At 72.4% G+C, this 57202-nt stretch carries 47 protein-coding genes (2 of these 47 running past the window's edge); 19 read left to right on the top strand and 28 right to left on the bottom strand.

The features are described from left to right. The 4 genes from ACIDOF_RS32855 to ACIDOF_RS32840 form a co-directional block, all read left to right on the top strand. Nucleotides 1–1112 carry the 3' portion of an ATP-grasp domain-containing protein gene (locus ACIDOF_RS32855; protein WP_409009845.1) on the top strand. It extends 205 nt beyond the left edge of the window, so 1112 of the gene's 1317 nt are visible here — the last part of the coding sequence; its start codon lies off the left edge, out of view; it ends in the stop codon at nt 1110–1112. Nucleotides 1113–1223: 111 nt separating this feature from the next. Continuing rightward, the gene (gene epsC / locus ACIDOF_RS32850; protein WP_409009844.1) at nt 1224–1946 is read left to right on the top strand and encodes a serine O-acetyltransferase EpsC; all 723 of its coding nucleotides are present in this window, start codon (nt 1224–1226) and stop codon (nt 1944–1946) included. 70 nt (nt 1947–2016) lie between these two features. Continuing rightward, complete coding sequence (locus ACIDOF_RS32845) at nt 2017–2958, top strand: PLP-dependent cysteine synthase family protein (RefSeq protein ID WP_409009843.1); 942 nt, start codon at nt 2017–2019, stop codon at nt 2956–2958. A gap of 7 nt (nt 2959–2965) precedes the next feature. Next, on the top strand, nt 2966–4198 hold the full coding sequence (locus tag ACIDOF_RS32840; RefSeq protein WP_409009842.1) for an acetyl-CoA carboxylase biotin carboxylase subunit family protein: 1233 nt from the start codon (nt 2966–2968) through the stop codon (nt 4196–4198). Between the two features lie 34 nt (nt 4199–4232). Here the strand turns inward: ACIDOF_RS32840 and ACIDOF_RS32835 are convergent, their stop codons facing one another. Continuing rightward, on the bottom strand, nt 4233–5630 hold the full coding sequence (locus ACIDOF_RS32835) for an FAD-dependent oxidoreductase (RefSeq protein WP_409009841.1): 1398 nt from the start codon (nt 5628–5630) through the stop codon (nt 4233–4235). 203 nt (nt 5631–5833) lie between these two features. On the opposite strand from ACIDOF_RS32835, the gene ACIDOF_RS32830 reads away from it, so the two are divergent. Genes ACIDOF_RS32830 through ACIDOF_RS32815 form a run of 4 tightly spaced genes read left to right on the top strand, consistent with a single transcriptional unit; the run spans nt 5834 to nt 10367 of the window. Further along, entirely contained in the window at nt 5834–6619 is a 786-nt protein-coding gene (locus ACIDOF_RS32830) for an SDR family oxidoreductase (RefSeq protein WP_409009840.1), read from the top strand. 38 nt (nt 6620–6657) lie between these two features. Next, on the top strand, nt 6658–7881 hold the full coding sequence (locus tag ACIDOF_RS32825) for an acyltransferase family protein (RefSeq protein WP_409009839.1): 1224 nt from the start codon (nt 6658–6660) through the stop codon (nt 7879–7881). Further along, nucleotides 7878–9065 carry an acyltransferase family protein gene (locus tag ACIDOF_RS32820; protein WP_409009838.1) on the top strand — a complete coding sequence of 396 codons (1188 nt, stop codon included), beginning with the start codon at nt 7878–7880 and terminating at the stop codon, nt 9063–9065. The genes ACIDOF_RS32825 and ACIDOF_RS32820 overlap by 4 nt, the downstream gene beginning before the upstream one ends. A 54-nt stretch (nt 9066–9119) precedes the next feature. Next, complete coding sequence (locus ACIDOF_RS32815; RefSeq protein WP_409009837.1) at nt 9120–10367, top strand: cytochrome P450 family protein; 1248 nt, start codon at nt 9120–9122, stop codon at nt 10365–10367. Nucleotides 10368–10454: 87 nt separating this feature from the next. Here ACIDOF_RS32815 and ACIDOF_RS32810 read toward each other — a convergent pair whose 3' ends face one another. Together ACIDOF_RS32810 and ACIDOF_RS32805 are read right to left on the bottom strand one after the other, a co-directional pair. Then, nucleotides 10455–10790 carry a YciI family protein gene (locus tag ACIDOF_RS32810; RefSeq protein WP_409009836.1) on the bottom strand — a complete coding sequence of 112 codons (336 nt, stop codon included), beginning with the start codon at nt 10788–10790 and terminating at the stop codon, nt 10455–10457. A 21-nt stretch (nt 10791–10811) separates the two neighbouring features. Beyond that, nucleotides 10812–11645, bottom strand: a complete 834-nt coding sequence (locus tag ACIDOF_RS32805; protein ID WP_409009835.1) for an SAM-dependent methyltransferase — start codon at nt 11643–11645, stop codon at nt 10812–10814. Between the two features lie 219 nt (nt 11646–11864). Between ACIDOF_RS32805 and ACIDOF_RS32800 the strand changes: the two genes are divergently transcribed. Further along, nucleotides 11865–13025: an epoxide hydrolase family protein gene (locus tag ACIDOF_RS32800; RefSeq protein WP_409009834.1), complete on the top strand. Its 1161-nt coding sequence runs from the start codon at nt 11865–11867 to the stop codon at nt 13023–13025. A gap of 90 nt (nt 13026–13115) precedes the next feature. Here the strand turns inward: ACIDOF_RS32800 and ACIDOF_RS32795 are convergent, their stop codons facing one another. From ACIDOF_RS32795 to ACIDOF_RS32770, 6 genes are all read right to left on the bottom strand, one after another. Next, the gene (locus tag ACIDOF_RS32795; RefSeq protein ID WP_409009833.1) at nt 13116–14504 is read right to left on the bottom strand and encodes a condensation domain-containing protein; all 1389 of its coding nucleotides are present in this window, start codon (nt 14502–14504) and stop codon (nt 13116–13118) included. After that, nucleotides 14501–14746 (bottom strand): phosphopantetheine-binding protein, encoded by a 246-nt coding sequence (locus tag ACIDOF_RS32790; protein ID WP_409009832.1) that lies wholly within the window; start codon nt 14744–14746, stop codon nt 14501–14503. Before ACIDOF_RS32790 ends, ACIDOF_RS32795 begins: the two co-directional genes overlap by 4 nt. Next, nucleotides 14743–16302: a 4-hydroxyphenylacetate 3-hydroxylase family protein gene (locus tag ACIDOF_RS32785; RefSeq protein WP_409009831.1), complete on the bottom strand. Its 1560-nt coding sequence runs from the start codon at nt 16300–16302 to the stop codon at nt 14743–14745. The genes ACIDOF_RS32790 and ACIDOF_RS32785 overlap by 4 nt, the downstream gene beginning before the upstream one ends. Then, entirely contained in the window at nt 16299–17630 is a 1332-nt protein-coding gene (locus ACIDOF_RS32780) for an FAD-dependent oxidoreductase (RefSeq protein ID WP_409009830.1), read from the bottom strand. The genes ACIDOF_RS32785 and ACIDOF_RS32780 overlap by 4 nt, the downstream gene beginning before the upstream one ends. A gap of 51 nt (nt 17631–17681) precedes the next feature. Then, nucleotides 17682–18932 (bottom strand): acyl-CoA dehydrogenase family protein, encoded by a 1251-nt coding sequence (locus tag ACIDOF_RS32775; protein ID WP_409009829.1) that lies wholly within the window; start codon nt 18930–18932, stop codon nt 17682–17684. Nucleotides 18933–19000: 68 nt separating this feature from the next. Continuing rightward, the gene (locus ACIDOF_RS32770) at nt 19001–19771 is read right to left on the bottom strand and encodes an SDR family NAD(P)-dependent oxidoreductase (RefSeq protein ID WP_409009828.1); all 771 of its coding nucleotides are present in this window, start codon (nt 19769–19771) and stop codon (nt 19001–19003) included. Nucleotides 19772–20036: 265 nt separating this feature from the next. Between ACIDOF_RS32770 and ACIDOF_RS32765 the strand changes: the two genes are divergently transcribed. Continuing rightward, complete coding sequence (locus tag ACIDOF_RS32765; protein ID WP_409009827.1) at nt 20037–21323, top strand: extracellular solute-binding protein; 1287 nt, start codon at nt 20037–20039, stop codon at nt 21321–21323. 72 nt (nt 21324–21395) lie between these two features. Here the strand turns inward: ACIDOF_RS32765 and ACIDOF_RS32760 are convergent, their stop codons facing one another. Together ACIDOF_RS32760 and ACIDOF_RS32755 are read right to left on the bottom strand one after the other, a co-directional pair. Next, nucleotides 21396–22937, bottom strand: a complete 1542-nt coding sequence (locus ACIDOF_RS32760) for a class I SAM-dependent methyltransferase (RefSeq protein ID WP_409009826.1) — start codon at nt 22935–22937, stop codon at nt 21396–21398. Then, nucleotides 22934–23713: a DUF2306 domain-containing protein gene (locus ACIDOF_RS32755; protein ID WP_409009825.1), complete on the bottom strand. Its 780-nt coding sequence runs from the start codon at nt 23711–23713 to the stop codon at nt 22934–22936. Before ACIDOF_RS32755 ends, ACIDOF_RS32760 begins: the two co-directional genes overlap by 4 nt. Nucleotides 23714–23933: 220 nt before the next feature. Between ACIDOF_RS32755 and ACIDOF_RS32750 the strand changes: the two genes are divergently transcribed. The 3 genes from ACIDOF_RS32750 to ACIDOF_RS32740 all read left to right on the top strand — a co-directional run bounded on the left by ACIDOF_RS32750 (nt 23934) and on the right by ACIDOF_RS32740 (nt 28621). Next, a complete protein-coding gene (locus ACIDOF_RS32750; protein WP_409009824.1) occupies nt 23934–25478 on the top strand; it encodes an FAD-binding oxidoreductase in 1545 nt (514 codons plus the stop codon). A gap of 113 nt (nt 25479–25591) precedes the next feature. After that, the gene (locus ACIDOF_RS32745) at nt 25592–27247 is read left to right on the top strand and encodes an MFS transporter (RefSeq protein WP_409009823.1); all 1656 of its coding nucleotides are present in this window, start codon (nt 25592–25594) and stop codon (nt 27245–27247) included. 39 nt (nt 27248–27286) lie between these two features. Next, entirely contained in the window at nt 27287–28621 is a 1335-nt protein-coding gene (locus ACIDOF_RS32740; RefSeq protein WP_409009822.1) for an FAD-binding oxidoreductase, read from the top strand. A 186-nt stretch (nt 28622–28807) separates the two neighbouring features. Here ACIDOF_RS32740 and ACIDOF_RS32735 read toward each other — a convergent pair whose 3' ends face one another. The 9 genes from ACIDOF_RS32735 to ACIDOF_RS32695 all read right to left on the bottom strand — a co-directional run bounded on the left by ACIDOF_RS32735 (nt 28808) and on the right by ACIDOF_RS32695 (nt 40870). After that, nucleotides 28808–30301 carry a multicopper oxidase family protein gene (locus tag ACIDOF_RS32735; RefSeq protein ID WP_409009821.1) on the bottom strand — a complete coding sequence of 498 codons (1494 nt, stop codon included), beginning with the start codon at nt 30299–30301 and terminating at the stop codon, nt 28808–28810. A 125-nt stretch (nt 30302–30426) separates the two neighbouring features. Then, nucleotides 30427–30840 carry an SgcJ/EcaC family oxidoreductase gene (locus tag ACIDOF_RS32730; RefSeq protein WP_409009820.1) on the bottom strand — a complete coding sequence of 138 codons (414 nt, stop codon included), beginning with the start codon at nt 30838–30840 and terminating at the stop codon, nt 30427–30429. Nucleotides 30841–30871: 31 nt separating this feature from the next. Then, the gene (gene cmdF, locus ACIDOF_RS32725) at nt 30872–32500 is read right to left on the bottom strand and encodes a tyrosine 2,3-aminomutase (protein ID WP_409009861.1); all 1629 of its coding nucleotides are present in this window, start codon (nt 32498–32500) and stop codon (nt 30872–30874) included. Nucleotides 32501–32512: 12 nt separating this feature from the next. After that, nucleotides 32513–35833, bottom strand: coding sequence for a non-ribosomal peptide synthetase (locus ACIDOF_RS32720; RefSeq protein ID WP_409009819.1), 3321 nt, complete (start codon nt 35831–35833; stop codon nt 32513–32515). 176 nt (nt 35834–36009) lie between these two features. Next, complete coding sequence (locus ACIDOF_RS32715) at nt 36010–37191, bottom strand: acyl-CoA dehydrogenase family protein (RefSeq protein ID WP_409009818.1); 1182 nt, start codon at nt 37189–37191, stop codon at nt 36010–36012. 197 nt (nt 37192–37388) lie between these two features. Beyond that, nucleotides 37389–38309 carry an oxidoreductase gene (locus ACIDOF_RS32710; protein WP_409009817.1) on the bottom strand — a complete coding sequence of 307 codons (921 nt, stop codon included), beginning with the start codon at nt 38307–38309 and terminating at the stop codon, nt 37389–37391. Nucleotides 38310–38358: 49 nt separating this feature from the next. Continuing rightward, the gene (locus ACIDOF_RS32705) at nt 38359–38928 is read right to left on the bottom strand and encodes a carboxymuconolactone decarboxylase family protein (RefSeq protein ID WP_409009816.1); all 570 of its coding nucleotides are present in this window, start codon (nt 38926–38928) and stop codon (nt 38359–38361) included. 13 nt (nt 38929–38941) lie between these two features. Continuing rightward, the gene (locus ACIDOF_RS32700; RefSeq protein ID WP_409009815.1) at nt 38942–39685 is read right to left on the bottom strand and encodes a thioesterase II family protein; all 744 of its coding nucleotides are present in this window, start codon (nt 39683–39685) and stop codon (nt 38942–38944) included. Nucleotides 39686–40246: 561 nt separating this feature from the next. Beyond that, entirely contained in the window at nt 40247–40870 is a 624-nt protein-coding gene (locus ACIDOF_RS32695; RefSeq protein ID WP_409009814.1) for an acyl carrier protein, read from the bottom strand. A 300-nt stretch (nt 40871–41170) separates the two neighbouring features. On the opposite strand from ACIDOF_RS32695, the gene ACIDOF_RS32690 reads away from it, so the two are divergent. From ACIDOF_RS32690 to ACIDOF_RS32680, 3 genes are all read left to right on the top strand, one after another. Next, on the top strand, nt 41171–42403 hold the full coding sequence (locus tag ACIDOF_RS32690; protein ID WP_409009813.1) for a helix-turn-helix domain-containing protein: 1233 nt from the start codon (nt 41171–41173) through the stop codon (nt 42401–42403). 256 nt (nt 42404–42659) lie between these two features. Beyond that, entirely contained in the window at nt 42660–43778 is a 1119-nt protein-coding gene (locus tag ACIDOF_RS32685) for a phosphoribosylglycinamide synthetase (RefSeq protein WP_409009812.1), read from the top strand. A gap of 73 nt (nt 43779–43851) precedes the next feature. After that, nucleotides 43852–44829: a proline dehydrogenase family protein gene (locus tag ACIDOF_RS32680; protein WP_409009811.1), complete on the top strand. Its 978-nt coding sequence runs from the start codon at nt 43852–43854 to the stop codon at nt 44827–44829. Between the two features lie 690 nt (nt 44830–45519). Here the strand turns inward: ACIDOF_RS32680 and ACIDOF_RS32675 are convergent. Genes ACIDOF_RS32675 through metK form a run of 4 tightly spaced genes read right to left on the bottom strand, consistent with a single transcriptional unit; the run spans nt 45520 to nt 49473 of the window. After that, complete coding sequence (locus tag ACIDOF_RS32675) at nt 45520–46320, bottom strand: 4'-phosphopantetheinyl transferase family protein (protein ID WP_409009810.1); 801 nt, start codon at nt 46318–46320, stop codon at nt 45520–45522. After that, on the bottom strand, nt 46307–46732 hold the full coding sequence (locus ACIDOF_RS32670; protein ID WP_409009809.1) for a hypothetical protein: 426 nt from the start codon (nt 46730–46732) through the stop codon (nt 46307–46309). Before ACIDOF_RS32670 ends, ACIDOF_RS32675 begins: the two co-directional genes overlap by 14 nt. Next, nucleotides 46732–48222 carry an MFS transporter gene (locus ACIDOF_RS32665; RefSeq protein WP_409009808.1) on the bottom strand — a complete coding sequence of 497 codons (1491 nt, stop codon included), beginning with the start codon at nt 48220–48222 and terminating at the stop codon, nt 46732–46734. Before ACIDOF_RS32665 ends, ACIDOF_RS32670 begins: the two co-directional genes overlap by 1 nt. Before the next feature lie 12 nt (nt 48223–48234). Further along, nucleotides 48235–49473, bottom strand: a complete 1239-nt coding sequence (gene metK, locus ACIDOF_RS32660; protein ID WP_409009807.1) for a methionine adenosyltransferase — start codon at nt 49471–49473, stop codon at nt 48235–48237. Nucleotides 49474–49783: 310 nt separating this feature from the next. Here metK and cmdF (ACIDOF_RS32655) point away from each other — a divergent pair, with 310 nt between their 5' ends. The 3 genes from cmdF (ACIDOF_RS32655) (at nt 49784) to ACIDOF_RS32645 (ending at nt 53052) form a co-directional block, all read left to right on the top strand. Further along, on the top strand, nt 49784–51343 hold the full coding sequence (cmdF, locus tag ACIDOF_RS32655) for a tyrosine 2,3-aminomutase (protein ID WP_409009806.1): 1560 nt from the start codon (nt 49784–49786) through the stop codon (nt 51341–51343). 91 nt (nt 51344–51434) lie between these two features. Further along, a complete protein-coding gene (locus tag ACIDOF_RS32650; protein ID WP_409009805.1) occupies nt 51435–51875 on the top strand; it encodes a hypothetical protein in 441 nt (146 codons plus the stop codon). A 118-nt stretch (nt 51876–51993) separates the two neighbouring features. After that, a complete protein-coding gene (locus tag ACIDOF_RS32645; protein ID WP_409009804.1) occupies nt 51994–53052 on the top strand; it encodes a carboxymuconolactone decarboxylase family protein in 1059 nt (352 codons plus the stop codon). A gap of 130 nt (nt 53053–53182) precedes the next feature. Here ACIDOF_RS32645 and ACIDOF_RS32640 read toward each other — a convergent pair whose 3' ends face one another. The 4 genes from ACIDOF_RS32640 to ACIDOF_RS32625 form a co-directional block, all read right to left on the bottom strand. Then, nucleotides 53183–54538, bottom strand: a complete 1356-nt coding sequence (locus ACIDOF_RS32640; RefSeq protein WP_409009803.1) for a prephenate dehydrogenase — start codon at nt 54536–54538, stop codon at nt 53183–53185. A 213-nt stretch (nt 54539–54751) separates the two neighbouring features. Further along, nucleotides 54752–55555, bottom strand: a complete 804-nt coding sequence (locus ACIDOF_RS32635) for a TIGR03084 family metal-binding protein (protein ID WP_409009802.1) — start codon at nt 55553–55555, stop codon at nt 54752–54754. A 234-nt stretch (nt 55556–55789) separates the two neighbouring features. Further along, nucleotides 55790–56248, bottom strand: a complete 459-nt coding sequence (locus tag ACIDOF_RS32630) for an acyl-CoA thioesterase (protein WP_409009801.1) — start codon at nt 56246–56248, stop codon at nt 55790–55792. Between the two features lie 217 nt (nt 56249–56465). Continuing rightward, on the bottom strand, nt 56466–57202 hold the 3' end of the coding sequence (locus tag ACIDOF_RS32625; RefSeq protein ID WP_409009800.1) for an FAD-dependent oxidoreductase. 922 nt of this gene lie beyond the right edge of the window; the window shows 737 of its 1659 coding nt (coding positions 923–1659); the start codon falls outside the window, past its right edge — the gene reads right to left on this strand; the stop codon is at nt 56466–56468.

Below are 57202 nucleotides of genomic sequence, written 5' to 3'. Positions count from 1 at the left end.
TCCGCCCGTTCGCCGAGGCGGCGCGTGCCGTCTACGGGGTGGACGTGGTGTTCTCGCTGACCGAGGGCGGCCTGAACCCGGCGGCCCGGCTGTCCGACCTGTTCGGGCTGGGCGACGGCCAGCGGTACGAGGTGAGCCGGCGGCTGCGCGACAAGTGGCTGATGCGCCGCCACCTGGCCGTGCACGGCCTGCCCACGCCGGACGCCGCGCCGGTCACGGACCGGGAGTCGCTCTCGACGTTCGGGGCCGTCGCCGGATACCCGTTCATCGTCAAACCCACCTCCACCACCGCGGGCTTCGGCCTGCTCAGGGCCGACTCCCCCGCCGACCTCGACCGGGTGTGGCAGCGCGTCACGGAACTCCTCGGCGGCCGCACCGACCGCGGCTCGACGCTGTTCACCGTGGACGGCTTCCTGATGGAGGGCCATGTCGACGGCCCCGAGTTCAGCGTCGAGGCGTTCTCGTTCGCGGGCCGCCACGTGGTCGTCGCGGTCACGGAGAAGCTCGTCGACGACGCGCACTTCGCCGAGCTCGGCCACGCGCTGCCGGCCCGCCTCTCCCCCGCCGACCGGTCCGAACTCGTCGCCGCCGTCGAGCGGTTCCTCACCGTGATGGGCGTGTCCGACGGCCCGAGCCACACCGAGATCCGGCTCAGCTCGCAAGGGCCCGTCGTCATCGAGTCGCACAACCGGGTGGGCGGCGGCCACCTCGCGGAGCTGGTGCGGCACGCCTACGGGATCGACCTGAACACGTACGCCGCCGCCTGGGCGTTGGGCCGCGCGGAGGAACTGCCGGGCGAGCCGGTCGCGTCGGCCGCGGCCTGCAACCGGTACGTGGTGCGCGAGCCGGGCACGGTCACCGCCGTCGAGGGCCTCGACGAGGTCGCCGCCGCGGACGACGTGCTGATCGCCCAGGTCTCGGTGCGCCCCGGCGACACCGTGCGGCCGCTGCGCGACAACTGGGACCGGATCGGCTGCGTCGTGGTGCGCGCCGCGGACACCGACGAGGCGGTACGGCGCTGCGAGGAGCTGACGCGCCACACCCTGCGCATCGAGACCGCCGCCGACCCCGAACAGGCCGTACTCGTCGGCGAGTTGGACACGGCCGCCTGAGCCTGAGCCGCCCCCGCGCGACGCCGCCCGCCCTCACACGCACTCCCACGCCCACTTACGCCTCGTACGCCCTCGTATGCCCTCGTATGCCCGAAAGGAGTGGCCGGTTCCATGCCACTGAAGCAGGACGCCGCGCAGCCCGGCCTTTTCCACGTGCTGCGCGAGGACCTCGACGCGGTCGTCGCGCGCGACCCGTCCGTGCACGGCCGCTGGGAGGCGTCGCGGCACCCCGCGCTGACCGCCCTGTGGGCCCATCGGGTCGCCCACCGGCTGCACCGGCGCGGGCTGCGCGCCCTGAGCGGCGCCCTGGCGCGCTGGGCGCGCCGCCGCACCGGAGTGGAGATCCATCCCGGCGCGACGCTGGGCCGCCGGGTCTTCATCGACCACGGTGCGGCCGTCGTGATCGGCGAGACCGCCGTCGTCGGCACGGATGTGACGATCTATCACCAGGTGACGCTCGGCGCGGTCGGCTGGTGGGTGGACTCGCACCGCCCCGCCGGGGCGCGCCGGCACCCGGTGGTCGGGGACGGGGTCGTCCTCGGCGCCGGTGCGACCGTGCTCGGACCGGTGACCGTCGGGGAACGCGCCCTCATCGGCGCCGGAACCGTGGTCACCCGCGACGTGCCGGCCCGGGCCCGGGTGTACGCGCCTGCGGCCGTGGTCAAGTCGCCCGCTCCGCAGGCGAGTTCCCGGGCACGGCTCGCCGTGGTCCGCCCCGTCGTCGCGGACCCCGCGGCCACCCGCGCCGGGGCCGGAGCCAGCGCCGCCCCGCCCGCCGCCTCCGTCCCGGACGGCGACCCCGTCCGGCTGCTCGCCTCGGCCGGGTCCTGGTGACCCGGCCGCCCCGCCCGGCGCGCGCCCCCGATCGGGCGCCGCCCGCCCTCACCCCGACAGGAGTCCCTGCATGACGGTCCCTCTCACCGTACGCCGCGTCGTCGACGCCATCGACGAGCTCATCGGCAGCACCCCCATGATCCGGCTCCGGCTGGACGGCGCCCGCTCGGACGTCGAAGTGCTGGCCAAGCTGGAGGCGGCCAACCCGTACTCCAGCAGCAAGGACCGGGCGGCGATCTACATGCTGCGCAGGGCGGAGGAGCGCGGCCAGCTCAAGGCGGGCGCCACCGTGGTGGAGGCGACCTCCGGCAACACCGGGATCGCGCTCGCCGCCCTCGCCGCCGTCCGCGGCTACCGCTGCGTGGTGGTGCTGCCCGACACGGCGACCCCGGAGCGCGTCGGACTGCTCAGGTCCCTCGGCGCGGAGGTCGTGCAGACGCCGGGCGCCGACGGCTTCGCCGCGGCCATCACCCGCGCCGAGGAGATCGAGCGGAGCACCCACGACGCCTGGTACGTACGCCAGCACGAGAACCCCGACAACGTCCGCGCGCACTACGAGACCACCGGCCCCGAGATCTGGAACGACACCGGGGGCCGTGTGGACGTCCTGGTCGCCGGGGTGGGCACGGGCGGCACTCTCAGCGGCGCCGGACGCTACCTCAAGGAGCGCAACCCCGCCCTCGAGGTGGTGGCCGTGGAACCGGAGGGGTCTCCGGTGCTGTCCCGCGGCTACGGCGGGCAGCACCGCATCCCCGGCCTCAACGGCGGCTTCGTCAACCCCACCACCAACGAGGCGCTGATCGACCGCGTGGTGACCTGCTCGGACGACGAGGCCTTCGAAGCGGCGCACCGACTGCTGCGCACCCAGGGCCTGTTCGTCGGCCTGTCCTCGGGCGCGGCAGCGCACGGCGCGGCGGTCCTCGCCCAGGACCCCGCGTACTCCGGCAAGACGATCGCGGTGGTGCTGCCGGACACCGGCGAGCGCTACGTCAGCATCTGGAACGAGAGGTGACCCACCCGTGACCACATTGATCCTGCACCGGGGCCCGCTGCACGCCAACCCGTACCACGAGTGGCTCGACGGCAGCGGCGCCAAACTGGTGCTGCTCGCGTCCGCCGAGCAACTGGCCGTGCACGGCGAGGAGTTGCCGCGCGACGAGCCGTATCTGCACGCCGAGGCGGTGCCCGACTACGACACCGGGCCGCTGGTCGCCGAGCGCGCGGCGGAGCTGATCCGGGAGTACGGCGTCACCGACCTGGTGGCCTGCACGGAGTACGACATCGAGCGGGCGGCGGTGCTGCGGGAGCGGTTCGGGCTTCCCGGGCAGTGGCCGGACACGGCGGTGCCGTACCGCGACAAGTGGGAGATGAAACAGGCCGCGACGCGCGCCGGCGTGCCCGTGGCACGGCACGCCCTGCTGCGCACCGCGCAGGACCTGACGGACTTCGTGGCCCGCGAAGGCCTGCCCGCGGTCGTCAAGCCGCGGCGCGGCTGGGGCTCCGTGGGCGTACGGTTCCTGCGGACGGACGAGGACGTACGGGACTGGCTGGCGGACGCCGAACTCACCGACGGCGACGGGCAACCGGGCTGGCTGGTGGAGTGCTTCGTCGACGGCACGATGTGCCATGTCGACGGGGCCGTGGCCGGCGGCCGCACGGTGTCCATGTGGCCCTCCCAGTACACGTACGCCCTGGCCGACTTCCGGGACCGGGGCGGGCGGGTGGACATCGCCCTGGACGCGGCGGACCCGTTGGCGCGGCGCCTGAACTCCTTCGGCGAGCAGGTCCTGAGGGCGCTCGGCGGGCCCCCCGACTTCGCCTTCCACATCGAGGTGTTCGTCACCCCGGACGGTGAGCTCGTGCTGTGCGAGGCGGCCTGCCGAGCGGGCGGCGCGGGGGTACGGGACGTGCAGCAGGCCATGTTCGGAGTCGACGTCGCGGCCCTGCCGGTCCGCTCCCAACTGGGCCTGCCGGCCGGCTTCGAGGGCCCGGTGGCACCACCCCGGGTGGCCGGACAGCTGCTGTTCATGATGCGCCCCGGCACCCTGCGCGCCCTGCCCGACCAGGCCACCGCACCGCCGGGCATCGTCAAGCGGAAGGACTACGCGCGGGTGGGCGACGTACTGAAAGAGTCGACGTTCTCCGGGGACTTCCTCACCGCGTTCGTGGTGGCGGGCGCCGACCGGGCGGAGTGCGAGCGGCGGATCGGGGAGGTGAAGCGCTGGTTCCTCGACGGTCTCGACGTCGGCTGAGGCCCTGCGCCTCTTCCTCGAACTCCCGCCTGCCTCACGACGCCTGACGGCGCGCGGAGGCCTGCGGGGCGATGTCGCCCCGGAACAGTCCGAGCGGGTCGACCCGCTCCCGGACCCGGTCCACGGCCTCCCGCTGCTCGTCCGTGAGATGCCCTTGGGGCTGCTCGGTGTCCTCGACCAGGGTGGGCGCCGTCCGGCCGGTGTTCCACGGGTCGAGCGCGGCCCGCACCCGCGCGCAGTGCGCGCGGATCGCGCCCGCGTCCGCCTCGTCCTGCGGAACACCGGCGCCCAGGTAGGCGTAGGGCGCCGCGATGTGGGACAGCGCGCCGCCGGTCGGGGAGGGTTCGGCGAAGGCGCCGCCCAGCTGGCGCAGTTCGGCGCTGATCAGCGGGGAGCCCGAGCCGGGCCCCGTCACACGCAGGAACTCGGCGGCCCCGGCGTCGCCCAGCTCGTCGAGCAGCATGTGGTCGCCCACCATGGGCAGCGGGTCGGTGGGGTCCATGTGGGTGTGCAGGACCGCCGGGGGCGCGGCGGCCTCCCAGGTGTCGAGCAGCGGCGGCGCCGTGGCCCGCAGCGGGCCGAGGAGGTCCGCCGCGGTGCGCTCCGCGTCGGCCGCTCCTGACTCCCCCTCCCCGAGGACCGCGCCGTCGACGCACACGACCGGTCCGGCGCGCAGAGCGGGCGGGATCTCCGTCACGTCGGGCAGGTTCATGACCTGCAGGGTCGTCGTCGCGGTCCGGGGGGCGTCCCGGCACCACGCCAGCCACAGGGACAGCAGCCGCTCCGCGTGCTCGAACGGCCAGAACGCGGAGCCGGTGCGGACCTCGGTGGCCGGGAACAGCTCGGTCTCGACGGCCGTGACCACGCCGAGCCCGCCTCCGCCGCCGCGCAGCGCCCACAGCAGCTCGGGGTCCGACTCGGCGTCCACGCGGCGGAGTTCACCGTCGGCGGTGACCAGCTCGACGGCCCGGACGCCGTTGGCGGCCACGCCCCGGCTGCGCCCGTAGAAGCTGAGCCCGCCGCGCAGCAGGTAGCCGACGGCGCCGACGGTGGGCGACGATCCGTGGGCGACGGCCAGGCCGTGCGGCGCCGCGGCCTCGACGACGTCGGCCCAGCGGCTGCCGGCCGGAATCCTGGCCAGTCCGCGCCGTACGTCCACGGTGACGGGCTCGCGCATCCGCGTCCGGATCAGCAGCGACCGCTCCATGGGGTGCGCGGTGCCGGCGCCGTGGCCGGTCGTGTGCACGCGGACAAAGAGCCCCGCGGCCCGGGCGTGGTCCAGTGCGGCCCGCACCTCGTCGACGGTCCGCGCGGTGACGGCGGCCGCCGGGCTCAGCGGAGCCGCGAGGTTGAAGACCTCGGTGGCCGCGGTGAATTCCGGCTCTCCCGGCAGCGCCACGACGTGTGCGTCACGTTCTCCGATCACGGTCATGGTGTGTGTTCTCCCACCGGTCGTCGCCACGGGTCCGTGCCGGTGCACGGCCTGCCGATGTGAGCGTTCCACGCGCCCGGGCCCCGTGCTTCTCGCGGATTGCGCGATCCCAGCAATCCGGGAGATGCCCGCCCGTCTGGCCGAATGCAACTGTCTGGAATTGCAAGGCCCTTGCTGGCGTACGGACGTGAAGGAGCCCGGTTGTGACGAGTGGTGAGCTGCGGGACAAGGTGGTCGTGGTGTCCGGTGTCGGCCCCGGTCTGGGCCGGTCCGTCGCGGTGCGCAGCGCGCTCGCGGGCGCCGACGTCGTGCTGGCGGCGCGCACCGAGTCGTATCTGAAGGAGGTCGCCGAGGAGGTCGAGGCCACGGGGCGCCGCGCGCTCGCCGTGCCGACCGACATCACCGACGACGCGTCGGCGGCCGCGCTGGCCCGCACGACGCTGGACACGTTCGGCCACGTCGACCTGCTGGTGCACAACGCGTTCGCGATCCCGCCGATGACGGAGCTCGCGGACGTCGACCTGGACGCGGTGCGCACCGGGTTCGAGACCAATGTGCTGGGCGCGCTGCGCCTGACCCAGCTGTTCGCGCCGGCGCTGGCCGACAGCAAGGGCTCGGTCGTGATGGTCAACTCCGAGGCGATCCGGCACTCCAAGCCGCTGTTCGGCGCGTACAAGATGAGCAAGGCCGCGCTGCTTGCGATGGCGCAGACCCTGGCGACCGAGCTGGGCCCGAAGGGCGTGCGGGTCAACAGCATCGCCCCCGCCTACATCTGGGCCGAGCCGCTGAAGGCGTACTTCGCGCACCTCGCCGCCGAGCGGGGCGTCCCGGCCCAGCAGGTGTACGACGAGACCGCCGCCGACCTCGACCTGCGCCGCCTGCCGGACGTCGACCAGGTCGCCGACACGGTCGTCTTCCTCGGCTCCGAGCGCGCCGGCTCCGTCACCGGCCAGTGCCTGGACGTGAACTCCGGCGCCTACCACCACTGAACCGCCCCGTACCGCATCTACTCGTGAAGGCGACCCCTATGAATCGTGTCCAGCCGTCGGACGGAGAACGCTCCGTCAGACTCTCCTCCCTGACCGGCCTGCGGTTCATCGCCGCGTTCCTCGTGTTCGTCTACCACGCGCACTGGCTGCAGGCGTTCTCCGACAAGGGCCTGCAGAGCGCCTACGACTCCGCGTCGTTCAACCTCGGCAATCTGGGGGTCGCGTTCTTCTTCGTCCTGAGCGGGTTCGTGCTGACCTGGTCGGCCAGGGCCGGTGACGGGGCGCGGAGCTTCTGGCGGCGCCGGTTCTTCAAGGTGTTCCCGAACCACGTCGTGGCCTTCGCCCTCGCCTTCGGGCTGCTGCTGGCCGCGGGCATCACGCCGGCGCCCACGGAGACGGTGGCGAACCTGTTCCTGGTGCACGCCTGGGTGCCCGAGCTGTCGTTCATCACGTCCGTGGTGAGCGGCGTCTCCTGGTCCCTCTCCGTCGAGCTGGTCTTCTACCTCTGCTTCCCGCTGCTGATCGTCCTGGTCCGCAAGGTCCGTCCGACGCGGCTGTGGGTCTTCGCGCTCACGGCGGGCGCGCTCGTCCTGGCCCTGCCGGCCCTGTCCGAACTCCTGCCGCAGCAGCCGCGGTTCCCGTACTTCGACGAGGTGTCCTGGGCGCAGGCGTGGACGCTGTACTACGGCCCGCTGGGCCGCATCCTCGAGTTCGTGATCGGCATGTTCTTCGCGCGGATCGTCGCGAACGGGCGGGACGTCAGGATCGGTGTGCTGCCCGCCGCGCTCCTGGTCGCCGCGGCCTACACGGCCACGCTGTACCTGCCGATGTCCTACGGCTACGCCGCGCTGTTCCCGCTGCCGATCGCCCTGCTGATCTCCGCGGTGGCCCGCCGGGAGATCGACGGCCGTGCGACGGTGCTCGGCGGCAAGGCCATGGTGCGGCTCGGGGAGATCTCGTACGCGTTCTTCCTCATCCACATGACGCTGCTCTTCTCCGTGCACGCCGCGATGGCGGGGCAGTGGGCCGGTTACGGCGAATACCAGCACCTGGCCTGGAGCACCCCGGTCGCGCTGCTGTTCCTCGCCGGTGTCCTCGTGCTGTCGCTGGCCCTGTCCTGGCTGATGTTCACCTTCGTGGAGATGCCGGTGATGCGGCGCTGGTCGCGGTCGCGGAAGGCGCCGTCGCAGCCGGAGCCCGTGCCGGCGGCGTCGGTCCGGCCGGAGGCGCCGGTCGCCGCGCGTGAGAGCAGCCCGGTATGAGCACCGCCCACGCGGCCGCCACCCGGCTGCCCTCACTGACCGGTCTGCGGTTCCTCGCCGTGCTCCTGGTGTTCCTCACGCACGGCACCATGCTCGCGGCGTTCGCCGACTCCTCGGTCCAGGAGCGCTACGCGTTCCTGGCCGGGAACGCCGGCAACCTCGGCGCCACCTGCCTGTTCGTGGTCAGCGGCTTCCTGCTGGCCTGGGCCTCCCGGCCCGGTGAGCGGGCAGCGGGCTTCTGGCGCCGGCGCCTGCGGGCGCTGCCCGCCCATGTGGCGGTGTTCGCGCTCGCGTTCGCCGTGCTTGCGGCCTCCGGTGTGCCGGTGCGGGGCGTGGCGGCGCTCGCCAACCTGCTGCTCGTGCACACCTGGGTCCCCGTCCAGGACTTCGCGATGTTCCCGGTCAGCGGCGACGCCTGGCTGCTTGCCGCGGGGCTGCTGTTCTGCCTCGTCTTCCCGCTGCTGATGCGGGCGGTACGGCGGGTCCGGCCCTCCCGGCTGCGGTGGTGGACCGCTGCGGCGGCGATCGCCGCGGTGGCGGCCCCGTTCGCGGCTCGGCTGCTGCTGCCCGACAGCCCGTCCTCCGTGCTCTTCAACGGCGGTTCCTGGTACCAGCACTGGGCTGTCGCCTTCTTCCCCGGGGCCCGTCTCCTCGAGTTCGTCGTCGGCATGCTGCTGGCCCGTCTCGTGCACGCCGGGCTCATGCCCCGGATCGGCACGACCCTCGCGGCGACCCTGCTGGTGGCCGGTTACGCGCTCTCGCTGTACCTGCCGCCGATCCACAGCTTCGCCGCCGTGTACGTCGTTCCGGTCGGCCTGCTGGTCGGCGCCCTGGCGTCGGCGGACGTGGCGGGGCGCGGGACGGCGCTGGGCAGCCGCGCAGCCGTGGCGCTCGGCGGGCTGGCCCATCCGTTCCTGCTCGTCCACGTCACCGTGATGTTCTCGTTCCACGCCGCCTTCCGGCAGCAGTGGGTCGGCTACTTCCAGTACGACCGTCAGGCCTGGGCGACTCCGGCCGCCCTCGCGTTCCTCGTCGCGTCCCTGGCCCTGTGCCTGCTGGCCGCCTGGCTGCTCCATGTGCTCGTGGAGCGCCCCACCGCCCGCTGGTGGCGCTCCGCCGCACCGGCCGGACCGGTCACCGCCGCCCGTGTCGCGGTGCCGGAGACCGTCGGCGCCGCCCGCTGAACCGGCCCACCAGGGCGCCTTCCTTTTCGTCGCAGTGAGTTTGGAGGAATCGTGATGAGCAGCTGCCCCGTCGTCATCGACCGCACCGGGCAGGACATACACGCCGAGGGCGCCCGGATCCGCGCACAGGGGCCGGTCGCTCGCATCGAGTTGCCCGGCGGGGTCCCCGCCTGGTCGGTGACCGACTACGCGATCGCCCGCCAGGTGATGGCCGACCCGCGCTTTTCCAGGGACCCGCGCAAGCACTGGCGCGCCTACGTCGAAGGGGAGATCGGCATGGACTTTCCGCTGATCGGCTGGGTGCTGATGCAGAACATCACCACCACCCACGGGGAGGACCACAACCGGCTGCGCTCCCTGACCGTCAAGGCGTTCTCGCCGCGGCGCGTGGGCATGATGCGCGCCAGCGTGGAGCGGATCGCCGGGCAGCTCCTCGACGACCTGGCCACGGTCCCGGCCGGCGAGCCGGTGGACCTCAAGGCACGCTTCGCCCGCGAGTTGCCGTCGCGGGTGATCTGCGACCTCTTCGGCATCCCCGACCACCTGCGCGACGCCCTGCAGAAGGGCGGCGACGTCAATGTGGACACCACGATCAGCGCCGAGGAGTCGGCGGCCAACGTGGCCGAGTGGCATCGGGAGATGCTCCGTTTCATCGAGGCGAAGCGGAACTCCCCCGACCGGGCCGACGACATGACGGCCGACCTCCTGGACGCGCAGGAGAACGGCTCACGGCTGACCGAGACGGAGCTGGTGGACACCCTGCACCTGCTGCTCGCCACGGGTACCGAGCCGGTGATGAACCTCGTCACCAACGCCGTGCTCGCCCTGCTCACGCACCCGGAACAGCTGGCGCTGGTCAAGTCCGGCGAGATCTCCTGGCGGGACGTCATCGAGGAGACCCTGCGCGCCGAGGCCCCGGTGGCGCACCTGCCCTTCCGATTCCCCCTGGAGGACGTCGAGTTGGGCGGGGTGACGGTGCCGAAGGGCGACCCGATCCTCATCAACTACGCGGCGGTGGGCCGTGACCCGGCCGTGCACGGCGACAGCGCCGCCGACTTCGACGTGACCCGGGCCGGCAAGGACAAGCACCTGTCGTTCGGCCACGGGGCGCACCGCTGCCTCGGCACCACACTGGGGCTGCTTGAGGCCGAGATCGCGCTGTCCGGTCTCTTCGAGCGCTTCCCCGAGCTGTCCCTGTCCGGCACACGGGAGGAGATCGAGCCGCAGGGCACGTTCATCATGAACGGCATCCGGGCGCTCCCGGTGCGCCTGACGGCCCCGGTTCCGGCCGGCGCCCGGTAGGCCCCCGGCCTGCAACGGCCGATGGCCCCGCCCGAGTTGATCGGGCGGGGCCATCGGCCTTCTGACGTGCTTCGGTGCGCCGGGGTGCTAGTCCTCGATGGCCGGGCGGACCTCGACGTACCCTCCCGGGGACAGCGGGCAGGCCTTGGCGATCTCCACGGCGTGGTCGAGGTCCTTGGCCTCGATGACGTTGAAGGCGAGGAAGCCCTCCTTGCTGTCCACGGCCGGCCCGTCGGTCACGGCGCCGCCGCGGATCGTCTTGGCCTGCGGGGTCGGGAAGAGGGCCTCGCCCGACAGCAGCTTGCCGCCGAGGCGCTCGATCTCCGCGGCGTAACCGCCGTGGGCCTCCAGGACCTCCTGCGGGGCGTCCTCCCAACCGGTGGTGCCGAAGGGCTCGAACAGCAGAATTACAAAGCGAGCCATGTGACTCTCCTTACCTGTCAATTACTTCACTACCGGTTTACGGGCCGTCACCAGGGCATAACCGATACGGTCCGGCCCCGGAGCCATGAAATGCTGCAGACCCGCCTTGAGGCCGTCGACGATGTCGGACCCGAACTGCGCGGCCAGCTTGTCACGTGAATCCACCGCGGAATTGACGTACTTCTCGGTCATGCCGAAAACGCGCGCACCGCACTGCGTGTGCTCCTCGACGCGGAAGCCGGCCGCGGTCAGTTTCTCGATCCAGTCGCGTTGGGTCGGTGGGGTGTTGATCCCGATGCTCTGGGCGAATTCCGCCGCCTCCGCCGGACTCATCTCGTGTTCCCGAGTGTAGTCGGCGACGGTGACCCGGCCTCCGGGCCGCAGCACTCTCATGAACTCGCCGAGCACCGTACCGAGTTCGGGGGCGCACTGCAAAGATTCGACGGCCAGGATCGCATCGAATGAGCCATCGGCGAATGGCAGCGCCGTGTAGTCGGCGTATTGGAAATCGACCTGCTCGTGCAGATCGCGGTCCGCTGCCTTCTGCTTCGCCTGGGCGAGCTCGTAGTTGCTCACGGTGATTCCGGTGACCCGGGCCCCGGTCTCCTCCGCGATCAGGAGCGCGGGCGCCCCCACTCCGCAGCCGGCGTCCAACACCCGTTCCCCCGGGCGCAGTCCGAGAGCGTCGACCACCTTGCGGGTGATGCGCTGCGCGGCCTCCGCGAGCGGGGTGCGATCCTCCTCGCCGTACCAGTACGACATGTGGACCTGGCCGTCGTTGAGCAGGTCCGATATGGGCGAGGACTCGTCGTACCGCTTGCCGACCTCAATCGGGTCCACCGCTACGTCAGCCATGCATCACCGCTCTCGTCGACAGTCGCAACAACGTGACCGTACCAGCCTGTTCGGCGTTCCACTTCTTCGAGATTGCTGACTTTTCGAAGGGGTCGACTTCTTTGAAAGTGCCGCCTGTCGACGGGCGTATCGGGAGCCCTCCTTAAGCCCTCGACCACGCACTACGATGCCTGTCGAAGGACGTGGAGAGGCCGAAAAGCAGAAAGAGAGGACGGGCCGATGCAGCCCTTTCGGATCGAGATACCCGAGGCGGACGTCGCCGACCTCAGGAAGCGGATCGCAGAGGCCCGCTGGCCCGTCGACACAGCGGGCGCTGATTGGCAACGCGGAGTTCCGCAGGAGTATCTGAAGGAGTTGGCCGGATACTGGCTGGAGAGCTACGACTGGCGAGCCGCGGAGGAAGAGCTCAACCGTTTTCCGCAGTACACGACGGAAATCGACGGGGCCACCGTCCACTATCTGCACGTGCGGTCCGCCGAGCCGAACGCGCTGCCGCTGCTCATCACCCACGGCTGGCCTTCCTCGGTGGCCGAGTTCCTCAAGGTCATCGGTCCGCTCACCGACCCGGTGGCGCACGGCGGAAGGCCCGAGGACGCCTTCCACGTGGTGATTCCGTCCATCCCCGGTTACGGCTTCTCCGGGCCGCTGCCCGAGACCGGCTGGAGCATTCCCCGGGTGGCCGGCGCCTGGGCCGAGCTGATGCGCCGCCTCGGCTACGAACGCTACGGGGCCCAGGGCGGCGACTGGGGCGGCTTCATCTCGCTGGAACTGGGCCGCCAGGCCCCGGAACACGTCGTCGGCGTCCACACGAGCATGCTGCTCGCCGTGCCCTCGGGCGACCCCGAGGAGATGGCCGCGCTCGGCGAGCAGGACCTCGCGCGGCTGGGCCGGCTCGCACAGTTCGACACGGACGGTTCGGGCTACATGAAGATCCAGTCGACCCGCCCGCGCACCCCGGCGTACGCCCTCGCCGACTCCCCCATCGGCCAACTCGCCTGGATCGTCGAGAAGTTCAAGGAGTGGACGGCGGCCGGCGACGTGCCCGAGGACGTGATCGACCGCGACCAGCTGCTGACCAACGTGATGCTCTACTGGCTCACCGGCACGGCGGGCACCGCGGCGCAGATGTACTACGAGGTCGCCGAGGCGGAGCGCGGGGCCGCGCAACAGCCCGCCGACCGGGGCGAGTTCACGGTTCCCGTGGGCGTGGCCGTGTGCCCCGACGACATCATCGTCCCGGTGCGCCGCCTCGCCGAGCGCGACTACCCGACGATCATGCACTGGACCGAGTTCGAGCGCGGCGGCCACTTCCCCGCCCTGGAGGTCCCGGAGCTGTACGTCGAGGACGTGCGCGCGTTCTTCCTGTCCCTGAAGCGCTGACACCCTCCCGCACTGGGTGACGCCCTTCCGTACAAGACGCATCGGCTGCCGGTTCGCGGAGAACCGGCAGCCGATGGTCGTGTGCGGGCGTCAGAGCGCCAGCGGCGCGTCCGGCGCCGTGAGGGCGGCGTGCAGCACCTCCCGGAACTCGGCGATCAGGGTGCGGATGGTCGCGGCGTCGTACAGGTTGCTGCTGAACCCCATCTCGCCGATCAACTCCCCCGTGCGGTCCAGCTCCAGGCACAGGAGGGTGCCGTCGGGGATGTCCGAGCCGACGGTCTGGGACAGCACCTTGGTCCGGATCGCCGAGAACTCCAGGTCGCCGACGCGTTCGCGTTCCATCATGTGCGGGGTCTGGATCACCTGGAACACACAGTTGGCCAGCCCGTCGACGGCGGCCGGCGCCATGAACTCGGGGGCCTCCTGGAGGACGTGCGCGAACGGCAGCTCCCTGGTGTAGGCCTCCAGACAGGTGGCGCGGGTGCGGGCCACGACGTCCCGGAACGTCGCGCACCCGGCCAGGTCGGTGCGCAGCGGCAGGCAGTTGTAGAAGGACCCCACGGTCTCCTGGAACCGGACCTCCGCACGCCCCGGAGTGAACGTGGGCACCACCACGTCGGTAGCTCCGCGCACCCCGGCCACGTACAGCTTGAACGCGGCGAGCAGCACCATGAAGGGTGAGCAGCGGAGTGCGGCGGCCAGTTCGGTGGTCGCCGCGCTCAGCTCGGCGCCGTAGGAGAAGCGGTACCAGGAGGTCGAGAACTCCGGTTCCGCTGAGCGCAGTCGGTCGGTGGGGAAGGTGAGGGTGCTCGCGCCGTGCAGCTTCTCCCGCCAGTAGCCGCGGCTGCGCCCGCTCGCTCCGCTGCCGAACTGCTCCTCCTGCCAGCGGGCGTAGTCCTGGTACTGGACGGCGGCGGGCAGGTCGGGGGCCCGGCCGGCCGAACGGGCCGCGTAGCAGGCGGTCAGGTCGCGCATCAGGATCTGCATGGACCACGCGTCGACCGCGGTGTGGTGCGCGATCAGCGCGAGCACGGCGTCGTCCGCGTCGAAGCGCCCGAGGACGGCCCGCAGCAGCGGCATCTCCCGGACGCTGATCGTGTCGGCGGCGATGTCGTTGAGCAGCTCCTCCGCGCGTTCCGCCCGCGAGCGCGACGTGCCGTCGCCGTCGCCGTCGCCGAGGTCCAGGATGTCGAGCCGGGGCGGGCTCGGCTCCAGGATCTCCTGGTAGCGCTCGCCCGGCCCGCGCACCACGGCGGTGCGCAGCACCTCGTGCTGCGCCACCACGTCCGCGAGGGCCATGCGGAGGGCGGCGACGTCGACCGGTCCGGAGACGCGCCAGCCGTCGACGATGTGGAAGCGGGGGCCGAACGGCCCCATGTCGTCTCCCTTGTCCCACATGCAGAGGAAGTCCTGCTCCACGGTGAGCGGGACCCGCTGGTCCCGCTCACCGTGCGCGGGCGCCGTCGCGGGGTACGTCATGGCGTCGCGCCCTCCTTCGCCCTGGCCGCGACGGAACGGGCGAACGTCTCCAGGTCGGGGTCCTCGAAGAGCTCGCCGATGTCCATCTCGATGCCCAGCTCGTCCGCGATGCGGGCCACGATCCGCACGGCCGAGATGGACTGGCCCTGCAGCTCGAAGAAGGTGGCGTCGGACGGCCCGTCCGGGGCCGACAGCACCTCCTGCCAGATGCTCCGCACCGACTGCTCGACGTCGTTGCTCATTCGGCTTCGCCTTTCGTCATCAGGTCGGGGACCGTCCAGCCGTCCAGGTCGTACTCGCCGAGGAACTCGTCGACGAAGGCCTTGTAGCCGTCGACCTCACCGCCCGCGATCTGCGAGAACAGCAGCTCGACACGGGTGTTCTCGTGATTGCCGGCGTAGTTGCGCTCGTACAGCTCGTGGCGTCCGCCGAACTCGGTGCCCACCGCGTCCCAGAGCAGCTTCATCAGCTTCACCCGGTCCACCGACTCGACGCCGCCCGAGCCGCGCAGGTACTTGTCGAGGTAGGGGCGGATGTCCGGGTTCTTGAAGTCCTCCGCACTGGAGTTGACGTAGATCAGGCCGCTGGCGACGTCCTGCATCACGATCTCCCTGATGCGCGGGTAGCCGATCTGCATGAACCAGCGGTACGCCATGCCGTACTGCGGGTTGGGCAGCACCGCGCCGTTCTTCCACGGCACCGGGTTGCGGGCGGCCGCGTCGGACAGCGCCCAGAACAGGTTGCGCCAGGCGAGCACCTCGCCCATGCGGCTCTGCACCCCGCGGAAGTCCTTCGTGCCGGTGATGTCCAGCGCCTTGGCCAGGAGGCCGGCGATGAACTCCAGCTTCACCGCGAGCCGGGTGCAGCCGTGGAAGGTGAAGCGCTCCATGAAGCCGGAGCGCCCGGCGAACATGTTCACCTTGCCGAGGTCGCCGTAGACGAAGACGTTCTCCCAGGGGATCAGCACCTTGTCGAGGACGAGGATGGTGTCGTTCTCGTCCATCCGCGAGGACAGCGGATAGTCGAACGGGCTCCCGGTGGCGGCGGCGTTGGCCGTGTACGACGTCCGGCAGATGAGCTTCATGCCGGGCGCGTCCATCGGCACCGTCGCCACCAGGGCGAACTCCTTCTTCTTGATGGGGAGTCCGAAGTGGGCGATGAAGTTGTAGTGGGTGAGCGCGGAACCGGTGGCGACCACCTTGGCCCCGCTGACGACCAGGCCGGCGTCGGTCTCCTTCTCGACGTGGATGAACACGTCGGCGACCTCGTCCGGCGGACGGTTGCGGTCCACCGGCGGGTGGACGATCGCGTGGTTCCAGAAGAGCACCTTCTCCTGGGACTCCCGGTACCACCGCCGGGCGTTGTCGTCGAACGGGGCGTAGAAGTCCGCGTTGGCGCCGAGCGTGCCGAGGAAGGACGCCTTGTAGTCGGGGCTGCGCCCCATCCAGCCGTAACTCATCCTGGCCCACTCGGCGATGGCCCGCTGGTGTGCGACCAGGTCGTCGGCGCTGTACGGGGTGGTGAAGAACGGGTGGGTCCGGCCGCCGCTGCCGGTGTCGGTGGGGCCGGTGAGGACGTCACGGCGCTCCGGGTCGTGCAGACCGTCGTAGAGCCGTGCCGTCATGCGGACGGGGTTGTGGAACGCGGGGTGCTGCGTGACGTCTTTGATCCGGTCGCCGTCGAGGTAGATCTCGCGCCCGTCGCGCAGGCTCTCGACGTACTCGTCGCCGGTCAGCGGGCGCGTGGCGGGCTGCTCCGGGGCGGCGGGATCGGTGGGCTGCTCGGCCACTGACTTCATCCCCAGGCGTTGCGCAGGACCCGCAGGACGAGGCTCGGACGCATCAGCGCGTCGGGCTTGTCGAGCATGCCGGCACAGCGCAGGTAGGCGGTGGTGACCTTGGTGTCGCGGAGCGACGCCCGCTGGACCAGCTTGAGGTAGATCTGCCCCAGCCTGGTCTTGAGCGTGCGCTTGCCCTCCACGCCCTCGAAGGTCAGGTCGACGGTGTTGGTCATCTCCCAGGGCGCGTCGATGACGTCCCGGGCGAGGTCGCGGAAGTACGCGAGCGGCTGCGGGGCCGCGCCGGAGTGCAGGTGGTTGCGGAGCACGAGGGACGAGACCGCGGCCACCGTCATGCCCTGGGCGTAGACCGGGTTGAACGTGGTGACGGCGTCACCGGTGACGAGCAGGCCCTCGGGGAGGCGCTTCATCTTCTGGTAGTGGCGGCGCATGGTGATCGGGAAGCGGAAGGCCACGGGCTCGTCCAGCGGCTCGGCCTTCTGCACCGCGTCGTAGATGTCGGGGATCGGCAGGGTCTTGAGCCAGCCGTACAGGCCGTCCTGGTCGGTGGGCGGGTGGTCGCCGAGCAGGCCGTACGTGGTCATCTCCAGGCGGCCGCCGTCGGTCTTGGTGAAGATCGCGCCGCGGGGGATCTCGGGGAAGGCGACGGGGATGATCGCCAGGTCGCCGTCGAAGGGGTCCTCGTCCATGCGGTAGTGCTGGGTGACATAGCCGAGGCCGATCTTCTTGCGCTCCTCCTCGACCTTGCCGTAGCCCATCTCCTCCAGCCACACCGGGGTGCGGGAGCCGCGGCCGGTGGCGTCGACGACCAGGTCGGCCTCGATGACCTCTTCCTCGCCGTCGCCGCCGACGGGCTGCACCCGCACGCCGGTGACCTTGCTGTGGTCGGGCGTGGTGCGCAGGCCGACGATGTCGCGCTCCTCGGCGAAGGAGACGTTCTCCAACCGCTGTACGCGCTGGCGTATATGACGCTCCATCACCGGCGCGGAGGCGGGCAGGGCGATGTAGCCGATGTCCTCACGCTTGGCCGGCTTGCCCTGGAAGTACCAGCGGGTCGCGCCGGCGAAGTCACCGGTGGGGCAGCCGTCGGCGATCATCTCGTCGGTGATGCCGGGGAACAGCTCCTCCATGACCACCCGGCCGCGTACGTGCATGGCGTTGATGTGGCGTCCCTGCGGGCGACTGCGACGTGCGCCGGTGACCCCCACGAGGCGGTCGCGGTCCACCACGACCACCTCGTCGTACGCCTCCGTGAGCACACGGGCCGCGAAGAGACCGGCGATGCTTCCGCCCAGAACGACCGCGCGGGTCTGCTGCTCGGCGCCCATCGCAGTCACCTCCTTGTTGTCGTTTGAATCACGGGTTGTCGACGGACCGGACTACAGGGGTGCGAAACGGGAGCGGCCCTCGAAGCGGGCTCGGGCGAGCGCGCGTTTGGCCTCGGTCTCCAGGAAGACCCCGTAGCCGGAGTGCGAGCGGAGCATGGACATGTCGCGCCAGACGCGCTCGATGCGCTCGCCGTGCCGGACCGAACTCGAACCGGCGGTGGGAAAGAGGATGTCCTCGAGTGCGTGCCAGCACAGCTCGACGACCTCGCGGCAGATCGCGGTGATCCGCAGATCGACCTCGCGGGTGAAGCCCTCGGGCCCCTGCGCGCCGGCGGCGAGCCACTGCTGGACGGCGCCGTCGGTGGCGGCCTCGGCGGCGGCGATCCGTCCCGCGGCCTCGCCGTACCAGGCCTGGTAGTCGGGGCTGGTGTGCCGGCCCACGATGGGCGGCAGGAACGTGGTCCTGGTGCGCATCAGGTCCTCGTAGGCGTCCAGGGCGTTCTGCGCCATGCCCACCGCCAGGCTGGCGCCTTCGAGGAAGCCGAAGCTGAGGGGGGCGCCGCCGTACTGGGGGTGCTCGTGCAGGCGGGCGCCGGGCAGGTCGTCCTCGGGCGTCACATTGCTCAGATGCGTGTCCAGGGTGAACGGCCCGGGGACGCGGCCGCGTTCGAAGCGGACGCTGTGCGATCCGCTGCCGCGCAACCCCAGTTGGCGCCCCCAGTCGTCGAGGCGGGTCCACTCGCTGCGCGGTGCGACGAACAGCAGCGGGCGGGGCTCTTCCGCCCCTTCGTCGGCGACGATGGCGTGGCCGAGGAAGTGCGAGGCGTAGGGAACGCCGGAGGAGTAGCTCCAGGTGCCGTCGAGGATCCAGTCGCCGTCGGCCGTCCGCTCGGCGCTGCCGCCGGGCACGATGGTCGCCGGGCAGATGAAGTCCGGGTCGGCGAAGAGCTCCGCCTGCACCGACTCGTCGAAGAGCGTGGCCACGGTGAGCGAGTGCGAGGCGCCCAGGCAGAACATCCAGCCGGTCGACGGGCAGCCGCGGGCCAGGGTCTTGGCGACGCGCAGGAAGGTGTCGATGCCGAACTCGTGGCCGCCGAAGCGGCGGGGCACCAGGAGCCGGTAGAAGCCGGCCCGGGCGAACTCCTCGTGGGTGTCCTGGGCGTAGTACGTGCGCTGTTCGGTCTCGGCCTGCCGCTCGACGAGGGTCGGTGCGATGGCCTCGGCGCGGGCGATGACGTCCGCAGGGGTGGGCTCGGTCGAGGCGGGGCCCGGTGCAGGGCGGTCGGGGGCGGCGAGTGCCATGGGCACAGCTCCTTAGTCGCAGTCCGGTCGGATTGCCGGTACGGGGTCCGTGACGCGTGTGCCGCGCGTCAGGCGGCCTGCGGGGGCATCGGGACGGAGTGCACCAGGCCGCCGTCGACGACGAGTTCCTGGCCGGTGATGTAGGAGGCCCGGGACGAGAGCAGGAACAGCACCGCGTCCGCGATGTCGTCGGGGCTGCCGAAGCGGCCGAGCACGACCTCGCTGCGGAACATCTCCCGCACCTGCTCGGAACCGCCGGTGACGGCGTCGAGCATGTCGGTGGTGACATGGCCGGGCGTGATCGCGTTCACGCGGATGCCGCGGCCGGCCAGCTCGGACGCGAAGGTGCGGGCGAGGTTCAGCACAGCGGCCTTGCTCGCCGAGTACAGCGACCCGAGGCCCAGGCCGCGGTGCACCGTCCAGGAGGAGTTCAGGACCACGGAGGCGCCGTCGCGCAGCAGGGGCGCGGTCTTCTGCACGGTGAAGAAGGCGCCCTTGAAGTTGGTGCCCACCACACGCTCGAAGTCGGCCTCCCCGACGACCGCCCCGGGCGCGACCAGCCCGACGCCCGCGTTGGCGAACACGCCGTCCAACTGCCCGAACTGCTCGCGGATCCGGCTCACCAGCCGGTCGAGGTCGGCGCCCGAGGAGACGTCGGTGGGCACCGTGAGCACCTGGTCCCCGGCGTCGAGGGACTTCTCCGCGGCGGCGAGCCGGTCTCCGTCCCGGCCGGCGAGCGCCACGCGGGCGCCGGACCGCACCAGCTGACGGGCGGTGGCCAGGCCGATGCCGCTGCCACCACCGGTAATGAGCACATTCTTGCCATCGAGTTCAGCCATGCGGTCAGAGTCACACCCGGCTAATCGGGGCTGCATCTCCTGGATTGCTGTGCGCATTCCGGAGACCGCGGCTCGACAGAATCTGCGCCGTTCCGCCGAGTTCAGCAACGGCGAAGATGTGGCGGCGGCCGCGGATGACGACGATGGGCCTGCGGACCGGCCGCGTCCAGCGCGCCGATCCCCAGGCCCCGTACGCTCGTTGGGAGGATCCATGCGCCAGTCCGGCGCCGCAGAGACAGCATCGACCGAGGGCGTGGAGCGGACCGTGGAAATCGATGTCTGGCTCGCCGACCACCCGTTCCCCAATTTCCTCGATCCGGTACGGAAGTGCGCCGAGGAATTCGGCCGCCGCCATCCCGAATACCGCGTCGTCATTCAGGGATACGACTACTGGACGCAGCGCCAGAAATTCTTCGACGCGGTCGAGCAGGGCCGGGCGCCGGCGATCGTCGACTTCTTCTACACCGCCACGCAGATCGCCCGTGACCTCACCGCCAAGGACGGCGGCCCGCTGTTCACCTCGATCGAGAAGGCCATCGGCGGGCGCACCGAGATCCTCGGCGAACCGGTGATCGTGGACGACCTCGTGGTCGCCGCGCGGGACTACTACAGCTACGGCGGGGAGCTGGTGTCGCTGCCGAACAGCACCTCGACGAGTCTGCTGTACGCCAACACCACCCTGCTTGAGGCCGCGGGCGTCTTCGAGGTCCCGCGCACCTGGGCCGAGGTGGAGGCGGCGTGCGAGGCGGTCGCGAAGCTGGACGGCGGCCCGTCGCACGGCATCACCTGGCCCAACCACGGCTGGTTCTTCCAGCAGGCGCTCGCCGAGCAGGGCACGCCCCTCACGGACCACGACAACGGCCGCTCCGGCCGGGCGCGGCGGGTGAACCTCACCTCCGAGGCGCTGCTCTCCTGGGTCCGCTGGTGGCAGCGGCTCAGCCGCGACGGCCACTACCTCTACACCGGTGAGCCCAACGACTGGGCCGGCACCCTCGACGCGTTCGTGAACCAGCGGGTGGCGTTCACCCTGAACTCGTCCGTCATCGCCGAGCAGATCGTCCGGGCCGGCGACGAGGGGGGCTTCCGCGTCACGGCGGCCCGGATGCCGTACAACGAGACCGTCGCCTACGGCGGTGACGTGATCGGCGGCGACTCCCTGTGGCTGGCCGACGGGCTCGACCCGGTGAAGCGGGACGGCGCCCTGGCCTTCCTGCAGTTCCTGCTCAACCCGCGCAACGCGGCGGCCTGGCACCGTTCCAGCGGGTTCATCCCGGTCACCCGGTCCGCCTTCGAACTGCTGGAGTCCGAGGGCTGGTTCGCGGACCGGCCGCACCACCGGCTGGCCAACGAGCAGCTCGACGCCGGTGACCGTTCCCCGGCCGCGCAGGGCGCGCTGCTCGGCGACTTCACCGCGATCGAGGAGACCATGACACGCGCGATGGCGGACGTCCTGGTCGACGGGGCCGAGCCCGAGGCCCGGTTCGCCGAGGCGGAGAAGGAGGCCCAGCTGCTGCTCGACGCGTACAACGCGAAGGCACAGCAGCGCGGTTGACGCTGCGGCGGTACGAGAAGAGGGGCCCCGGGAGGATTCACCTCCCGGGGCCCCTTGCCGTTCCCGGCCGCGTCACCCGGTGCGTTCCGCCGTGATGAAGACGAAGGTCCCCGGCCCCTCTTCCTGACGCACCGTCAACCCGGCGTCGGCGAGCCACTTCTTGACCTCGTCGAGGTCGAACAGCTCGATGCCGTTCGGGCTGCCCGGGAAGCGGTGGGCGCCCTGGAAGTAGCGGTAGACCGGGTCGTCGGACCAGCGGAAGGTCAGCAGCGTGAACGTGCCGCCGGGGCGCAGGCAGCGGCCGACCTCGGCGATCGCCGCACCCGCGTCGGGCATCGCCTGCAGTGCGTTCCAGCAGGACACCGCGGCCAGGCTGCCGTCCTCGAAGGGCAGTTGGAGCGCGCTGGCCCGTACCGTCGGCACCTGCGGCAGCCGCTCCCGCAGCCCGGTCAGCATGGCGAGGTTCAGGTCGAGGGCGATGAGCTCCTCGGCTCCGACCTTCGCCTCCAGGACGGCGGTCCAGCGTCCGGCGCCGGCCGCGAGGTCCAGCACCGGGCCGCCGTCGGGGACGCTGCTGCGCAGATACTCGTCCTCGTCGGCGGGGGACACCTGGCCGCCCCAGTTCGAGCCCATCACCCGCAGGAAGGCCGGGCGCAGCGCCTCCTCGTAGTGGAAGCCGATGCCCTTCATCACCGCGGCGTTCTGCAGCACGTCCTCGGTGGCGTCCTCGTCGGCCCCGAACCCTTCGTCGAGTCGCCGGGACAGGTCGAGGACCCCGTGCACGACCGGGTAGCGGGCGGAGCAGTCCACGCAACGCACCGCGTCCGCGCCGAAGTCGAGCGCGCCGCCGCAGTCCGGGCAGCGGAAGGCAGCGGTGTGGGGGCCGAACCCGGCCGACTCGGCCGGGGCCGTCCCCGGCGCGCCGGCGGTGTCGCGCAGCGGGCTGGTGTCGTCGACGGTTCCGGGGGTTCCGCCCGCCACCTCCCAGTACGCCTTGGCGCCGCTGTACGCGTACACGGAGTGGGTGTCGGCCTGCCAGGTCGCCTCGACCTGCTCGGGGGTGAGGTCGCGGATCCAGCTGCGGTCGAAGGCCCGCTCGGTGTCGTTCAGGCGCCACTGCGCGGGCGAAGGCCAGGCCCGGCCGAGGTCCGGGTCGGCGGGGTCGAGGGTCTGCAGGGCACGGTCGAGACGTGTGCGGTCCTCCTCGTCCAGGGCGAGGCGCTCGGTCGCCGCGAGGATCCGCTCCCGGTCGCCCGGGAAGTGCCCGAGCAGATAGAGCAGCGCCCCGGTCAGCGCCGTGTCGTCACCGGCGGCGTCGAGGAGCCCCAGGAAACGGTCGACTCCCTTCCGTACGGCCGCGGTCACGGGACCGTCGGTGTCCGGGTACTCCGCCTCGGCGAGCAGTCCGAGCAGCACGGCGAGACGTCCCTGCTGCGGCGCCGGGGCCTCGGCCAGGCAGTCAATGAGCGCGGGGACGGCGGACAGCGCGAGACCGGTGACCTCTCCGCCCTGCCACAGCGCGCCGACCAGCCGGTGGTACGCGGCGTCCGTGTCCTCGGGCGCCGCGTGGACGAAGGCGTCCAGCGGCCCGGTGACGGCCGGGGATGCACTCATGAACGGGTCCTTTCCTTGGAGAGCTCCTCGAGGTCGAACCCGTCGAGGGAGAGCTCGTCGGTGACGTGATCGGCGTCGGCCCTCGCCGCCTGCCGCGCCGTGGCGCCGGCGGCCTTCTTCGCCCTGCTCCTGCGCTGCTCCAGCCACCAGTGGGCGATCAGGAGACCCACGACCCAACTGGCCCAGTTGGCGGTCTCGATGAGGACCGTGACGTTCATCTTGAAGCCGGGGATGTAGGTCATCATCAGGAAGAGGACCCGGCCCAGCGTGGTGTGCAGGGCGAGCGCGAAGCTGTAGACCATCCAGCGGCGGTGCTCGCCGTAGCGGCGCTTGCGGGCGGCGCGCAGTCCCATCACGGTCGTGCCGATCCACAGCACGGCGGAGAGGAACAGGCCGAGGCTGCCGTCCGGGGCGGGCCGCAGCGGCACCAGCACCAGGCCGCCGACGATCGCCGACGGCAGCGCGCCCGCGAAGACGTACAGCCGGCCGCTGACACGGTGGACCGAGGGGTGATGGCGCCGCAGCCACGGCCACAGCTGCAGGAACACCGTCACCATCGCGATGTTGCCCGTCACCACGTGCAGGACGAGCAGTTCGTAGTGTCCGGAGAACCCGGCGTTGAGCATGGTCCTCGAGTGCGACTCGTCCAGGCTCAGATACCTCGGGAACGCGTGCAACAGATTGACGATGACGAGGACGCCGAGCACGACCAGCCAGGGGTAGGGCTTACGCCACCACGCCTGGGTGGTGCCCGGTGAAATGGTCGAAGTCTTCATGGCGATTCCGCACCCCTCACAGCGCTCTGTGCTGACGGGAAGCAAGCGTCCACCGCCGTGCTCCGCGCTGTCTTCTCCGAGCGTGCTGACCCCAACGCCCCTGTGCGCGGCCGCCGTTCCCGGTCCGGGGCCGGTGCGCGAACTGCGCAAGCTCGAAGATGCCGGGCCTCTCGTGTGCGTGTGAGGCTCGCCCTGTGCCTTGCGCTGGAAGGAGCGAATGATGAGTGAACCGAGGTCCGAGGCCGCTGCACCGGTGGACGCCCCCGCGTTCGGACCGGTCACCGTCACCCCGGACGACGCCCGGTACGACAGCCTCGTGGAGGGCTACAACCATCGGTTCGTGGGCCGGCCCGACTACATACGCCTGGTGGGCACCCCCGCCCAGGTCGTGGCCGCGGTCGACGAGGCCGTGGCCGCCGGTCGCCGCATCGCCGTGCGCAGCGGCGGGCACTGCTTCGAGGACTTCACCGCCTCCCCCGACGTGCAGGTCGTCCTCGACATGTCGGCCATGAAGGCCGTGTACTTCGACGATCAGCGCCGGGCCTTCGCCATCGAGGCGGGCGCGACGCTCGGCCATGTGTACCGGACCCTGTTCACCGGCTGGGGCGTCACGATCCCCGGCGGCACCTGCTTCGAGGTCGGCGTCGGCGGTCACATCGCGGGCGGTGGCTACGGTCATCTCTCGCGGCGCGACGGCCTGGTCGTGGACCACCTGTACGCCGTCGAGGTCGTCGTCGTCGACGAGTCGGGCCGGGCCCGTACCGTCGTCGCCACCCGCGAGGACGACGATCCGAACCGCGAACTGTGGTGGGCCCACACCGGAGGCGGGGGCGGCAGCTTCGGCGTCGTGACGCGCTACTGGCTGCGCACGCCCGGAGTGGACTCGGACGACCCCCGCGAGCTGCTGCCCAAGGCGCCCCGCCGGATGCGCCGCGCGACGGTGCTGTGGTCCTGGGACGGCATGACCGAGGCCGCGCTCACCGGGCTCATCCGCAACTACTGCTCCTGGTACGAGGAGAACAGCGCGGCGGACTCCCCGTACGTGCACCTGTGGAGCAACCTGATCGTGACGCACCGGTCCGCCGGCATGTTCGGCATGACCGCGGTGATCGACGAGGACGTGCCGGACGCCGAGAAGCTGCTGACCGCCCAGGTGGAGGCGGTGTGCGCCGGCACGGGCGTCGACCCGACGACGAACATCCAGGAGGTCATTCCCTGGATGAGTTCCTGGCTCCCCTCCTACAGCTGGCCCAACGACCCCAACGGGCGCTACAAGCACAAGGCCGGCTACCTGCGCAAGGGGTACTCGGACCGCCAGCTCGCGGCGATCCACCGGCACCTCAGCAGCACCGACTACAGCAACCCGCAGGCCTGCCTGGTGCTCACCGGGTTCGGCGGCCGGGCCGGGGCCGTCGCACCGGACGCCACCGCGACCGCGCAGCGCGACTCCGTGCTGAAGGCCTCGTACAGCGCAGGCATGTGGACGGCGAAGGACGAGGACGAGCTGCACATCGCGTGGGTGCGGGAGTACTACCGCGATGTGTACGCGCACACCGGTGGCGTCCCGGCGCCCGACGGCATCAGCGACGGGTCGTACATCAGCTACCCGGACACCGACCTGGCCGACCCGGAGCTGAACACCTCCGGCGTGCCCTGGCACGCCCTGTACTACAAGGACAACTACCCGCGTCTGCAGGCCGTCAAGAAGAACTACGACCCCCGCAACGTGTTCCGGCACGCGCTGTCGATCGAACTTCCGGACTGAGCCGGAAAAAGAAATCCGATCCCGGTGTCGAATCTCCCCCGCCCCGTTCGACACACAGGTACGGGGCACCCCCCAGGGGTCGCCGGGATCACTGTGAGAGGGAAGGAACTGCCATGCAGGACACCACCGTTACGGCGGCACCGCCGAAGGCGGGGCGGCGTGAGTGGATCGGTCTGGCCGTACTGGCCCTGCCCACGCTGCTGATCGCCCTCGACATCGGGGTGCTGTTTCTCGCTCTTCCGCATCTGAGCGCGGACCTGGGCACGAGCGGCACCGAACAGCTGTGGATCTCCGACATCTACGGCTTCATGCTGGCCGGTTTCCTGCTCACCATGGGCTCCCTCGGTGACCGGATCGGCCGCCGCAAGCTCCTGATGATCGGCGCGGCCGCCTTCACCGTGGCCTCGGTGGTGGCGGCGTACTCCACCACCCCCGAGATGCTGATCGCGGCCCGCGCCCTGCTCGGCGTGGCCGGCGCGACCCTCGGTCCGTCGACGCTCGCGCTGATCAGCAACATGTTCCTCGACGGCCGCCAGCGGGGCATCGCCATCTCGCTGTGGGCCACCTGCCAGTTCGGCGGCTCCGCCCTCGGCCCGGTGATCGGCGGCCTGATGCTGGGCCACTTCTGGTGGGGTTCGGTCTTCCTCCTCGGCGTGCCGGTGATGGCGATCCTGCTGGTCGCGGGCCCGATGCTGCTGCCCGAGTACCGGGACGGCAACGCCGGCCGGATCGACTTCGCGAGCGTGCTGCTGTCCCTGGCGACGATCCTGCCGATCATCTACGGCATCAAGGAGGTCGCGGCCGGCGACGCCGAGACGCCCTCCGTCGCCTTCGCCGCCATCGCGGTCGGCCTCGCCGTGGGCGTGGTCTTCGTACGCCGCCAACTCCGGCTCGACGACCCGCTGGTGGACCTGCGGCTGTTCCGCAAGCGTTCCTTCCGCGTGGTGCTGACGGGCATGATGCTCGGCTCCGGCGCCTTCGCCGGCGCGTCCTTCATGACCAGCCAGTACGTGCAGAGCGTGGTGGGCCTCTCCCCCACCGAGGCCGGACTGGCGCAGGCGCCCACCGGTCTGGGCATCGCGGCGGGCGTGCTGCTCGCGCCCGTCGTGACGCGGTGGCTGAAGCCTTCCACCGCGATCGTGAGCGGTCTGCTGTGCTCGCTCGTCTCGCTGCTCGTCCTCACCCAACTGGGCTCCGACCGCGGCCTGTTCCTCGTGGTCCTGTTCGTCGCCCTGGTCGGCCTCGGCATCGGGCCGCTGTTCGCGCTCGGCACCGGGATCGTCGTCAGCTCCGCCCCGGTCGAGAAGGCGGGCGCCGCCGCCTCGATGTCCGAGACCAGCAACGTCTTCGGCTCGACCCTCGGCCTGGCCGTGCTCGGCACGGTCGGCGCCGCCGTCTACCGCAACCAGGTCGACTCCTCGGTCCCCGACGGGCTGCCGGGCGAGACGGTCGACGCCGTCCGGGAGACCATCGGCGGCGCCGTCGCCGCGGTCGAGGGGCTCCCGTCGGCGGTCGCCGGCGACACCTTGGACGCGGCCCGCGACGCCTTCACCAGCGGCATGAACGTCGTGGCGGCCGTCAGCGCCGCCGTGGTCGTGCTCATCGCCGCCCTCACCGCGGTCGTGCTCCGGCAGAAGGACGACGGCGACGCCGCGCCCGCCACCCCCGCGCAGGACGACGGGACGCCGGCCGCGCCGGAGAACCAGGAGAGCGCGACGCCGGACGACACGGACCGGACCGCGCGCGCCGCGCAGGAAACCCACGCCTGACCAGGACCCGCACTCGAGTACCAGGAGACAACAGACATCATGAACACTGCCCTCGCGCTCAAGGAAGAGATCTCGGGCACGGTCGTGCTGCCCGGCGACGAGGCGTACGCCGAGCTCCGCAAGAGCTTTGTGCACACCGGCAGCCCCGCCGCGGTCATCCAGTGCCACAACACCGAGGACGTGCGATCCGCCCTCCGCTTCGCCCAGGCCGAGGGCCTGGAGATCGCCGTCCGCAGCAGCGGCCACAACGGCGCGGGATTCAGCACGGTCGACGGCGGTGTGGTGATCGACGTGTCGCCCCTCGACTCCGTGGACGTCGTCGACCCCGAGCGGCGTCTGGTCCGCCTCGGCACCGGAGCCAGCTGGGCCCGGGTCGGGGCCGAGCTGAACAAGCACGGCCTGGCGATCTCCTCGGGCGACACCACGTCCGTGGCGGTCGGCGGTCTGCTGCTCGGCGGCGGCTTCGGCTGGATGGTGCGCAAGTACGGTCTGGCCCTGGACAGCGTCGTGGCCGTCGAGCTCGTGACGGCCGAGGGCGAGGTGCTGCGCGCCAGCGAGCAGGAGAACGCCGACCTCTTCTGGGCGCTGCGCGGCGGCGGCGGCAACTTCGGCATCGCCACGTCGTTCGAGGTCGTCGCCCAGCCGGTGAGCAATGTGTTCTTCGGCACGATCGCCTACCCGGCGTCCGAGGCCGCCCAGGTCCTTCAGGGCTGGGGCGCCTACATGCGCACGGCGCCGGAGGAGCTGACGTCGAGCGCCGCCCTGTTCCCCTCGTTCGGCGAGGAGGCCCCTCCGGTCACGCTCCTCGTGTGCTTCGCCGGCGACGACCAGGAAGCGGCCGACAAGGCCCTCGCGCCGCTGCTCGAACTGGGCACGCTGCTCGCGAAGGACGTCAAGCTGATGCCGTACCCGGAGGTCCTGGAGGACGCCTCGGACCTGCCGCCGGAGTGGCAGCCGATGACCCGCAACCGCCTGGCCCGGGAGTGCGGGCCCGAGCTCGTGGACGCCATCGCCAACAGCCCGCACCGGCTCGGCTCGATGTTCGTCGAGATCCGGGCGGTGGGCGGCGCCCTCGGCCGGGTGGCCGCGGACGCGACGGCCTTCGGGCACCGCGACGTCCACTTCATGATCAACACCGCCAACCTGGGCTCCCGGGCGGAGACGCTCGCCACCCAGGCCGACCACACCGCGTTCTGGGCGGGCATCGAGCCGCACGTCTCGGGCGCGTACGGCAACTTCCTGAGCGAGGTGGCGGAGGACGCGGGCGACCGCGCGGCCGCCTACCCGGCCGCGACGTACGCGCGCCTGGCGCAGGTCAAGGCCGTGTACGACCCGAAGAACGTGTTCCGCCGGAACATCAACGTCAAGCCCTGACCCGACCGCCGGCGGACGTCCGCCGGCCCGAGCAGCCGTCCGGAGCACCGGGGCCCGTCGCCCCGGTGCTCCGGCGTTCCGGCGTTCCCGGCTCCCGGCCGGACCGGCCGCGCCCTGAACGGGTCGTCGTACGCCGTTGGCCGGGGCCCGACTCGGGCCCCGGCCAGCGGTGTTCGCGACTCTCGGCTACTTCTCGATCATCATCTGCGCCATCATGCCTTCGACGCCGTGCTCCTGCATGTGGCAGTGGTAGAGGTACAGCCCCGTGTAGTCGGTGTCGAAGCTGACCTGGACGCGCACGCTCTCGCCGGCCGGGACGCTCACCGTGTCCTTGTAGCCGGACTCCCCGGGCCAGGGGGCCTTGCCGTCCCGGTCCAGGACCCTGAACTGCACGAGGTGGGTGTGGAAGGTGTGCGGGATCGCGCCGAACTCGGAGTCCGCGGTGTCCGCGTTGTAGATCCGCCAGATCTCCGTGGTGCCCTGCTTGACCCGGGTGTCGACCCGGTTCATGTCGAAGGTCTTGTCGTTGATGGCGTACGCGGTCTTCGACGGGGCGACGCCCAGCTTGAACTCCCGGTCGGTGCGGCCGTGTTCGGCCCGGGGCACGTCGCGCAGCCGGTCGGGAACCCGGCTGGCGTCCAGCGCCGTCCGCACCACGTCGAAGCGCATCACGGGCCCGGTCCGGTCGGACAGCACCAGCTTGCCGCCCACGCCGTGGCGGGCGAAGTCGACGACCACGTCGGCGCGTTCGCCCGGGCCGAGGGTCAGCGACGTGACGGACACCGGCTCGGGCAGGAGCCCGCCGTCGGAGCCGATCAGGAGAATCTCGGCGCCGTCCAGGTTCAGCTCGAACGTGCGGTAGATCGACGCGTTGAGCAGCCGCAGCCGGTACTTGCGGGCCGCCACGGGGAAGTACGGCTGCTGGCGGCCGTTGGCGAGCAGCGTGGGCCGGTCGTTCGGCTTCTCGCCGACCAGGACCAGGCCTCCCTTGTCGTCGAAGAGGGCGTCCCGCAGCATGATCGGCACGTCGTACGCCCCGCTGGGCAGCCGCAGGCGCTGCTCGTCCTCGTCCTCGATGAGGTAGAAGCCGTGCAGGCCGCGGTAGACGTGGTCGGCCTCCATGTGGTGCGCGTGGTCGTGGTACCAGAGCGTCGCACCGGCCTGCCGGTTGCCGTACTGGTACACGCGCTCCGCACCCGGCTCGATGACCTCCATCGGGTAACCGTCGTGCTCCGGGGGCACGTTGGCGCCGTGCAGGTGCACGTTGGAGGGCTCTTCGAGGCGGTTGCGGAACCGCACCTCGGCCCTGCGGCCCGCCTTGGCCCGGATCGTCGGGCCGACGAAGCTGCCGTTGTAGGTGAGGGCGGCGGTGGTCAGTCCCGGCAGGATCTCGAGCTGCGCGGGCTTGATGTCCAGCTCGTAGATGTCCGCGGTGGCGCCGGACCGCACCGGCTGGAGCACCTTCGGTATCGGCATGCGCCGGGTGTAGGGGTCGGCGGCCTCGGCCGCGGCCAACTGCGCGTTCGCAGCACGGTGGTGTGCGAGATGGGGCGGCGTGCCGCCGCTCTGGGCGTGCCCCGCCGCGTGGGAGTCCTCGCTCATCAGCTCGCGGACGGGCAGCAGCGCCGCTCCCCCAGCTGCCACTCCGCCGATGGTCAGTAGACGTCGTCTGCTCAGCATGTCCCGATCGTGCACGGGCCGCCGGCCGCGGTGTTGTTCGAGATTGCGCGCTCGGCGGGGAGAGCACGTACGAAGAAGCCGGCCGCCGCGTTGCCGCGGCGGCCGGCCGTGTCCCGCGCTGCCCGTCAGGCGGCGGCGCGCGGGGTGTTCTGGTACGCGGTGATGCGCCAGCCCTCGGCCTGCTTGGCGAGCACCCAGGTCGCGCGGATGGCGCGCTCCGGGGCGACCTGCTCCTCGCCGGGGGCGATGACGCCGCCCTCGGTGACGAGCACGGCGACGTCGCCGCCGACGGCCTTGGCGTCGATGGGCGTGCCGGTGACCTTGGTGCCGCGGTACGGGCCCGCGTAACCGGCCTTCATCAGCTTCCGGATCGCCTCCTTGCCCTTGGCGAAGACGTCGCCGGGCAGGATCAGGGTGGCGTCGTCCGTGAACAGCTCGGCGAAGGCGTCGGCGTCGTTGTCGGCCCACGCCGCGACGACGAGTTGCGGCAGCGCCTGCGGCTCGGTGGCCTGCGGAGCGGCTGTGGTGGCCTGGGACATGGTGGTTTCCTTTCGCGCGTTCGGTTCGGGGTCAGAGCAGGGGGCTGCCGGACTGGCGCTCCACGGCGTGGGCGAAGGCGCCCTGGGACACCGCGGTGGCGATGACCTCGATGTCGTCGGACATGTAGCGGTCCTTGTCCAGGGTGGGGACGAACGAGCGCACCAGGTCGTAGGTGGCCTTCGCGGAGGGGCTGAGGCCCTCGTAGCGGCCGGAGATGTCCACGGCCTGCGCGGCGGCGAGGAACTCCACCGCGAGGATGCGGCTGTTGTTCTGCAGCACCCGGCGGGCGTTGCGGGTGGCGATCAGGCCCATGCTGACGACGTCCTGGTTGTCGCCGTTGGACGGCACGGACTGGGTGCTGGCGGGGCCGATGGTGCGGTTCTCCGCGACGAGCGCCGTCGCCGGGTACTGCGCCCCCGCGAAGCCGCTGTTGAGGCCGGGCTCGCCGGCGACGAGGAACTCGGGCAGGCCGTAGCTGAGGTGACGGTTCAGGACGCGGTTGGTCTGGCGCTCGGAGAGCACGCCGAGCTGGGTGAGCGCGATCGTCACGAAGTCCATGGCGAACGCGATCGGCTGGCCGTGGAAGTTCGCGCCGTGGAAGATCTCCTGCCCCTCGAAGAAGAGCGGGTTGTCGTTCGCGGAGTTGAGCTCGATGTCCAGCTTGTCGACCGCGTGGTAGAGGGTGTCGCGGACGGCGCCGAGGACCTGTGGGATGGCGCGCAGGGAGTACGCCTTCTGCAGGTAGATCTCGGTGCGCTCGACGTCCTTCTCGCCCGACTTGCTCGCCTGGACCTGGCGGCGCAGCTCCATGTGCTCGACGGTCAGCTCGCTGCCGCGCATCAGCGCCCGCATGTTGGCCGCGGTGTCGATCTGGCCGCGGTGCGGCCGGGCGATGTCGTGGCCCTCGGCCAGGAACGGGCTGGTCGAGCCCTGGAGGGTCTCGATCAGCAGGGCAGTGACGATCTCGTGCTGGCGCACCTGCTCCAGGGCGCGGCTGACGACGAGCGAGCCGACGCCCGTCATCCCGGAGGTGCCGTTGATCAGCGCGAGGCCCTCCTTGAAGCGCAGTTGGAGCGGTTCGATGCCGTGCTCGCGGAGCACCGAACCGGTCGGCACCCGCTTGCCGTCCTGCAGCACATAGCCCTCGCCGATGACCGTGGACGCGATGTGCGAGAGCGTGGCGAGGTCACCGCTCGCGCCGAGCGAGCCGATCTCCGGGATGGCGGGGGTGATGCCCTTGTTGAGGTACAGCGCGAGGCGCTCGATGACCTCGGGGCGCACCGCGGAGTGGCCCTTGGCGAGGGCGTTGAGCCGGGCGGAGACGATGGCGCGGGCCTCGTCCTCGGCGAACAGCGGGCCCACACCGGCGCTGTGGCTGCGCACCAGGTTGGTCTGCAGCTCCACCTCCTTGGAGGTGTCCACCAGCATGTAGATCATCTCGCCGTAGCCGGTGGTGACGCCGTAGATGGGGATGTTCTGCCGGGCTATGTCCTCGAACATCTCGCGGCTGGCCGTCACCTTGGCCAGGGCCGACGGAGCGATCTCACAAGGCGCCCGGTCCTCGGCCACGCGCCGGACGTCTGCGATCCGCAGCGTCTCACCGTCGAAGGAAACCGGTGCATCGGCGGTGTTGCCGGTCGGGGTCTCGGTCTCGGTCAGAGTCACTTTCCCTCACTCCATCGTTTCCTTGGCGACAGCACTCATTACGGGTCTCTCGGCATCGACCAGGTGGGCGAGGCCGGCGGGGGTCGGGTGGGCGAAGCAGGCGGCCGGCGCGAGCCGTACGCCGAATCGCTCGACCACGCGGTGGATGAGCCGGAGCATCAGCAGGGAGTGCCCGCCGAGGGCGAAGAAGGAGTCCTGTACGCCGATGTCCTCGGTGTGCAGGAGCTCGCGCCAGAGCTCGGTCATCTCCCGCTCGGTCGTGGTGCGGGGGTCGTCGGGGGCGTCGGACCGGCGCCCCGGGTCGGGCAGGCGGCGGCGGTCCACCTTGCCTGCGGCGTTGCGCGGGAGCCGGCCGTCGACGGTGACGAAGACCAGCGGCAGCGTCAGCCGGCCGAACCGGGACCGCAGTTGGGACCGCCAGTCCTCCTTGGCGCCCAGGGCGCCGCCGTCCGGGGCCCGGTGCGGCACGACGTACATCACGAGTCGGGACGGCAGGCCGTCCTTGCCGGGAAGCGCGGTGACGGCGCACTCGGCGACGGAGGGGTGGGCGGCCAACGCCCGTTCGATCTCGGTGAGTTCGAGCCGGTTGCCGTACAGCTTGACCTGGAAGTCCTTGCGGCCCCGAAACTCGATCTCGCCGTCCCAGCGGCGCAGGCCCACGTCCCCGGTCCGGTAGCAGCCGACGCCGTCCGTGGGGAACAGCGTGCGGTCGGGCAGCGGGGCGAAGGCCGCGTCGTCCCCGTACGTGGCGCTCAGATAGCCCTGGGCGACGTAGGGGCTGCGGATGACGATGTCGCCGGTCACTCCGTCGGGGCAGGGCCGGCCGGACTCGTCGAGGACGAGGACCTGACGGCCGGGGATGGAGCGGCCGATGGGGGCCGTGCCGTGGACCGGTCCGGTGATGTCGTGCCAGGTTCCGACGATGGTCTCGGTGGGCCCGTAGACATTGGCCAGCCGGGCCCGGGGCAGCGTCGCGCGCAGGCCCTCGACGAGCTCCTGCCCGAGCGCCTCCCCCATGAGGAGGACGCAGTCGAGCGGCGGCGGTGCGACGCGGGGGCCGCGTTCGGTGAGGACCCGGACGATCTCCCGGGCGAAGCTGGGCACGGTCTGGATGAGCGAGATCCGCTCGGCGGTGAGCCAGTCGACGAACTTCTCGGGGTTGCTCCGCAGCTTCTCCGGCACGGGGCACAGCGTGGCGCCGGAGACGAGCGTCGCGAACGTCTCGGCCAGCGCCGGATCGTGCTCCGGGGCCACCCACTGGGCGACGCGGCTGCCGGGGCCGACGCCGAACTCCCCGGCGAGCCAGGTGGTGAACTGCGCCAGCGCGTCGTGGGTCTGCGCCACCCCCTTGGGGGTGCCGGTGGAGCCCGAGGTGTAGGCGAGATAGGCCCGCCCGTTGCCGTCCTCGCGAGCACGGCGTTCGTTCCGCGGCCCCGGGGCCACGGCGTCCGGGGCGGCCGCGGTGAGCTCGGTCGCGTCGAGGGTGGGGCCGCGCAGTTCGTCGCGGTACCACTCGGCGAGCGGGTCCCCGTCGGGCCCGCCGGCGAGCACCAGGCAGACGGGCCGCGCGGCGCCGAGCACGGCCCGGCCGCGTTCCCCGCTGTCGGCGGTGCCGAGCCACACCAGGTGTCCCCCAGCGGCCAGCACGCCGAGCAGCGCCGCGTACTGGGCGGGGCCCGGCGGCATCCGCACCGCGACGGGCGAGCCGGCCACGGTGCCCAGGCGGCGCAGCCCGGCCGCGACGGCCTCGGCCCGGCGGGCGAGTTCGCCGTACGTGACGTCCTGGCCCTGCCAGGAGACCGCGACCGCGTCCGGTGTCTCCCGCGACCAGCGCCGGACGAGCGCGTCGACCGGCGGGCCGTCGTAGGCCCCGGCCGCGATCCGGTCGGCCTCCCGCACCCGGTCGAGGACCAACTCCGGTGGGTCCAGGGGAAGTTCGCGCACCGTGCGGTCGGGGTGGCGGACGGCCGCGTCGAGCAGGGTGCGCAGTTGGTCGAGGATGCGCCGGGCCGACGCGGCGTCGAACAGCTCGGTGCGGTATTCGAGGGAGCCGTCGAGCTCCGGCGCGGCGGTGTCCACGGTCAGGCGCAGATCGGCGGTGGCCGTACCGGGGTGGACGGGGTGCTCTCGCACCTCGGCCCCCGCGATCGCCGGGCGAGCGGCGGCGCCGCCGTCGTGGTGGACGAACACGGCGTCGCCCAGCGGCGTCCGGCGGGCGTCGCGCTCCATGCGCAGCGCACCGACCAGGTGGGCGAAGGGCAGGCCGCGGCGGAGGTGTGCCTCCCGCATCCGGCGGGCGGTCGCCTCGACCGCGGCACGGAAGTCCGCGTGCTCGGCGAAGTCGGCGACGAGCGGCTGCAGTTCGGTGTACGGGCCGACGGACGGAACGGTCTCCGCCTCGGGCCGGGTGTCGGCGGGAACGGCCACGACCACGCGGTCCTCGTCGCCGTAGCGGCTCAGCAGCGCCTGGAAGGCGGTGAGCAGTACGGCGGCCGCGGTCGCCCCGGTCCGGCGGGCGAAGTCGGCGACGCGGTCGGCGAGTTCGGCGCCGAGGACGAAGGGCAGCACGTGTCCCGCGTACGAGGGGTGCGAGGGGCGGGGCCGGTCGACGGGCAGGGACGGCTGCGGCGGCACCGGCGTCAGCTGCTGCGTCCACCAGTCCCGCAGCTCGCGGAAGTCCGCCGTGCCTTCCCTGGCGCGCTCGGCGCGGGCGCGGTCCGCGAAGCTCGCCGGGGTGCCGGGGAGGGCCGTCGCGGCCGGCTCGCCGGAGCGTTCGGCGGTGTAGCCCGCGCCCAGCTCCGCCAGCAGGGTCGCCACGGACGTCTCGTCGGCGACCGCGCGGTGCGCCACGAGCAGCAGCCGGTGGGCGGTGGGTCCCAGGCGCAGCAGGGCGAGCCGGGCCAGGGGCGCCTCGGCCGGCTCGAAGGGGCGGCGGGCGAGTTCGGCGCAGAGCCGGTCGGCGTGCTCGGCACGGGCCGGCGCCGGGGTTCCGGAGAGGTCCAGGGTGATCGGCGCGGCCGGGTCGTCGGCGCCGTCCGGCTCGTCGGGGCGCCAGTCGGAGATCCGCTGCGCCGGACGGCCCCCGACGCTCACGAGGGCGGTGCGGAGGGTGGCGTGACGGCGCCGCACGGCACGCCAGGCGGCGTTCAGGGCGCGGACGTCGAGTTCGCCGTCGATGCGGAGGGCGCGGCACACGTGCGCGGCAGCGGTTCCCGGGACGAGTGCGTCCTGGAACCACAGGCCGTCCTGTGCCGCGGAGGTCACGGCCTGTTCGGCGGCCCGCTCGGAGCGAGCGGGCGTGCTCATCGCTACGGTGAGTTCAGCCACGTTCACATCGTTGTCCGACCTGCGGATCCGTGGCATCTCTTGATGTGCTGCTGTCCGCGCGACGCGGTGTACGACGCCGACTCCCGTACGCCGGCAACGCGTTCAGGCCAGGACCGATGCTGCCGGTCCTGGCCTGTTCGCGCGCGTTCCCGGCGGCCCGGGGACGCGCGGGAGCGTCAGAGGTACTGGGTGTTGGGCTCGAGTCCGCACAGCACGCGGCCGTACAGCTCGAGGTTGGTGTTGGGGTGCAGGATCGCGTGCAGGTTCATGGTCTGGACGTCGCGCTCGATGCGCTGGATCGGGACCGAGCTGTACACGGAGGAGCCGCCGCTCGCCGTGTTCAGGATGTCCACGGCCTCCTTCGCGCGCTGGCACACCGCACCCAGGTCGAGGCGGACCCGGGCCCGCTCCTCCAGCGTCCAGGGCTCTTTGGCCGCGGACTTGGAGTCCAGCCGCTCGGCGACGCGGTGGGCGTGGAACTCGGCCTCGTCGATCTTCACCGTGGCCTCGGCGACCTGGAGGTGCGTGAGCGGCGCCTCGCTCTGGGTCTCGTACGAGGTGTAGGTGATCTTCCGTCCTGGGAGGCGCTCGAAGAACGCGTCCTTGGCGGCCTTGGCCAGGCCGAGGGCGGGGGCGCCGACCGTGGCGCAGGCGGTGGGCATGAACGGGGCGTTGTAGACCGGCGACGCGGCGTTCGCCACGGAGCTGTGCTGTCCCTGCAGCACCGGGATCATGGACATCACGCGGTTCTCCGGCACGAACACGTTCTCGGCGATCGTGGTGACGCTGCCGGTGCCGCGCAGGCCCGCGGTGTGCCAGTCGTCGACGATCTGCAGGTCCGACATCGGGATGAGCACCATCACGGGCTCGTGGCCGCCGTCGGGGGTGGGCCGCACGGCCGCGTTCACGTTCCACTGGCTCTGCTGGGAGCCGGTGTTGAAGGACCACTTCCCGTTGACGACGTAGCCGCCCTCGGCGGGCACGACCATCGCACCCGGGCTGAGGATGCCGCTGATCCGTACGTCGGGGTCGGCGAAGACCTCGTCCTGGACCTCGTCGGGGAAGAGCCCGACCATCCAGGAGCTGATCGCCCAGACCGACGCGGTCCAGGCCACCGACCCGTCGCCCCGGGCCAGTTCGGAGATGACGTCGACGACGGTGCGGGTGTCGGACTCGTGGCCGCCGTAGCGGGCGGGGACGCGCATCCGCAGCACGCCGGAGTCCTTCAGCGCCTCGATGGTCTCGTCGTGCAGCCGACGGTGCTCCTCGCCCCACGCGGCGTTGCGCTGCAGCAGCGGCGCCAACTCCTGGGCACGGCGGACGAGTTCGGCCCGGGGCAGAGCCTGGGTGAGTTGCATCAATTCCTCCTCGGTGGCAGCGGAGCAGGGCAGCGTCGCTGTCGGGGCCTGACGGTTCGGGCACGCCGAGCCTCGGGTGCCGCGGCGGCAGCGCCCCGCAGCCGGTCTCGGCGCTGCGGCGCGCGCACTGCCGACCGTCGCAGGCCCCGGTTTCCGGCGCATCTTCCGGGTTGCGGTGCTCGGTACGGGCGGGTGGATCAGAGCGGGTACAGAACGTCGGTGAGCTGCTCGGACGCCTCCCAGAGGCGCCGGCGTGTCCCGGCGTCGCGGGCGGCGCGGCCGGCGCGGACGAGTCCGGGCGCGCCGCGGGTCTCGGTGCGGCCCTGCGGGCCGTAGAACTCTCCGCCGCGCACGCCGGGGTCGGTGGCCGCCCGCAGGGTGGGCAGCATGCCGTCGTACGCGGACTGGAGGAACAGGGGGGCGAAGACGGGCCCGGCGAGGCGCAGCGCCGCAGGGAAGTCCCGGCCGAGGCCGGTTCCCGCGAGGCCGGGGTGTGCCGCCACCGAGCGGACGGAGGAGCCCGACTCCTGGAGCCTGCGCTGCAGTTCGAGGGCGAACATCAGGTTGGCCAGCTTGGACTGCGCGTACGCCCGGTATCTGCTGTAGCGGCGTTCGGCGTCGAGGTCGTCCAGGTCGATGCGGCCGAGTCGGTGCAGATAGCTGCTGACGGTGACGACGCGCGCTTCCGGCGCTTCCTGCAGCAGGTCGAGGAGGCGTCCGGTGAGCGCGAAGTGGCCGAGGTGGTTGGTGGCGAACTGGAGCTCGTGACCGTCGACGGTACGGATCTCGTCGGTCCACATCACTCCCGCGTTGTTGATCAGGAGGTCGACGCGGTCGCAGCGGTCGTGCAGCTCCTTCGCGGCGTCGCGCACCGACGCGAGGCTCGACAGGTCGAGCGGCTGGACCGTGAGCTCCGCGGTCGGCACCTCGGCGGTGATGCGGGCCGCTGCGGCGGCGCCCCGGTCCGGGTCGCGTACGGCGAGGACCACGTGGGCGCCGCTCCGCGCCAGTGCGGCGGCGGTCTCCAGGCCGAGGCCCGAGCTCGCCCCGGTGACGACGGCCGTGCGGCCGTGCTGGGCCGGGACGTCGGCCGCGGTCCACTTCTGTTCGGTGCCCAAAGCTCTCTCCCCTCCGGTGGTGGGTGGCTTCCGCGGCCGGGCCGCGCCCTCAGGCCGGGCCGCGGCCGTTCTGCGGTGCGGCGGTGCGGCGGTATCCGTGCGCGACCACCCGGCGGGCCGACTCCGCGTAGGCGCCCGGGTGTTCGGGCAGGGCGGTGGCCAGGCCGTCGACGTAGCGGTTGTACATGCAGAACGCCGCGGCGATCAGGACGGTGTCGTGCAGGTCGGTGTCGTCGGCGCCCGCGGCGCGGGCGGCGGCCACGGCCTCGTCCGAGACCGGCCGGGCGGCCTGCTGCACCTCGGCCGCGACCCGCAGCAGCGCCCGCAGCAGCTCGCTGACGGGTGCGGTGTCCGGGTCGGCGAGGACGGCCCGCACGAGGTCGGCGCCGCCGGCGAGTTGGGCCGCGGCGAAGGCGCTGTGCGAGGCGGAGCAGAAGCGGGTGCCGTTCAGCTCGGAGACGTATGCCGCGATCAGTTCGCGGTCGCCGGGGCTCAGGGACGGGGTGCCGGTGTGCAGCAGCGCGTCCGCGAGCCGCTCCAAGGGGTCGGCGGTGTCCGGGCGTTGGGCCAGCAGGCCGTTGATGCCGGGGAGGCCGGTGCTGAGCTCGATGTGCGCCACGGCGGTTCCTCTCTCAGGTGCGGGCGGGCTCCGGGGCCGGGGCGAGGCGGCCCTCGACCAACGCGACGGGCGGCTGGGCCTCCAGGTAGAAGTGGTTGCCGGGAACCGTGTGGGCCTGGAATCCGCCGCGTGTCTGACGGGCCCAGGCCGCCACGTCGTGCGGGGCGGCGATCGGGTCGTCGGCCGCGGCGACGGCGGTGATCGGGCAGTCGAGCGGCGGGCCGGGACGGTGGGCGTAGCTGTCGGCCATGTGCACGTCCGCGACCACGTAGGGGAAGACCCTTTTCAGGACGGCGGGTTGGGCGAGCAGCTCGGGGTGGATCCCCCCGATGGCGACGATCTCCTCGACGATGGCGGCTTCGTCGCGCAGGGCGGCCTGTGTCAGGCTGCCGAGGCGGGTGTGCGGCCCGCAGGCCCCGGAGACGAAGAGGTGGCCGACCGGGACGCCGGTGTGCTCCAGGTGACGGGCGACCTCGAACGCGACCCAGGCGCCCATGCTGTGCCCGAAGAGCGCCAGCGGGCGGTCGGCGAGGCTGCGGACGGCGCCGGCGATGTCCAGGGCCATCCGTCGCAGGTCGGTGGCGAACGGCTCGCGGGCGCGCCGCCCACGTCCCGGGTAGCACACGGCGTGCACCTCGCTGTGGCGGCTGAGCCGGTCCCAGGGTGCGTAGAACGCGGCCGTGCCGCCCGCGTGCGGGAAGCAGATCAGACGCTGATCCGCCTCGGGGCGTGGGCTCATGCGGTGCAGCCAGGTCATCGCGGACTCCCGTTCGGGCCGGCCGTGCGGGTCGGCGTGGTTCAGGCGGCGACGGCGGGGGCGAACGGGGGCCAGTCCTCGTCACTGGTCCCGACGCCGAGTGCCGTGATCAGCGCGGGCGTTGCGATGGCGAGGCACGTGACGGTACGCATGGGTTCTCCTCAGCAGCATGGGTCGGGCTCGTGGTGGATGTGGCCGTGGGCGGTAGCCACCCGATGAAGCTAACGAAGCCCGTCGAGCGTTGGCAAACTTTTGTCAGACTTAGGCAACTCAGCTCGGTGAATTACCCCTGCTCTCCGCAGCAATAGGGTCTGACCTGCAACGATGTAGGCGAAAATCTCTACAGAATGTGCCTAGCAGGGCTACAGGGACTCTCCATCAAGAGTCCAGCGGAGCCGCCGGCCGCGCACCGGGAGGAGCCTTCCGCACCCTTCGGCGCCGAGCACGAGAAGGCCCCGCCCGAGCGAACGGGCGGGGCCTGGAAGGCGGTACGGGTGACGACGCGAGCGTGGACGGCGAACCGGCGGCGGACCGCCGCGGAGCGGCGCGTCAGACGGCGCGTCAGGCGGCGCGGCCTCGCGGACGGAGCGCGGCCCGGGCAGCGGCGTCGACGTGGGCGCGCACGAGCAGGACCTGCTCACCGAGGGTCGGTGCGGCCAGCATGTCGTGGACCGCGACCTTGACGCCGAACTCCTTCTCCACGCGGCGCACCAGACGGGCCACCAGAAGGGAGTCGCCGCCGAGGGCGAAGAAGTCGGAGGCCCCGGAGAGCGGCGGGTGGCCGAGCAGCTCGGCCCACTCCCCCTTGAGGTACGACCAGACCTGGTGCGCACCGGCGCCCGGCCGCGGCATGCGGGCCAGCATCCGGGTACGCAGCCGGTGCACGAGCAGCGCCTGGTCGCCGAGGTTCCTGCGGGACATGTCCTGCAGCGAGACCGTCACGCCGTACTCCTCGCCCACGCGCCGCACCAGACGGGTCATCAGGAGCGAGTCACCGCCCCGGGCGAAGAAGTCCGCGTGTTCGGTGAGCCCGGCACTGCCCAGCAGCTCACTCCAGGACCGGAGCATGAACTGCCGTACTTCCTGGAGCTCGTCCGCCTCCGGGGAGGCCGGGCCTCCGTCCGGGCCGGAGAGCTGGGCGGACGCTCCGGCGACGCCGACGACGTCAGCGTGGTCACGAGTCATGTACGCCACTCCTGGGCATCGTTGACAGCGGTCAGCGGATGAATCTGGCACAGCATGTTGCCATGAGGTTAGGGTGCCACTCCACCAAATGGCAAGGCATTGCCACTCCGTATGGCAATGATGCTCCGCAGAAGCTTCCATCGCGTGGCCAAAAGGCGCAGGTCATAACAGCCTTGGCAGTTGCCAAGAACATCCGGAGTTGGCTACCGTTCGGCAGAGCAAAGTTGAAAGACATGGCACAACGGAGGCAAATCGTCCGCTGATCACCTCGTTGTTCATCGATCCGGTTGGGGCAATCACGTGCTGGAGCAGCCATCCTTCGGTCGTCGGCTCAAGCAGCTGCGGACGGAGCGGAACCTTTCGCAGGCCGCACTCGCCGGTGACGGCATGTCGACCGGGTATCTGTCGCGCCTCGAATCAGGCGCGCGGCAGCCCACCGAGCGGGCCGTCGCCCACCTGGCGAGTCAACTCGGCATCAGCCCGGAGGAGTTCGAGGAGACCCGGGCCACGTCTCTCGCGCAGAGCCTGTCCATCGCCACCTCCCTCGACTCCGACGAGACCAGCGAGCAACTGGCCGAAGCCCTCGAGGCCGCGCACGCGCCCGATCCGATGCTCCGCTGGCAGGCCCTCTGGCTGCTCGCCCAGCGCCGGCGCCGCAACGGCGAGCACGCCGCCGAGCGCGCCTACCTCGACGAACTCGTGCCGCTCGGCGAGGAGATCGGGCTGCCCGAGCTGCGCTCCCAGTCACTGACCCAGCTCGCCCGCAACCTCCGCGCCGCGGGTGAGATCGCCCCCGCCCTGGAGGCCGCGACGACGGCCCACGAACTGGCCCGGCAGCACGGACTACCCGCGCAGCACGCGGCCACGGTCCTGCTCGTCCTGGTGTCCGTGGAGGCGGAGGCGGGCCGCGTCCCGGACGCCCGACAGCACGCCGACGAGCTGGTCGGCCTCGTCGAGGGGCGCGGGGACGCGCTGTGGGCCGAGGCCATGTGGACCGCGGCCGTGGTGCGGGTGCGCCAGGGCGACTTCAAGTCCGCGCTCGGCCTCCTGGACCAGGCCCTGGAGCGGTTCGCCAGCCGCGAGAACCTCGCGCTGTGGATGCGGCTGCGCCTCACCGCGGCCGACCTGCACCTGCAGATGTCCCCGCCGGAGCCGGAGGCGGCCCAGAAGTACATCGAGGCCGCCGAGGCCGGGCTGCCGTTCGTCGACACCCCGTCGATGGAGCAGGAGCTGGCCGCGCTCAAGACCCATCTGGCCTTCCACGAGGGCCGGTTGGCGGACGCCCGCGCTCTGCTCGACCGGCTCGGCCGTGCCGCGCTGCGCATGTCGTACCGCAGCAAGATGCGGCTCGACGTGCTCGACAACCAGCTGCGGATCCTGGAAGGGGACGAGGAGGAGGGTATGGCCGGGCTGCAGAAGCTGGCGCTCCAGGCCCAGGAGTCCTCCAACATCGACCTGGCGGCCTCGATCTGGCGGCTGGCCGCGGAGTGTCTGCTGAGGTCCCGGGGGAAGAGCGCGGGCCGGCAGTCCTGACGCCCGGGCCGGCGGCGGCCCCACGGGTCTCCGCCTCCCGCCCTGATCGTTGCCAACTCGCTCCTGCCGGTTGGCAACATCTTGCCAAGCTGGGGAATGGTTGGCACGATGTCCGGGCCATGTTGCCGATACAGGGAACGAGGACGGCATGACCAGCACCCGGCGCAACACAGGGGTTCGCTCCACAGCAGTCCTGGTGGGCTGTCAGGGATCTGCACGGTTCTTGCCACGCGCCTTTGCCAAATGGGGAGTTGACGTGCTCCGCATCCCCGGCAGCACCCCGCGCACGGCGGAGCTGGCGGCCCGTCTCGCCTCCCGCAACCCCCTGTGTGTCCTCGCCGGTGAGGAGTCGTGCGGGCCGCTCGCCGACGCGCTCGCCGAACGGCTCGGCCTGCCCGGGAACGCCGCCGAGCTCTCCGGCGCCCGCCGCGACAAGGAGGCGATGGGCCGCGCCCTGCAGCGTGTCGGAGTACGGCGTGCCGAGCAGTGGTACGGCGGCAACGCCGAGGCCCTCGCCGATCGCGCCGAGGAGCACGGCCTGTATCCCGTCGTCGTCAGTCCGCTGTCGCGTGCCGCCGGGGCGGCCTCCGTCCTGTGCCGCGACCGGCGGGAGGTGCGCAGGGCCGCCGAGGCGGTCGTCGGGGCCAGGAGCCACGGCGGCGCGGTCAACTCCCAGGCCCTGCTGCGGGAGTTCTTGCCGGGCCCGGCGTACACGGTGGACTCCGTCTCCCGGGACGGGCAGTCCTGCATCGTCGCGATCCACCGGCGCCACACCCGCCGGTACGGCGCGTACCTGCTGCCCGACCGCGCCGAACTGGCCGCCCCGGACAGTGCCGTCGCCGCCGAACTCGTCGCGTACAACCGTCAGGTCCTCGACGCGCTGGGCATCCGGAACGGCCCCAGCCACACCGACCTGGTGCTCACCCCCGCGGGACCGGTCCTCGTGGACGCCGGAGTGCAGCTCGGGCCCGGCGTGCTGCCCGGTTACGACGACCTGAGCCGCGGCGTCAACCAGGCCGACCTGACCGCGCTCGCGTTCGCCGAGCCCGAGGAGTTCCGGCGCCGCTGGGCGGGCCGCAGCTACACCAAGCTGTGCGAGGCACAGGTCGTCGACACCACCGCCGGCTTCGCGGGTCCGCCCCGAGCGCTGGACCGGCACGTCGTCGACGCCGTCGAGGCGCTGTCGTCCGTGTACTTCTTCGACGCCGGTCACCGCGCCCGCGGCCGTGGCCCGGTCACGCCGAGCCCACGGCCCGCCAGCGGTGTCGCGTACACCCTGCACAGTTCGCCCCGGCTCCTGGAGGAGGACCGGCTGCGCATCCGTCGGCTGACGGACGGACAGCCGCGGCCGCAGGAGCCCGCATGCGCCGGCTGAGACCGGGGCGCGCGCTGTCCGACGGTTCCCCGGCCAGGCCCTCACCACGACAGATTGCCGAGGCGCAGCTGCCATGATCCAGGGACTCTCCCAGCGCACCCTGCTCGAATCCGCGGCCGAGGGCCTGCGCCGGATCGCCAACGACCCGCGCTGCGCCCGGGAGTTCGCCGCCTCAGGTTCCGTGCTGCGGGACATCCTCTCCCCCGCCGCCCGTCGCTATGTCCTCGCCACCGACCGCACCGACTTCCTCGCCCGCGTCGCGGAGCTGCGGAGCAAGGGGTACGGGGTGACCGCCGAGTACTCCTCCCCCGACCGCGGCACGGACACCGGGCCGGAGCAGGTGCGGCAGGTCGTCGACGAGTACCTGCAGCTGCTGGCCCACGAACCGGCCCCCGAGCAGATCGGCTGCGACCTGACCGGTGTCGGCCTGGCCGTCTCCCCCGCACTCGCGTTGGCCAACGCCGACCGGATCGCGGCGGCCGCGGCCGCCCGGGGCAGCGAGATCGTCCTCAGCATGGACCGCTCCCCCACCGTCGACGCCGTACTGGCCGTCCACCGCGAACTTTCCAGGCGGTACGCGAACGTGGGCCTCACGCTCCAGGCCCAACTGCACCGCACCCTGCGGGACATCACCGACGTGGCCCGGCCCGGCAGCCGCATCCGGCTCGTGAAGGGCGCCTTCCAGGAACCGCAGGACATCGCACTGCGCCGCGGGCCCGCGCTCGACGACCGCTATCTCGACCTCGCACAGCGCCTGGTGGACCACGGCGTGCGGCTGAGCCTGGCCACCCAGGACCACGAGGTGCTCGCCGCCGCGGACAGCCGGGGCCTGCTCACCCAGGTCACCGACATCGAGATGCTGCACGGGGTACGGCCGGGGCTGCTGCGCCACTACCGCGACCTGGGCCTGCCGTGCCGGGTCTACGCGGTGTACGGCACGAACTGGTGGCTGCATCTGCTGCAGCGCCTGGCCGAGCACCCGCCGCTGGTGCTGAGCGCCCTGGCCGACATCGGGTCGGACCGCGCGGAGGGCCCCGCGTCCGGCTACTGACGGGCGAACCGGGTGGGGCCCGGCACGTCGCGGCTCCGCCCCGCCCGGCTGGCCGTCGTCCAGTTCCCTCACCCTGGCCCGCCGTTCGGTTCAACCTCACCCGCCCCGTCCGGGCGGGCCCTGCCGCTCACGCCCCGTCCGGGTGGGCCAGCCGCTCAACTCGCCCTGCCCGCCCCGCCGTTGGACTCCCCCTGCCCGCCCTGCCGTTCACCTCGCACAGCCGGACCAGCCACTCGACGCACCACGCCCGCCCCGGCGTTCACTCCGCACCATCCGGGCCCGCCGCTCGATTCAGCACGCCCGGCCCGGCGTAAAGTCCGCCGTCCGGGCAGGCATCGCCGCTCAAGCCCCCGGCCGGGCGGGCCCGCCGCTTAACTCTCCCTGCCCGCCCCACCCTTGAACTCCCCCTGCCCGCCCCGCCGTTCACTCCGCACAGCCCGGCCAGACACTCGACGCACCACGCCCGGCCCCGGCGTTCACTCCGCACCATCCGGGCCCGCCGCTCCATTCAGCACGCCCGGCCCGGCGCAAAGTCCGCCCCCGTCCGGGCGGGCCCGCCGCTCAACTCCCCCTGTCCGCCCCGGCGTTCACCCCGCGCCGTTCGGGCCCGGCGTTCAGCTCGGTTCGCCCGGGATCGCCGTCCGACCCACCCCACCCGGCCGTGAGCCAAGTCGCTGAGCGCACCGCGTCCTAGCCGTCGTCGTTCGTCTGCACGGCCACGGCTGCCGCGTACCCGGCGGGCACCGCCACGTCCTCGACGTTCCAGCCGGGCGGGCTGGTCACCGGCACCAGGCCCGAGCCGAGGTAGTCGAGTGCGGGGCTGCGGGCCAGGCCGGTGCCGAGGCCCTTGAGGTAGGCCTCCTTGCGCACCCAGGCCCGGGTGAAGGCCTCGGGCCGGTCGGCCTCGGAGCAGGACGCGAGCTCCCGCTTCTCCCGTGGGTGCAGGGCCCCTTGGACCTCGTCGGCCACGGCGACGGGGTCCGTGGTCTGCACGTCGACGCCCACCACGGTGGCGGAGAAGGCGAGCAGCGCGAGGTCGCCGCTGTGCGAGAGCGAGAAGTGCAGCGGGACGCCCGGGTCGGCGGGAGCGGGCCGGCCGTGCGGGCCGCCGCAGCAGGGGCAGGGGTCCCGGCGGAACCGTACCTGCCGTGCGGCGATGCCCAACTGGGCGCCGAGCAGCACGCGCAGCGCGACATGCGCGGCCAGATAGCAGCGGCGGTCGGCGAGCCTGCGCAGTCTCTCCGCCCGGCGCTGCTCGCCGTCGTCGAGGACGTCGCGGGCGAGCGCTTCCAGCGTCTTCGGCTGCCGGGTCGCGTCCGCGAGCCACAAGTGCGCCGCCCGGTCGGGGAGTTGCAGCGGCCCGGGCGGTGCGTCGAGGTTCAGCAGACGCGGGGCCCGTCGCACCGCCGGGCCCGCGCCGCGCGGCGCGGCCGCCCCCGGCCGGGCGACCACGGTCCGCGCGAGGCCGGCGCCGACGTCAAGCCGGGGCATGGCCCTTGGCCATCGCGGCGAGGAGACGGCCGACGGCATCCAGCGCGGCGGCCGGACAGCCGTCGTCGTGCCCCGTGGCCGACGGCCCGGGGGAGCACGGCGGATGCCCGTCGGCGAGCGGGCTGTCCGCCTCGAGGGCGCGCAGCGCCGTGGCGAGGAGTACGGCGAGCCGGCCCCCGTTCTCCCGCAGCAATGGAACCGATCCCTCCCACAGGGCGTGGCGTACCCGCACGGCCGTGAGCATCCCGTCGCCTGCCGTGGCGACGCTCAGCAGCGTGCCGATCCGGCGCTCCAGGCGGGACGGCGCCCATCCGCCGCGCTCCCACTCCGCCGCCAGCCGCTCGGCATGAGCGCGCAGCGCCACCGCGGCGTCGCGCGGTGGGTGTACGGGGGGAACTGTGTCGGTCACCATCAGGACTCCTCACGGTCGGAGGGACGAGGGAGCGCGGCCCGGCCGTCGGGCCGGGCAGGGACGAGCAACGCCGCGCAGACCGTGGCCAGCACGGCGGAGCCGAGCACGATGCCCATCGCGGGGACGTAGTGCAGCGCGGCGCCCTCGGTCGCCGGGAACAGGGCCACCCCGGTGACGGCGACACCGGCGGCGGCGCCCAACTGCTGGGCCGAGGTGAGCACTCCGGAACCGGCGCCGGCGTCGTGCGCGGGCACCCGGCTCAGCACGATCTCGGCGACGAGCGGCACGCTGATGCCGTTGCCGAAGCCGAAGACCAGGAGGGCGCACAGCAGCGGCGCCGTCGACGTCTGCGCGGAGAGCGCGGCGACGGCCCACAGCGCGAGCCCCAGCCCCAGCACGGTGCACGCCCCGGCGCCGACCAGCGTGCCGGGGCCGAGACGGGTGCGCAGCACCATGCCGAGGCGGGCGCCCGCGCCGATGCCCACGGCCACCGGGGTGAAGGCGAGTCCGGCGGCCGCGGGGCCGAGGCCGCTCTCCTCCTGGAGGTAGAGGCCGAGCAGGACGAAGAACGGCACGGTGGCGACGTACAGCGTGAAGTTGAGCAGGACGCCGAGTGTGAAGGGCCGGAGGCGGAACAGCTGCACAGGCAGGAGTACGGGCAACGCATGTGCGTGGCGGGCGCGTTGGCGGCGGACGAACACGGTGGTCGTCGCTGCGCCCGCGCCGAGCAGCCCGATCCCGGCCGCGGGCGGCAGGTGGCGGGACGCGGCGAGCGGGAGCAGCAGAAGGGTGAAGCCGAGCGCGCCGAGGGCGACTCCGGCGAGGTCGAGGCCGCTGCGGGCGCCGGTGCCCGGGTCCGCCGGGACGGACCTGCCGGTGCCGACGTACGCCAGGAGGCACAGCGGCACCGCGAGCAGGAACACCGGGCGCCAGCCCAGGCCGAAGAGGTCCCAGGCGGGCAGGGCGCCGCCGAGCAGCTGGCCCGCGACCATGCCGAGGCTCATCGAGACGGCGTACCAGGACAGGGCTTTGGGGCGCTCCGCGGCCGGGAACCCGATCCGGATCAGGGCCAGGACCTGCGGCAGCATGACGGCCGCCGCCGCGCCCTGCGCGAGCCGGGCCGCGATCAGCACGCCCGGCGACGGGGCGAGGCCGCAGGCCAGTGAGGTCAGCGCGAACAGGGCGAGGCCCAGGCGGTAGGCGCGGCGGCGGCCGATCACGTCGCCGAGGCGGCCGCCGGTGATCAGGCCGAGGCCGTAGACGAGGCCGTAGCCGGCGGCGACCGCCTGGAACTCGAAGGCCGTCAGGCCGAGGGAGCGGTCGATGGAGACGGCCGCGAGGTTGATGCAGAAGGCGTCGAGGAGCGACAGGAACGGGCCGACGAGCAGCACCCAGAGCGCCCGCCACCGCCGGCCGTCGGGTGTGCCGTCGGCTTCCCCGGGCACGGCCGTGGCCGGCGGCGGAGCGGCGGCCGGGATGCGGGTGTCCACGACGTCCGCCTCCTAGGAGCGCCGGTCCGGGGAGCCGGCCGCCCGCCGCAGCGCGTCCGCGCGGTCCGTGCGCTCCCAGGTGAAGTCGGGAAGTTCCCGCCCGAAGTGCCCGTACGCCGAGGTCTGCGCGTAGATCGGCCGCAGCAGGTCGAGGTCGCGGACGAGGGCGGCCGGGCGCAGGTCGAAGACCTCCCCGACGGCCCGCTGGATCTCCGTGACCGGGGCGGTCTCGGTGCCGAAGGTCTCGACGAACAGGCCGACCGGCTCGGCCTTGCCGATGGCGTACGCGACCTGCACCTCGCAGCGCCGGGCCAGTCCGGCCGCGACGACGTTCTTGGCGACCCAGCGCATCGCGTACGCCGCGGAACGGTCCACCTTGGACGGGTCCTTGCCGGAGAACGCGCCGCCGCCGTGCCGGGCCATGCCCCCGTACGTGTCCACGATGATCTTGCGGCCGGTGAGGCCCGCGTCGCCCATCGGGCCGCCGATCTCGAACCGGCCCGTGGGGTTGACCAGCAGGCGGTAGCCGTCGGTCTCCAGGGTGACGCCGCTCTCGGCGAGGTCCTTGAGGACCGGTTCGACCACGAACTCCCGGATGTCCGGGGTGAGAAGGCTTTCCAGGTCGATGTCGGCGGCGTGCTGCGAGGAGACCACCACGGTGTCGAGACGGACCGCACGGTCGCCGTCGTACTCGATGGTGACCTGGGTCTTTCCGTCGGGGCGCAGGTACGGGACGGTGCCGTTCCTGCGGACCGCGGTGAGGCGCTCGGAGAGCCGGTGCGCCAGGTGGATCGGCAGCGGCATCAGCTCGGGGGTGTCGTCGCAGGCGTAGCCGAACATCAGGCCCTGGTCGCCGGCGCCCTGCTTGTCCAGCTCGTCGCCCTCATCGCCTGCGGCGGCGCCCTCGACCCGCTGCTCGTAGGCGGTGTCGACGCCCTGCGCGATGTCCGGCGACTGGGCGCCGAGCGACACGGACACCCCGCAGGAGGCCCCGTCGAACCCCTTCTTCGACGAGTCGTAGCCGATGTCGAGGACCACGTCCCGTACGAGCTGGGCGACCGGCGCGTACGCCTTGGTCGTCACCTCGCCCGCCACGTGCACCTGGCCGGTGGTGATCAGCGTCTCCACCGCCACTCGGGCCGCCGGGTCCCGTTCGAGGAGCGCGTCCAGGATCGTGTCGCTGATCCGGTCGGCGATCTTGTCGGGGTGGCCCTCGGTCACGGATTCGGAGGTGAACAACCTGCCAGCCATGCGAGCGGCTCCTCTCGGATGTGGCGTCGTCGGGTCCGGCGCGCCCGGCGGGGCGCGGCACGGAAGTGCGGGTACGGACAAGGGAGTTCCATTTCTCGGTTTCTCAGCCAAGCGGCGTCGCGGCGATCACGGCAACGAGACTTGCCCAGGTAGCGAGCCCAGTTGGCCCGCGAGCGCATGCAGAGAGATGACGGCGCCCCAACTGCGCACGACAGAGGACGCGTTCGGGCCGGGCGAGGCTCGACCATGGAGCTCTACGAAAGCCGCGTTCCGGCCTGTACGGGCGACCGCGCAATGCAGGGAGTAGCCCATGTCCGTTTTCCAGACTGACACGGCCCCGGTGGTCATCGACGGTGAGACGCTGACGGTCGAGAAGCTGAACGGCATCGCCGAGCACGGTGTCGCGGCCCTGATCAGCGACACCTCCCTCGACAAGGCCCGGCGCGGCCGGCGGACGCTCGAAGCGCTGCTGCGGCGGAACGCGGCCGTCGAGGGCGTGAACGCCTTCGACCGGGGTGCGGCCGGCGCCGGCCGGGTGGGCACTGCCGACGAGGCCGAGCTGCAGGCGAACCTGGTGCGCAGTCACAGCACGGGCGTGGGGCCGGTGTTCTCCGAGGACGAGGCGCGGGCCGTGGTCACCGCTCTGCTCGGCTCCCTGGCCAAGGGGTACGCCGGGGTGCGGCCCGTGGTCCTGGAGCGGCTCGCGTACTACCTCAACAACGGCCTCACGCCCGTCGTCCCGGAGATCGGCTCGCTCGGCGCGGGCGGGGACACGGCGCCGCTGGCCCATGTCGCCGCCACCCTGATCGGCGAGGGCCAGGTGCTGCGCGACGGCCGCAAGGTGGCGGCCGGGCGCGTCCTCGCGGAGCTGGGCGTCGAGCCGTTGACGCTGCGGTTCCACGAAGGCCAGGCGCTGCTCGGCTCCACCTCGGCGGCGACCGGGCTCGGCTCCCTCGTCCTCGGCCGGGCGCTGGACCAGGTGCGGCAGGCGGAGATCGCGGCCGCGCTGGTGACGGAGGCGCTCGGCGCCGGCTGCGGCCCGTTCCTCGCGGCGGGGCACGATCTGGCCCGCCCGCACCTGGGGCAGATCGACACCGCGGCCAACCTGCGGGCGCTGCTGCACGGCGGCGCGTCCGCCGACGGGGCGCGGCCGCGGCGCCGTGCGGCCAGGCCGTATTCGCTGCGGGCGGTCCCGCAGGTGCTGGGGGCGGTCCGGCACACCCTGTACCAGTCGGTGTCGACGCTGGAGACGGAGCTGAACTCCTCCGGTGACGACCTGCTCTTCTTCGACGACGGGAAGATCTTCTACGGGGCGAACGGGCACGGCCAGCAGGTCGCCTTCGCCATGGACTTCATGACGATCGCCCTCAACCAGCTCGGGGCGCTGGCCGAGCGGCAGGTGCACCAGGTGCTCGACGCCGGCCCCGGCAGCGGGCTGCCCGAGCAACTCGGCGCCACGGGCTCGGTGTTGCACCACGGGTTCGCCGGGATGCGGCACACGGTCTCCGCGCTGGTGGCGGAGAACCGCACCGTCGGCCCGGCGAGCACCCAGGCCGTCGGGTCCGGCGCCCTCCACGACGTGGTCAGCATGGGGCTCCTCGCGGTCCGCGCCGCCCGCAGGGTGCTGCAGAACAACTACCGCATCCTCGCGGTGGAGTTCCTCACGGCGGTCCAGGCCGTGGACCTGTCACGCCGGTACGAGGAGATCGGCCCGGCGGCGCAGGCGGCCTGTGACGCGGTGCGGCTGCTCGTGCCGCCGCTCGGCGTGGACCGTCCGATGGCCGGGGACATCGAGCTGATCGCGTCGGCCCTGTCGCGGGGCGAGATTCTGCGTGCGGTCACCCGGCTCGGAGGCGTCGTCCCGCGTTGAGCGGGCGCACGCGCCGGGCGCGGGAAGGGCCGCGTCATCCGCCGTCGCCGCAGAGCGGACACGGCACCCACTTCGGTAACGGAGGCAGACGATGAACGAGATGCGCCGACCGGCCACGGGGCCGGAGCACGCCGATGAACGCGCGGCGACGGTTCTCACCGCGGCCGCGACGTCGTCCCCGGCCTACACCGCCGCCACCGCGAAGGGAGCGGCCACCGCGCTGGTGCGGATGTTCATGGAGCAGGGGGTGTTCGGCGTCGACGTACCGCCCCCGGCCGAGCCCGTACCGCAGCTGCCGGACGCCGCGGCGGAGGCCGAACCCGCGCCCGAGCCGGCGCCCGAGCCGACCGCGTGGGAACGGGCCGGCTCCGCCGTGGCCAGGGCCGAGCGGAACCGGCGGGCTCGCGGGGCGGCGGTGCGGGAGCCGGAGGTCACCAGCGTCCGGCTGATGGGGGACATCATCGGCCGGGCCGCACGTACGGAACCCGAGCCGCCCGAGGATCGCCGGGCGTCGGCGCTGCGCGCGGCCTGAACCGCCGGGACGCGCCAAGTCCCCCTGATCACTGAGCAGTTCACAGGATGCCGGGGCGCCGGGTGGTCGGCAGGATCGTCGGTGCCCGGTGCCCAGGTGCCGTACCTCTGGAGGTGGTGTGACGGTGAGACCCGTCGTCAAGGCCGTGCTGCGCGGCGCTCTGAAGGACGTCCGGCATGTACGGGCCGTGCCCCCGGGCCGCGCCGACGACCTGGTGGCCCGGGTGTACGCACAACTGGAGCGGGACTTCGGCGTACTGGCCCCGCCCGTCGCGCTGCACTCCCCCGCCGCCCCGGTGCTCGCCGCGGCCTGGATGCTGCTGCGCGAGGTGCTGTTGGTGGAGGGCCGGGTGGACCGGCTGGTCAAGGAGGTCGTGGCGACGGAGGTGTCGCGCGCCAACGACTGCCCGTACTGCGTCGACGTCCACTCGGCCACCGTGGGCACGCTGCCGCCCCAACCGGGCGCGGGCACGGCCGAGATCGCCGCCTGGGCCCGCACCAGCGGGCTGTCCCGGCCGGACGGCGAGGGCGGGAGCGCGCCGCCGTTCGCCGCCGAGGCCGCTCCCGAGATCTTCGGTGTGGCGCTCGTCTTCCACTACATCAACCGCATGGTGCACGTGTTCCTCGACGACTCCCCGGTGCCCGAGCAGGCCCCCGGGTTTCTGCGCGGCACGATCCTGCGTACGGCCGCCAAGGCCATGCGGCCCGCCGACGACCGGCCGCTGCTGCCCGGCGCCGCCCTCGGCCTGCTGCCGCCCGCGGAGCTGCCCGCCGGCCTTGAGTGGGCGCGGGCGAACCAGTCCGTGGCCGACGCGCTCGCCCGGGCGGTGGCCGCGGTGGCGGACGGCGCGCAGTGGGTTCCGGCCCGGGTGCGGGAACGCACGGAAGCGGTCCTCGCACGCTGGGACGGCACTCCGCCGGGGCTCGGCCTGTCCTGGCTGGACGAGGCGGTCGAGGGGCTGGCGGCCGACGACCGGCCCGCGGCACGGCTGGCTCTGCTGACCGCGCTCGCCCCGTTCCGGATCACCGACGCGGACGTCGCCGCCTTCCGCGCGCGGTACCCGGGCGACCGGGAGCTGATCGAGCTCACGTCCTGGGCGGCGCTCGCCGCCGCGCTGCGCGTGGGCAGCCGCTTCGAGTCGGCGTACGGCGTGGCGCCTGCGAGGTCCGCCAACTGACGTGCCCCGACCGGGTGTTGTCCGGTCGGGGCTGGGCTGCGCGGGGTCTGAACCCCGCTCCGTCCCCCAGGGGGGGAGAAAGGGACAGAGCGGGGAGTCCGGGTCGGGCCGGGCGCGGCGGGTTGCGGGATCAGCTGAGGCGGGGCGCCTGCCCGGTGGGCCCGCCGGTCCGGTACCGGCCGCCGCCGTCCGCGTCGGGCCGGGAGCCTTGGGCCGTTGAGCCCTGGGCCGTGTCGCGGGGCGTGCGGGGACGTCCACGGTCGTCACCGCTCTCCGCCGCACCTTCGTCCCGGCCCTCCGGCGCGCCGTCGTGCCGGTCTGCGCCGCCGTCCGCCGCGCCGTCGGGGGCAGAGGCACCGGAGCCGGAGTCGTCGGCGTCCTTCCCGCCTGCCGCCGCTTCGGCCACCGGCCCCGCGGCCTCGTCCCCAGCGGCGGCCGGCGCCTGCTCACCGGGGCCCGTGCCGGTCCCCTCGTCCCGGGCGGCGCCGGACTCCACCTCCGCGATCAGCTCGGCGATCGCCGCCATCCCCACCACGTAGTCGTCGTCCAGGGCCGAGGCCTCGTCCAGGTCGCTCGGCAGGGCCGGGGTGGAGCACGACTCCGCGTACGGCTCGACGCCCACGGGGCCCGCGTCCATCGCGTCGACCAGCGCCGACCTGCCGTTCCTGCCCCGGCGCAGCAGCCGGTCCACGGTCGTCGAGCCGTCGCTGCCGCAGTCGCGCAACTCGCGGGCCGCCTGCGCCAGTTGGGCCGCCACCCGGTCCACCACCTCGGCCACGGCCTCGGGGTTCTGGGACAGGATGTCGCTCCACAGCGCCGGGTCGCCGTCGGCGATGCGGGTCGTGTCCCGCAGCCCGTTGCCCGCGAGGCCGAGCACCTCCGCGTCGACATCGGCGAGCTGGGCGGACAGGGCGGCGGAGACCAGGTGCGGCACGTGCGACACCGCCGCCACCGCCTCGTCGTGCTCCTCCGGAGCCATGTCCCGGCGGACGCCGCCGCACAGTGCCACCAGTTCGGCGACCGCCGCCACCGCCTCGGGCTGCGACGTCGGGTACGGGCAGAGGATCCAGGGGCGGCCCTCGAACAGGTCGGCCTGCGCGGCCTCCGGGCCCGACGTCTCCCGGCCCGCCATGGGGTGGCCCGGCACGTATCCCATGAGGTCGCAGGCCCGCAGCTCCGCCTCCTGCCAGATGAGCTCCTTCACCCCGGCCACGTCGGTGTAGGCGTAGCCGAGTGCGCGGGTCTGGGCGTCGAAGAGGGCGTCGACGACCGCGGCCGGCGGGGTGGCCACCACCACCAGGTCGGCGGGCGGTGCGTGCGGCGCCAACTCCTTGCCCGCGCCCATGAGTTGGGCCTTCATCTGGGCGTTCACGTCGACGTCCTCGAGGAAGACCTCGACGCCGGCCCGGGTGAGGGCGAGGGCGATGGAGGTGCCGATCAGGCCGCAGCCGATCACGGTCACGCGGTGCAGCTGGGTGGGCTTCATGGTGTCTCCTCGGGGTCTTCCGGCGCGGTGTGGTTGGTGGGCTGCGGGCGCGGGTCTTCAGGTGCGGCGGGGGCGGCTGGCTGCTGCTCGGCGGGGGCGGGCCCTGGGCGTCGTACGGGCCTTTCGGGCCTTTCGGGCCGTTCGGGCCGGCCCTGTCGGACGAGCCGTTCGGTGCGGGACCTCCGCGGGTGCGGTACGTCCGCGGGGTGCGGGTCACCGGTCCGTGTCCGCGAACTGGCCGGGCGTGCGGCCCTCGCCGTGCGGGCCGCGGTAGGCCTGGGCGATGTCCAGCCACTGCTCGGCGTCGGCGCCGGTGGCCTTGAGGGCGAGGTCGTCGCGGTGGCGGCGGCGGGTGACGAGGAGGCAGAAGTCGTGGGCGGGGCCGCTGATGACCTGGTCGGCGTCCTCGGGGCCGACGGTCCACTCCGCGCCGGACGGTGCGGTCAGCTCGTAGCGGAACTGGGCGGCCGGCGGGGTGAGGCCGTGCGCCTCGTAGCCGAAGTCGCGGGTCAGGGCGGCGAAGTTGACGAGGTGGAGGAGCCGGTCGGTGGGCTCCCTGCGGACGCCGAGGGCGTCGGCGATGTCCTGGCCGTGGCCGAAGAGCTCCATGATCCCGGCGCAGGCGAGGACGACCGGCGGCAGCGGGTTCACCAGCCACGGCACGACCTGCCCCTCGGGCACCGAGCCGAGCGCGTCCACCGAGGCCTCGCCGAGGGCCCGGAAGCGGGCAAGGAGCTGCGGCGGCGGGAAGGCGTTGAACTGCTTGAGGGCGGCGTCCACCGCACCGTCGAAGTCCGCTCCCGCGGAGGCGGTGATGGCCTTGAACTTCTCCGGCTCGGCGGCGGCGCTGCGGGCGAGCTCGAAGATGAAGGTCAGGTGGGCGATCTGGTCGGCGACGTTCCAGCCGGGCGCCGGGGTGGCGGTGTTCCAGGCGGCGTCGTCCAGGTCGGCGACCAGGGCGGCAACCTCGTCGATGTCGGCGGCAAGGTCCTTGAGCACGTCGTTCAGGGCGGTCATGGCGATCTCCTCGGTCAACGGGGCGGTGGGTGGCGGGGGTTGGTGGAGCGGGTGCTGGTGGAGCGGGGGGTTGGTCCTGTGAAGCAACTCACCGGTCCGAAAAAAGGGGCCTCACGGAGTACCGGTGTGGAGTTGTGGGGTGCGGCGACGAGCTGAGCCGACGGACTGGGCTGCGGTGATCGAGGTGAGTTCTTTGAAGCAACTCACCGGTCCGGAAAAAGGCGGCCGTGTGCCTCAGGCCGCGTGGCCGGCGAGCGAGCGGACGTTCGTCGAGTACGGCTCGAGGGCCTGGGCCAGGGCGTCGGGGATGAGGGACGGGACGGTCGCGGTGTTCGGGCCGCGCATGCAGGCGATGCGCTGCTTGCCGCGGGCGACGAGGATCTCGCCGCCGTCCTCGGTGAGCTTCACGTAGTCGAAGGTGAACTCCAGCTGGGTCTGGCCGAGTTCGGAGAGCCGCATCCGGATCGACAGCTCGTCGAAGGCGGTGATCTCGGCGAAGAACTCGCAGTCGACCTTGAGCGTGAAGAGCTTGAGGTCGTCCTGGACCTCGGCGAGCACCGCTGGGGCCTTCTGCTTCAGGAAGAGCTCGCGGGTCCGGCCCTGCCAGCGCAGGTAGTTCACGTAGTAGACGTTGCCGACCAGGTTGGTCTCCTCGAAGCCGACGGTGTGGCGGTACTCGAAGTAGTCAGTCATGGCGGTCACCTTTCGATGGGTTTTCGGGGTGCGGGCGGGTTCTTTGAAGCAACTCACCGGTCCGAAGGGCAGCCCGAAGTGGCTCCTCGTACGAGGGGGAGTTCCGGGGAACCACTTGGGCGTCTGCGGCCGGCGTGCGGTGCGAAGGGCGTACCGGTGGGTGTGCCGTGGCGCGCGGGGCGTGCTGCGTGCCGTGGAGCCAGGCGTACGGGGCGTACTAGGCGTTGACGAGCTGGGGCAGCAGCGGCAGGACGTTCTTGCGGGCGCTGCGGGCGCCGTCGGGCGCGGGTGCGCCGTAGGTGACGGGGACGCCCTTCTGCTGTGCGGCCCGCACGATGTTGGGTACGGCTCGTTCGGCGACGGCGGCGATGGTCATCGCCGGGTTGACGGTCAGGGCGCCGGGCACCGCGGATCCGTCGGTGACGAAGATGCCGGGATGTCCGCGCAGTTCGTTGCGGTCGTCGAGGGCTGAGGTGTTCGGGTCGTCTCCCATGCGGCAGGAGGCGAGGGGGTGCACCGTGTAGGCGCCGATCAGGTCGTTGGTCCAGGGCATCACCTTGGCCAGGCCGTCCTTCTCCAGGATCTCCTTGACCTCGGCGTCGGACTTCTTCCAGGCGCCCCAGGTGTTGGGCGTCGGATCGTACGACAGGCTGCCGCGGCCGAGCATCTGCTGGGAGATGCGGTGGGAGTTGCCGGTGGCGGGCGGCGGGCCGAAGACTCCTTCGTTGTCGTCCTCGATCATGGTGAAGATGGTGAGCCAGGAGGTCCAGCGCTTGAGGATCTCCTTCTTGCCGGGCCCGAACCAGTGCGGCCGGGCGTCGTCCGGGACCTGGGCGAGGATGGTGCCGAGGCCGGGCGGGAAGTAGAGCTGTTCCAGGGAGTAGCGGGAGTACTCGGGCAGGGAGCCGTCGAGCCGGTCCCAGCTGGCCACGGTCGGGCCCTTGCCGATCGCGT

The organism is Streptomyces sp. Da 82-17 (assembly GCF_046098215.1).
Lineage (GTDB): Bacteria > Actinomycetota > Actinomycetes > Streptomycetales > Streptomycetaceae > Streptomyces.
The sequence above is the reverse complement of the archived record's forward strand: the minus strand, read 5'-3'. Positions and strand labels throughout refer to the sequence as shown.

Bases quoted from the DNA above. Each gene is read 5' to 3' on its own strand.
- epsC (WP_409009844.1), top strand. From the start codon at position 1,224: ATGCCACTGAAGCAGGACGCCGCGCAGCCCGGCCTTTTCCACGTGCTG.
- ACIDOF_RS32845 (WP_409009843.1), top strand. From the start codon at position 2,017: ATGACGGTCCCTCTCACCGTACGCCGCGTCGTCGACGCCATCGACGAG.
- ACIDOF_RS32835 (WP_409009841.1), bottom strand. From the start codon at position 5,630: ATGACCGTGATCGGAGAACGTGACGCACACGTCGTGGCGCTGCCGGGA.
- ACIDOF_RS32825 (WP_409009839.1), top strand. From the start codon at position 6,658: ATGAATCGTGTCCAGCCGTCGGACGGAGAACGCTCCGTCAGACTCTCC.
- ACIDOF_RS32820 (WP_409009838.1), top strand. From the start codon at position 7,878: ATGAGCACCGCCCACGCGGCCGCCACCCGGCTGCCCTCACTGACCGGT.
- ACIDOF_RS32815 (WP_409009837.1), top strand. From the start codon at position 9,120: ATGAGCAGCTGCCCCGTCGTCATCGACCGCACCGGGCAGGACATACAC.
- ACIDOF_RS32810 (WP_409009836.1), bottom strand. From the start codon at position 10,790: ATGGCTCGCTTTGTAATTCTGCTGTTCGAGCCCTTCGGCACCACCGGT.
- ACIDOF_RS32805 (WP_409009835.1), bottom strand. From the start codon at position 11,645: ATGGCTGACGTAGCGGTGGACCCGATTGAGGTCGGCAAGCGGTACGAC.
- ACIDOF_RS32800 (WP_409009834.1), top strand. From the start codon at position 11,865: ATGCAGCCCTTTCGGATCGAGATACCCGAGGCGGACGTCGCCGACCTC.
- ACIDOF_RS32795 (WP_409009833.1), bottom strand. From the start codon at position 14,504: ATGACGTACCCCGCGACGGCGCCCGCGCACGGTGAGCGGGACCAGCGG.
- ACIDOF_RS32790 (WP_409009832.1), bottom strand. From the start codon at position 14,746: ATGAGCAACGACGTCGAGCAGTCGGTGCGGAGCATCTGGCAGGAGGTG.
- ACIDOF_RS32785 (WP_409009831.1), bottom strand. From the start codon at position 16,302: ATGAAGTCAGTGGCCGAGCAGCCCACCGATCCCGCCGCCCCGGAGCAG.
- ACIDOF_RS32780 (WP_409009830.1), bottom strand. From the start codon at position 17,630: ATGGGCGCCGAGCAGCAGACCCGCGCGGTCGTTCTGGGCGGAAGCATC.
- ACIDOF_RS32775 (WP_409009829.1), bottom strand. From the start codon at position 18,932: ATGGCACTCGCCGCCCCCGACCGCCCTGCACCGGGCCCCGCCTCGACC.
- ACIDOF_RS32770 (WP_409009828.1), bottom strand. From the start codon at position 19,771: ATGGCTGAACTCGATGGCAAGAATGTGCTCATTACCGGTGGTGGCAGC.
- ACIDOF_RS32760 (WP_409009826.1), bottom strand. From the start codon at position 22,937: ATGAGTGCATCCCCGGCCGTCACCGGGCCGCTGGACGCCTTCGTCCAC.
- ACIDOF_RS32755 (WP_409009825.1), bottom strand. From the start codon at position 23,713: ATGAAGACTTCGACCATTTCACCGGGCACCACCCAGGCGTGGTGGCGT.
- ACIDOF_RS32750 (WP_409009824.1), top strand. From the start codon at position 23,934: ATGAGTGAACCGAGGTCCGAGGCCGCTGCACCGGTGGACGCCCCCGCG.
- ACIDOF_RS32745 (WP_409009823.1), top strand. From the start codon at position 25,592: ATGCAGGACACCACCGTTACGGCGGCACCGCCGAAGGCGGGGCGGCGT.
- ACIDOF_RS32740 (WP_409009822.1), top strand. From the start codon at position 27,287: ATGAACACTGCCCTCGCGCTCAAGGAAGAGATCTCGGGCACGGTCGTG.
- ACIDOF_RS32735 (WP_409009821.1), bottom strand. From the start codon at position 30,301: ATGCTGAGCAGACGACGTCTACTGACCATCGGCGGAGTGGCAGCTGGG.
- ACIDOF_RS32730 (WP_409009820.1), bottom strand. From the start codon at position 30,840: ATGTCCCAGGCCACCACAGCCGCTCCGCAGGCCACCGAGCCGCAGGCG.
- ACIDOF_RS32715 (WP_409009818.1), bottom strand. From the start codon at position 37,191: ATGCAACTCACCCAGGCTCTGCCCCGGGCCGAACTCGTCCGCCGTGCC.
- ACIDOF_RS32700 (WP_409009815.1), bottom strand. From the start codon at position 39,685: ATGACCTGGCTGCACCGCATGAGCCCACGCCCCGAGGCGGATCAGCGT.
- ACIDOF_RS32695 (WP_409009814.1), bottom strand. From the start codon at position 40,870: ATGACTCGTGACCACGCTGACGTCGTCGGCGTCGCCGGAGCGTCCGCC.
- ACIDOF_RS32680 (WP_409009811.1), top strand. From the start codon at position 43,852: ATGATCCAGGGACTCTCCCAGCGCACCCTGCTCGAATCCGCGGCCGAG.
- ACIDOF_RS32675 (WP_409009810.1), bottom strand. From the start codon at position 46,320: ATGCCCCGGCTTGACGTCGGCGCCGGCCTCGCGCGGACCGTGGTCGCC.
- ACIDOF_RS32670 (WP_409009809.1), bottom strand. From the start codon at position 46,732: ATGGTGACCGACACAGTTCCCCCCGTACACCCACCGCGCGACGCCGCG.
- metK (WP_409009807.1), bottom strand. From the start codon at position 49,473: ATGGCTGGCAGGTTGTTCACCTCCGAATCCGTGACCGAGGGCCACCCC.
- cmdF (WP_409009806.1), top strand. From the start codon at position 49,784: ATGTCCGTTTTCCAGACTGACACGGCCCCGGTGGTCATCGACGGTGAG.
- ACIDOF_RS32650 (WP_409009805.1), top strand. From the start codon at position 51,435: ATGAACGAGATGCGCCGACCGGCCACGGGGCCGGAGCACGCCGATGAA.
- ACIDOF_RS32640 (WP_409009803.1), bottom strand. From the start codon at position 54,538: ATGAAGCCCACCCAGCTGCACCGCGTGACCGTGATCGGCTGCGGCCTG.
- ACIDOF_RS32635 (WP_409009802.1), bottom strand. From the start codon at position 55,555: ATGACCGCCCTGAACGACGTGCTCAAGGACCTTGCCGCCGACATCGAC.
- ACIDOF_RS32630 (WP_409009801.1), bottom strand. From the start codon at position 56,248: ATGACTGACTACTTCGAGTACCGCCACACCGTCGGCTTCGAGGAGACC.